We start from the raw sequence: 56249 nt of genomic DNA on the forward strand, positions 1-56249 counted from the left end.
GCCAATCCAAAGCCGTTCAGATGGACCAAGAGCGCCGACGATATCCTCGCCTCAATTCAACGCTTCTGCCTGCGGTCCCTCACAAAAATGCCCAAAATGAAGACAAATTCCGAATCAGGACACTAGACCTTCGCTTTTTGGCGGGGGATGGAAGGATGAAGAGAGTGGAGCTTTATCAGAAGGTCCGCCGCGCTGTGTTGATTGACGGGATGAGCCGTCGCGCTGCGGCCCGGTATTTTGGGATTGATCGCAAGACTGTCGACAAGATGCTGTCTTATCCGGCCCCAGCTCCGCATGGCCGGAGCGGGCGAACCTATAGTCGCAAGCTTGCCGGATTTACGGACATCATTGATCAGATCCTGGCCGATGACCGCAGTGTGCATGCCAAGCAGCGGCATACGGCGGCCCGGATCTTTGAACGTCTGCGTGATGAGCACGGGTTTGCAGGCGGCATCACGATCGTTCGCGATTATGTGGCCGGTGCCAGGCTGCGCAGCCGTGAGGTGTTTATCCCGTTGAGCCACAAGCCTGGGCACGCCCAGGTGGACTTTGGGGAGGCGGACGGGATCATCGACGGCAAGCTGACGCGTTTCCACTATTTTTGCATGGATTTGCCGCACAGCGATGCGCCGTTCTTCAGGGCCTATCCGGCGGAGGTGGCGGAGGCCTTCTGCGAGGGGCACGTGGCGGCCTTTGCCTTCTTTGGCGGCATCCCGCAGTCGATCCTGTACGACAACACGAGACTGGCGGTGGCGCGGATACTGGGTGCTGGGAAGCGTGAGCGCAGCCGGATGTTCTCGACACTGCAGAGCCACTACCTGTTTGAGGACAAGTTCGGGCGCCCCGGCAAGGGCAATGACAAGGGCAAAGTCGAGGGGCTTGTTGGCTATGTGCGGCGCCACTTCATGGTGCCGATGCCGGTGGCTGTCAGCCTTGATGCGATGAACGCACGCTTCCTCGAACAATGTTTGGAACGCAGGCAGGCCGTGTTGCGCGGGCACGACCAGAGCGTCGGGGAACGGATGCTGGCCGATCTGGCTGCGTTCATGCCGTTGCCAGCGGTGGCGTTCGATCCCTGCCATATGGTGACGGGCCGTGCTTCATCGATGTCTCTGGTGCGCTATCGTACCAATGATTATTCGGTGCCGACGGCTTATGCCCACCAGGAGGTGGTGATCAAAGCCTATGTCGAGCGCGTCGAGATCATCTGTGGCGGGGAACAGATTGCGGTGCATCCGCGCAGCTATGAGCGGGAAGACTTCATCGCCAACCCGCTGCATTATCTGGCACTGTTGGAACAAAAACCCCGCGCACTCGATCAGGCCGCGCCACTCGATGGCTGGGTGCTGGCCGAACCGATGCACTGTATCCGGCGGTTGATGGAAGCACGCAGCGGCAAGGAGGGGCGGCGCGAGTTCATTCAGGTGCTGCGCTTGTGCGAACGCTTCGACCAAGCCCTGGTGGAATGGGCGGTGGCCCGGGCGCTGGAGATGGGGGCGATCAGCTTCGATGCGGTCAAGATGATCGCTCTGGCCCGCCTTGAACAGCGCGTGCCGCGCCTTGATCTGCAATTCTATCCGCATCTGCCACGCGCGAACGTCGGGCGTACCGACCCACGCAGCTACATGGGCCTGCTCACACAGGCAGGAACTCCCGCAACGGGAGTACCGGCATGAGTGATCCCATGATGCCGCTGCCGGCTGTTGAGGCAGAACCCACCAGCGTGCCGCCCGCTGTCTTGCTGGCCAATCATCTCAAGGCACTCAAGCTGCCCAGCTTCGTGCGCGAGTATGAGAAGGTCGCCTTTGAAGCCGCACAGGATCGCGCCGATTATCCAAGATATCTGCTGCGCCTATGCGAACTGGAGCGGATCGACCGCGACCGCCGGATGGTGGAGCGCCGCATCCGTATGGCCAGGTTCCCGCATACCAAGAGCTTCGATACCTTCGACTTTGCCGCCCAGCCATCGCTGAACAAGGCGCTGGTGCTGGAACTGGCCCGCGGGGAATGGATCGAGCGACGGAATAATGTCATCGCGCTGGGGCCCAGCGGCACCGGCAAAACCCACACCGCCCTCGCGCTGGGACTGGCGGCCTGCCAGAAGGGCTACAGTGTGGCCTTCACCACAGCGGCGGCGATGGTGCACGACCTGATGGAGGCAAGGGGCGAGCGGCGATTGCGCGGCCTCCAGAAGCATCTGGCTCAGGTGAAGCTACTGATCCTCGACGAGTTGGGTTATGTTCCCTTCACAGCCGTGGGTGGAGAACTGTTGTTCGAGGTGCTCAGCCAGCGTTACGAACGGGCTAGCACGCTGATCACCAGCAATCTGCCCTTCGACGAATGGACATCGCTGTTCGGCTCCGAGCGCCTGACCGGTGCCTTGCTCGACCGGTTGACCCACCACGTGCACATTCTCGAGATGAACGGCGAGAGCTTCCGCCTTGCCAGCAGTCGCAAGCGCCAGAGGGACAAAGGGGAGGCAAAATGACCTGACAAGAAAACGGCCATCGGCAGCGGGAAATCGGCTTCCGCTCCGCTACAGCCGCTTCCCCGCTGCCGATACTGCCCAGCCTCAACCTGAGGCTTTTTATTCAAACCAGCTGGCCCCTTTTTAAACCGGTGCCTGGCCCAATTTTATCCCGGCGTTGACAATAATAACGAACGAGCCAATATGGCTTTGGGCGGGATAACATCCGCTCAGAAACTGAAACTCGCCGCGTGAATTCTACAACCAAGCCCCGTTAAAAACGGGGGGATTACCATTTCACCCCAAAAAATGCGGCATATGTCTCCGGCTTAAATCCCACTAACAGTTCAGTGCCGCGCGCCAGTACCGGTCGCTTGATCATTGAGGGTTGTTCCTCCATCAGTACCACCGCCTTGGCGGTGTCCAGCCCTAGCTTCCGTTCATCCGGTAACTTTTTGAAGGTTGTCCCCGCACGGTTGAGCAGCACTTCCCAACCTAATTGTTTCACCCAGCCCTCAAGCGTGGCTTGGCTAATGCCAGCGCTTTTGTAATCGTGAAATACATATTCGACCTTATGTGCGTTTAACCAATCCCGTGCCTTCTTCATCGTGTCGCAATTCTTGATGCCGTAAATCGTAATCATGCCCATCGGGTCGACTCCCTGTAACGAGTTTTGTGGTCCGTAGCACACCATAACAGTGAACGAACCTCACACGTGCCTTATCAACAAGAATGTCCAGGACTCAAGAGTTGTTCGGAGAATGCGTGTTTATGGACAAGGTTGAGGTTGATCCAAGTCAAAGAGATCGGCGATTTCCAACTCTGAATGGAACGGCGTGGGGTCTATAATGTAACTACCCTTATGTTTGTTGTGGATTTTCAGACAATGGTCTATCCCCACGCTCCTTTTTCGGGTGTTTTGGACATGAAAAGAAACCGTGGAAAACCACCAAGAATTTCAGGCGAGACTTTGCTCCCTATTACGCTTGGAGGAAGGGCCATGGGAGGCGGTTTTAGCTTCTCCGGGCTGTCTGAGCATGTATTGGCCCGCGAGCTTGGCGTGGCTTCGAATCGGATAACAAAGATTTTGAGCGGCGGAGACTGTCATTCTGCTTGGCCGCTTTCTGGTTGAATCTGACGCGGTTGCTGACATGAATAACTGGTCGGAAATAATCGAAACGGCGGACAAAGCAGGCGTCAATCACTCCGGCAATGAATGCTTCCAAAGGAAGCGGGGGCTTTCTGTTCTCCATGCCATTCAACATACAATTTGGCATGCGGATTTTAAAATCCGTAGGTGGAATATTACATTTTAAGATTTCGGTCGAGGTAATGCAAGGTGCTCGGGAGAGCCGATGACGAGAGGGTGCTGATGCCGGCATCAGCGCCCTGGCATGGCGATATGGGTGTGTAAGCTCAGCGCGGCTTGATCACTCGGGAGTTGTCATCAGCAGCAGGATGGCATCCGCGATATAGCGGCGCTGGCGTTCACGCGGCTGGGGCGCGCCGATGTCGATATTGTAAAGTGTGCTGAACGTGGCGCGATTGGAAACGCGGTAGAAAGCCAGGGCGCTGATCATCATGTGCAGTTCGCGCGCTTCGATCTGACGCTTGAACACACCGGCCTCATGGCCACGTTTGAGAATCCGCGCCAGGATTTCAATCGCCGGGCTGTTGGTCCGGCGCATGATCTCCGAGCCGCGCACATGCTCGGCGTTATGGATGTTCTCAATCATCACCAGCCGGATAAATTCCGGGTGCGCGTCGTGATAGTCGAAATTGAGCTCGACCAACCTGCGCAAGGCGGTTTGCGGGTCAAGCTCATCAAGCTTCATATTGGCTTCGATCTGCCGGATGCCGCCATAAGCGTGCTCCAGCACGGTGATATAAAGCCCCTCTTTACTTTCAAAGTAATAATAAATCATCCGCTTGGTGGTATGGGTGCGCGCGGCGATGGCATCCACCCGCGCGCCCGACAAGCCGTGTTTGGCGAACTCCTCGGTCGCGACCCGTAATATATCCTGCCTTGTGCGCTCCGGATCTCGGGTTTTTCCGAGAGACACCGGTGCATCCCCGTCCACCAAACCTATGTTTTTAGCCATTCCTGAACCTTGCCACAAAGACGGTCTGCCCGCCCATCATGACGGTCAAGCCACGGAATGGCAATCCATGCACCATCCGGTACAGATAATGTCTCAGGCGGCGACCGGCGGGAGATTGGCCTTAGCGGGGTTGAAAGCGCATCCTTGGCACCAGCCCGGCCGCCGCGCGCAGCGACGCCCCCGTGGCGATGGTCAGGGGCGGCAGGGTGAACCATTCCAGGGTCCAGGCCGCGCCGGAGCGTTCATTTTCATGCAGCAAGGCTTGGTTCAGCGTGCCGGAGAGCCCCGCCGCATGGCGTGCCAGCGCCACCAGCAACTCCGCTGTTACGGGGTTTGCCTTATGTGCCATGGCGGAGGAGGTTCCCCCGCCCGCGATTTTCAGCGATCCGTTTTCCGTTTGCGCCAGCAGTGCCGCATCCAGTCCGATCTTGCCCAAGGCCCCCGCGATCAGTGCCAGCACCGCGCCGAATTCCACGATGTTATCCCGCGCGGTGTGCCAGCAGGGCGCGTTGCCCAGAGCCAGCCGCGCCGCCAGCCCAGCCGCCACTTGCTCAGCCTTGTCACCCAGCTCCGCCCGGGTGCCCACCGGCCCGCCCAGTTGGATCACCAGCAGCCGCGGCGCCAGTGCCGCCAGCCTGTCCTGGTGTCGCCGCAGCGGGAGCAGCCAGGACGCAACCTTGTCCTTCACCGTCATCGGCAATGCCGCCTGCATGCGCGTCTGCGCCATCAGCGTCATGCCGCCTTGGTCGTCCGCCAGCGTTTCCAGCATGCCGGTCAGCGCCGCCAGCCGGGCCGTCAGCACCGCCATCACCGGCTTTAGCCGCAAGGTCAGCGCCGTGTCGGTGATATCCTGGCTGGTGGCGCCGAAATGCAGATAGGGCCGGGCTGTTTCCGGCAGGCTGGCGCGCAGCGCCTTCACGAAACCGGGCCCCAGCACCCCATCCTTGAACAGCCCGGCGGCCAGGGCCGCCGGGTCGGGGGTGAATTCAGAGCCGCCCCGTGCGATCGCCGCCGCAGCTTCGGCCGGAATCAATCCGGTCGCGGCCTGCGCCTGGGCCAGGGCGATCTCGAACTCCAGCATGGCGTGGAGTTCGGCCTCCTGACTGAACCAGGTTTCGATCTCGGCATCGGCGAGGAGCGCGGCGGCAAAGCTCTGTGTCATGACGTCTCAGATATCCAGGAAAATGGTTTCCTTGTCGCCCTGCAGGTGAATGTCGAATTTATAGCAGGGCATGCCATTTTCCTCTCCACGCGGCGCGATCAGGGTGGGCACGCGCACTTTCAACTCTACCCGGCCCAGCAACGGGTCGGCTTCGTTGGCGGCCTGTTCGTCGCCGAAATACATGCGGGTGTGCAGGCCGATATTGATGCCGCGCGCAACGATCCAGAAGGTGATATGCGGGGCCATCTTCCGGCCGTCCATGTAGGGGACGGTGCCGGGCTTGATCGTTTCGAACCGGTATATGCCGGTGGCGCCGTCCACGGGTTGGCGGAACCAGCCGGGAAAATTTGGATCCGCCGCCCCCCGGTGCTCACCGCGCCCGGGATAAAGCCCGTCCGCGTCAGCTTGCCAGATCTCGATCAGCGCGTCGCGCAGCGGGCTGCCGGAGCCGTCGAAAACCTGCCCGGTGATGACGATGCGCTCACCCTTGGCCTCGGCCGGGCAAGCGCCCAGGCCCAGATCCTGAGGATAGAGGCTGTCGATGCCAATGAAGTTCGGTGTGGTGCCGATATGCACATAGGGGCCCGCGGTCTGCGAAGGGCTTTCCTTCAGCCGGTTTAGAGATTGTGCCATGGGTTAGTTTCCTTCCATCCGGTTTTCGAACATCGTGGAGCGGCGGCCGCGCAGCACGATGTCGAACTTATAGGCCAGCGTATCCATCGGGATCGTGGCGCCGCGGTCCAGAGCCGCCACGAGTGTCTCCACCGCCTCGCGCGAGGGGATGCCCTGGACGATCGGGCATTGCCAGATCATCGGGTCGCCCTCGAAATACATCTGCGTGATCAGACGCTGTGCGAAGGCATGACCGAATACCGAGAAATGAATATGCGCCGGGCGCCAGTCATTCACCCCGTTCGGCCAGGGATAGGCGCCCGGCTTGATGGTGCGGAACCAGTAACGCCCTTCCTCGTCGGTGATGCTGCGCCCGCACCCGCCGAAATTCGGGTCGATGGCGGCGAGGTAGGTTTCTTTCTTGTGCCGGTAGCGCCCGCCGGCATTGGCCTGCCAATATTCCACCAATGCACCGGGCACCGGGCGGCCATCCTCGTCCAGCACCCGCCCATGCACGATGAGGCGAGGGCCGACCGGGTCGCCGCTGGTGGCGAAATTGCGGATCAGGTCGTTATCCAGCGGCCCCAGCATGGCATGACCGAACACCGGGCCGGTCATTTCCGAGAGCGTGTTGGTGAGCGAGAGCAGCGCCTGCTTTGGGCTGCGCAGCACGGAGGTCTTGTAGTCCGGCGTGAAGGCCGGCGGATGCCAGGACCTGTCACGTTGATAAAAAGCGCCATTATGATTGGGCGCCGGTTCGTTACGCATTGGCTTCCTCCTTTTCCACCGCCTCAAGCTCTGCATACGCCTTGGCGGCAATCTTGAACGCATGGTTGGCGGCTGGCACCCCGGCATAAATCGCCACGTGCAGCAGCGCCTCCTTGATGTCTTCCAGGCTGGCCCCGGTATTGCGGGTGGCGCGCACATGCATCGCCACCTCGTCGTAATGCCCAAGCGCAGCCAGCAGCGCGATGGTGAGCATGGAGCGCTCGCGCAGTGGAATGGTGTTGCGCGACCATACATTTCCCCAGGCGGTTTCGGTGATCAGCTCCTGAAAATCCTGGTTGAAGGGCGTGGTGTTGGCCACCGCCGCATCCACATATGTCTTACCCAGCACCTTGCGGCGGGTCTTCATCCCCTGGGTGAAACGGGGGGAGGGGTCAGGCATGGATATGCTCCTCAAAATGCCGTGTCAGCAGAGCCAGCAGCGCCCCTGGCTGTTCGGCGGGGGGAATATGGCCGCAATCATCGATCAACGCGAACCGCGCGCCAGGAATCAGCGCCGCTGTTTTTTGCACCAGCTCTGGCGGCGTGGATTGATCGCCGTCGCCGCAGACCACCAATGTTGGTGTCTTAATGCCGGGGATGGCCTGGGTCAGGTCCGCCTCGCGCAGCGCGGCACAGCAGGCGGCATAGCCGTCGTTCGGCGTGCCCAGCAGCATCTGGATCCATCCCGCCAGTTCCATCTGCTTTTCGGCATGGTATTTCGGTGTGAACCAGCGCTCCATCACCGGGCCGGTGATGCTGGCCAACCCGTTGCTCATCACGGCGTCGATGCGCGCGTTCCAGCCTTCGTCATTGCCGATTTTCGCGGCGCTGTCGCAGACGACCAGGGCCGAAAGCCGTTCCGGCGCTTGCACCGCCAGCTGCTGCGCGATCTGCCCGCCGATGGACAGTCCCACGAACGCGAAGGTCGCCAGCCCCAGATGATCCGCCAGCGCCAGCACGTCGTCGGCCAGCATCTTGATGCTGTAGGGGCCGGGCACGTTTTCCGAGAGGCCGTGGCCGCGCTTGTCGTACAGCACAACCCGGTATGTGGCGCAGAGCGCCTGCGCGATTTCGTCCCATAGCCGGCAATCCGTGCCCAGCGAGTTGGCGAAGATCACCGCCGGCGCATCGCTCCGCCCGGTTTCGCGCCAATGCATCCGCACGTCATTGAGCTTGGTGAAAGCCATGGTTCATGTTCCTCCTGGGCGCGTGGCCCCGTTGCAGTGAATAAAATACTTTTAGAGTTTCATGTAAAATGAGATATTGCGCATGAATGATAACCTGGAGGTTATATGCCAACCCCGCGTGGCGAAGGTTTGGACCCTCGCATCAAACTTCGCCATCTTAGTGTTTTTCTGGAGGTGGTGCGTCTTTCCAGCGTTGTCCATGCGGCGGAGAGCCTGGGGCTGACCCAGCCGGCCCTGTCAAAAACCATCGCGGAGCTGGAAGCGATCCTCAGGGTTAAATTATTCGACCGCTCAGGCCGCACGTTGAAGCTCACCGGTTTTGGCGAGATGTTCCACCGCTATGCCGGGGCCAGCCTCACGGCGCTGAAACAGGGTGTCCGTTCCATGGCGCAGGTGAGGCGGGATGAGGCGGCGGCCTTTGCCATCGGCGCGCTGCCTACCGTCTCCGCGCGTATATTGCCCCGGGCGGCGGCGGCGTTCACGGCGCGCAATCCAGCCTTCAAGCCCCGCATCGTCACGGGGCCGAATGCCTATCTGCTCTCCCAACTCCGGCTGGGAGAGGTGGAGTTCGTCCTTGGCCGCATGGCCGAGCCCGAGATGATGCGCGGTTTCGCCTTTGAGCATCTTTATGAGGAAGAGATCGCCTTGGTGGTCCGCCCGGACCATCCCTTGCTCGCCGCCAGCCGTTTCGATCTGGCCGACATCGCGCATTATCAGCTTCTGATGCCGCCGCCGGGCTCCATCATCCGTCCGACGGCGCAGCATTATCTCATCGCTCACGCGCTGGGGCCGTTCGCGGGGGAGATCGAGACCATTTCCGACAATTTTGCCCGTGCCTATGTGCGCGCTTCCAACGCGGTTTGGATCATCTCGGAAGGTGTGGTGGCGGAGGAGCTGGCCCATGGCTTCCTGGCCCGCCTGCCGGCGGATACCAGTGCCACGCGGGGACCGGTGGGGCTCACGACCCGCACCGATCTTCAGCCCTCCATGCCGGCGCAGATTTTCGCGCAATCCGTCCGTGCCGCCGTGGCGGCACTGGCGGTTCACTCCCCGTCCGACCAGTCCGGCGCGAAGGCTGGGCTGACCAAACGCTGACCCTTCGGCAGGGCGGCGATCTTGGCGCGGTCCTCGTCATCCAGCCGGATGTTCAAGGCGTTGAGGTTGGAGAGCTGGTTGGCCCGCCCCGCCGCCTTGGGCACGGCGGCCACGTCTTGCTGTTCCAGCAACCAGGCCAGCGCCACCTGCGTGGGCAGCACGCCATGTTTGTCCGCGATGGCGACGATGTCGGGAATTTCCGAAACCTTGTTGCGCGCCAGCGGGCTGTAGGCGGTCAGCGCCATGCCGTGCCGGCGGCAATAATCCAGCAATTTCGCCTGACCCAGCGTCACATGATATTCGACCTGAATGGCCGCCAGCGGCGCGCCCAGATCCTCCACCACCTCGCGCAGCAAAGGCAGTGGAAAATTCGCCACGCCGATGGCCCTTGCCTTGCCGCTTTCCTTCAATGCCACCAGCGCCTCAATGGTCCGGCGCAGATCCCAGTCTTTCGCGGGCCAGTGGATCAGGAACAGATCCACATAGTCGCTCCGCAGCGCCCGCAGGGAGCGTTCAAATGAGGCTTGCAGTTTTTGCGGCTCAAGCTGGTCCCACCAGACCTTGCTGGTGACGTGAATCTCCCCGCGTGGCACGTCGCTCGCGGCCAGAGCCGCGCCCACGGCGTCCTCATTGTTATAACCGGCGGCGGTGTCGATATGACGGTAACCGAGCGCCAGCGCCTGCATCACGGCCTTGGTGCAATCCTCGCCCAGCATCGGCCAGGTGCCGAGCCCGAGCTTGGGCATATTCAGCCCGTTGGGGTTGATGAGGCGTTCCATCACACGCGCTCCACCGCCAGAGCCAACCCCTGGCCGACACCGATGCACATGGTCGCCAGCGCCCGCTTGCCGCCGCGTGTTTCCAGCCCATGCACCGCCGTCATGGCCAGGCGCGCGCCCGAGCAGCCCAGCGGATGCCCCAGCGCGATCGCCCCGCCATGCGGGTTCAGATACTCCGAAGCCGGGTCCACCCCAAGTTCGCGCATCGAGGCGATCACCTGCGAGGCAAAGGCCTCGTTCAGCTCGATCAAATCGAAATCCCCGATGCTCAGCCCCAGCTTCGCCATCAGCTTGCGGCTGGCGGGCACAGGGCCGATGCCCATCACGTCCGGTTCCACCCCCGCCGTGGCCATGCCCAGAATCCGGGCGCGCGGGGTGAGGCCATGCTTCCTCGCCGCCGCCTCGGAGGCCACGAACATCGCCGCCGCGCCATCGTTCACGCCGGAGGCATTGCCCGCCGTCACCGTGCCATCGGCCCGCACGATCGGCTTCAGCTTGGCCAGCGCTTCCATGGTCGTGCCCGGGCGTGGATGCTCATCGGCGGAGATGACCGTCTCGCCTTTCTTGCCCGCGATGGTCACGGGCACGATTTCCGCGGCGAAATAGCCGGCGGCCACGGCGGCTGCGGTGCGTTGCTGGGAGCGCAGCGCATATTCATCCTGGTCCGCGCGGCTGATCTGATAACGGTCCGCGACATTCTCCGCCGTTTCCGGCATGGAGGCCGTGCCATATAGCTTCTTCATCTTGGCATTGACGAAGCGCCAGCCGATAACCGTGTCCTCGATCTTCATGTCCCGCGCGAAGGGCGTGGCACTCTTGCCCATCACATAAGGGGCCCGGCTCATGCTCTCCACCCCGCCGGCGATGGCGAGGTCGATCTGCCCGGTCATCACCGCCCGCGCGGCGGTGCCCACCGCATCCGCGCCGCTGGCGCAGAGCCGGTTGAGGGTGGTGCCCGGAACGGAAACCGGTAGCTCCGCCAGCAGCGCGGCCATGCGCGCCACGTTGCGGTTATCCTCGCCGGCCTGGTTGGCGCAGCCCAAGATCACCTCCTCGATCGCCTCGCGGTCCAGCCCCGGGTTGCGCGCCAGCAGCGCCGCGATGGGCACGGTGGCCAGATCGTCGGCCCGCATGGGCGAGAGCCCGCCCGCGAAACGGCCGATGGGCGTGCGCACGGCATCGCAGATGAACGCGTCTATCATGACATCACCTTCACCGGTGCCGCGGTTTTGGCGATCACGTCGTCCTTCGTCACCCCAGGGGCGAGTTCCAGCAGCGTCAGCCCGCCTTTTTCCTTGTCGCAGGCCAGCACGCAAAGATCGGTGACGATCAGGTCCACCACGCCCGCACCCGTCAGCGGCAGGTCGCAGGTTTCCTTGATCTTCGGGGAGCCGTCCTTGGCGTTGTGATCCATCACCACGACAACACGCTTCACCCCGGCGACGAGGTCCATCGCCCCGCCCATGCCCTTCACCATCTTGCCGGGAATGGTCCAGTTGGCGATGTCGCCCTTGTCGGAGACTTCCATGGCGCCGAGGATCGCCATGTCGATATGCCCGCCGCGAATCATCCCGAAACTATCGGCGGAGGAGAAGAAGCTGGAGGTCGGCAGCGCCGTCACCGTCTGCTTGCCCGCGTTGATCAGATCCGGGTCCTCATCCCCGCGATATGGGAAGGGGCCGATGCCCAGCATGCCGTTCTCGCTTTGCAGCGTCACATCCACACCCTGGGGAATGTAATTGGCCACCAGCGTGGGAATGCCGATGCCGAGATTCACGTAATACCCGTCCTGCAATTCCATCGCGGCGCGGGCGGCCATTTGATCGCGTGTCCAGGGCATCAGGCGGTCTCCCTCTCGCGCACGGTCAGCTTCTCGATGCGCTTCTCATTGATGGTGCTTTTGATGACGCGGTCGACGAAAATGCCAGGTGTGTGAACGCAATCCGGATCCAGCGTGCCGGCGGGCACGATCTCCTCGACCTCGGCGATCGTGACCTTTCCGGCGGTGGCCATGTTCGGGTTAAAATTGCGCGCGGTCTTGCGGTAGAGCAGATTGCCCGCCTCATCCGCCTTCCAGGCCTTCACGATGGAAAGATCGGATTTCAGCCAGGTCTCGCGCACATATTTCACACCGTCGAATTCCTCGACCGGCTTGCCCCGCGCCACCACGGTGCCCACGCCGGTGCGGGTATAAAAGGCCGGGATGCCAGCGCCGCCGGCGCGGATACGCTCAGCCAGGGTGCCTTGCGGGTTCAGCTCCAGCTCCAGCTCGCCAGAGAGGTAAAGCTGCTCGAACAGCTTGTTCTCCCCCACATAGGAGGAAATCATCTTCTTGATTTGGCGGTTGTTCAGTAGCATCCACAGCCCGAACCCATCGGCGCCGCAATTGTTGGAGATCACGGTGAGGTTCTTCACCCCGGCGTCGCGGATGGCCGGGATCAGGCTTTCCGGATTGCCGGAGAGGCCAAACCCGCCGGACATGATGGTCATGCCGTCAAACAGAACGCCTTCCAGCGCTGCTTCTGGACTCGAATAGATTTTTTGCATTTTTCCTCTTGTGTCCTGGCCCAATTTAACCGATTATCGGATAAAATATTCGTTTATCGGAGATAATTGCCGTGCAGGGACAGGAAGTCAAGGAAAAATCGGCGGAAGATCCGCGCTTCATGACCTCTCTGGCCCGTGGGTTGGAGGTTTTGGCCGCCTTCGAGGCGCAACCCGGCATGACGGTCACGCAGGCGGCCAAGGCCACGGGCTTGTCGCGCTCGGCGGCGGGGCGCTGCCTGTTTACGTTGGAGCGGCTTGGCTATGTCACCGCCGAGGGCGCCAGCTATATGCTTTGCCCGGCGGTCATGCCACTGGCCCGCGCCTTTCTGGCCGGGCACCCATTGGCGCGCGCCGGGCAGGCGGTGGTGGATGCGCTGCGTGACCGGTTGGGCGAATCCAGCTCGCTCGCCATGTTCGACACGCGCAGCGCCTATAACCGTGTCGTCTATGTCTGCCGGGCGGAAACCGCGCGCATCATTTCCGTGCCGCTGTTCGTGGGAACCACGCTGCCCAGCTATTGCGCCTCCAATGGCCGGGCCTTGCTGGCATGGCTGCCGCCCGGGGAATTGGCGCGGTTTCTGGCCCAGGCACCGTTTTCCGCCCGCACGCCGAAAACCCTCATCGATGAGACGGCCCTGCGGGCTGAGTTGGAGACGGTTCGCGCCCAGGGTTGGGCGATGACGGATGGTGAGTTGGAGGCGGGGTTGCGCTCCATCGCCGTGCCGGTGCGCGGTGCCGATGGCCAGGTTGCCGCCGCCATCAATCTGGCAACTCAATCCGCCCATCGCAGCCAGGACTGGCTGCTGCAAACCGCCTTGCCGGAGTTGCAGGCCGCGGCCGCGCATCTCGCCAGGGTGGCCTTTGGCTGAGCCGCGATCACCGGGGCGGTTGGCGGTTTCAGGCGGCCAGTTCCAGCGCCTTGCGAGCCATGGCGATTGCCCCGTCGCGCGATGCCGCGGCGCCGACAAACCGGCGCAGATGCACGAAGACAGCATCCTCGACCCCGCTTTGCGCCGCCAGATCCTTCCCCTGCAGCCCGGCCCAGCTTTCGGGTAAGGGCAGGCGCTGGGCGAAGGAACCGGGTTCGGGCGGCATGGTGTCGATCATCCAATTGCCGTTGGAGGCCGGGGAGACGCAAAATATCACAGGCAGATCATGGCTGAACACGGCATTTTTCCAAGGCATGCCGGTCTCCAGCACGAGCAGGCGCGGATCCGTGGCCGCCGCGTGCGCCGCCAGCACCCGCGTTTGCGCCAGCATGCGGGCACGCACCCCATCCACCCGCCGGGCCAGCACGCCGCCGGCCATCTCGGCGGCCTCCAGAAAGGCCGCATCGCCCGCTTGGGGACCGCTGGCGTGGGGGCTGTCCCAGGGCGGGTTGAAATCACCCACCAACGCCGCGAAATTCAAGGAGTCGCGCGTCACCGGCCCGGTGGCGGAGACGCCGTTGTCGATCTCGTCGATGCGCCGGATCAGATTGTCATCCAGTTCCGCCATTATGGCGGGTGCGAAGCCAGTCTCTCCCGCCGGGGCCAGCAAGGCGGCCACGGCGCGTTCGCCATAAGCCTGCCAGATCAGGCCGGCGGAGGAAAAAGGGGTTCCATCCGGGCGGAGCGGAGCGCCGCGCTGATGATGGTCGAAGCGGCCCGAAGCAGGATCGAACACGCTGCCGACATCGAAAACGATGTCTCCCGTTTCAATCAATTCGGGCTTGCGGGTCCGCAGCAGCACATGGTCGTCGCCCGGCTGGGACACCCCCAGCGCCAGCCTGAGCGTGGCGTAGGCGAAAACCTCGTCACAATGAAATTTGCCGCTATGGGTCACGAGCAGAGGGCGCGGCGGAACAGAGGACATATTGTTTTCCAATGCGGTGGAGGATGACGTGTGGCCTATCCGGGACGTGGATAAAGTTCAAGCGCATGGGGCATTTCCGGCCCGTGATGCCGGCTTTGGCATTCCCGGCCGCCGCGCGTTATGTAGGGTTTCGTGCCGGCCGGTTTCGTCCGCGTGGCCGGAAACCATGGAGAGGAGCCACCGAATGAATGGTGCGAAAACCCTGGTCGAGACATTGCTGCAATCCGGTGTGGATACATGTTTCGCCAACCCCGGAACGAGCGAGATGCATTTCGTGGCGGCGCTCGATCAAAGTCCGGGCATGCGCTGTGTCCTGGGGCTGCAGGAGAATGTCGTCACCGGCATGGCCGACGGCTATTACCGGATTGCCGGAAAACCCGCCTGCACCTTGCTGCATTGCGGACCGGGCTTTGCCAATGGAATGGCCAATCTGCACAATGCGCGGCGGGCCAGAAGTGGCATCGTCAACATTGTCGGGGATCAGGCAAGCGACCACCGCCCATACGACGCTCCCCTGACCGCCGACACCGACGCCATGACCAGAACGGTTTCGCAATGGGTCCGCGCCAGCACCGCCACGCCGGGATTGGGCGCGGACGCCGCCGAGGCCGTGCGGGCCGCCCGTACCCTGCCAGGGCAAGTCGCCAGCCTGATCGTACCTTCCGATATATCCTGGACGGAAGGTGGTCATGTGGCGCCAGCCTTGGTTGTTCCGCCGCCGCCGCCCATCGACGCCATTGCCGTCGATAATGCGGCGCGTGCGCTGCGCAATGGGCGGCACACGCTTATTCTTCTGTCCGGCGGCGGTGCCACGCGGCAGGGGCAGTTGCTGGCTTGGCGGATCGCCCAGGCCAGCGGCGCGCAACTCATGCTGGAGTATGGCGTGCCCCGGGTGGAGCGCGGTCAGGGCACCTTGCCCCTGACCAGGGTGCCGTATGCGATGGATCAGGCCATCGAAGCGCTGCGTCCGTTTGAACAGATCATCCTGGTCAACGCCAAGGCGCCTGTCGGGTTTTTCGGTTATCCGGGCATGCCTTCCATTCAGTACCGGCGGGATGCCGACGTGCATGTGCTCTCCCGGCCGGACCAGGACGGCGCGCGCCCTGGCGGCGTTGGCCGAGGCGCTCGGCGCGCCGGTTGCGCCGCCTCCGTCAGTGCCCCGCCCGTCCGCCGCGCAAGGCAGGCCGACATCGGACAAGCTGGCGCAGACGCTGGCGGCGGTGATGCCGGAGGATTCGATCATTGCCGATGAAAGCATCTCCTATGGCCGTGGATTTTACCGATGTTCCCAGGGGGCGCCTGCCCATGTCTGGTTGAACCAGGTTGGTGGCGCCATCGGCGGTGGATTGCCCATGGCCACGGGGGCCGCTATCGGCGCCAATGGCCCGCGCCGGGTAATCTCGCTGCAAGCGGATGGTTCCGCCATGTACACGTTGCAGGCCTTGTGGACACAGGCGCGCGAGGCCTTGCCCATCACCACGATCATTTTAAATAACCGCCGATATAATATCCTGCTCAACGAGTATAAGAATGTTGGCGCCACGCCCGGAGCGACGGCCATGAGTATGCTGGATCTGGACAAGCCCGACCTTGGCTGGGGAGCGCTTGCCGCGGGCATGGGGGTCGAGGCGGCCCGCGCGGACAGCATGGAGCAGTGCGCGGAGCTGATGACGGCGAGTTTCAAGCAGGCCAAGCCTTTCCTGATCGAACTGATGATCTAAGACGGGTTTGAAATGTGAACGCGCTGGGGTAAAGAGGCTCTGGCGCCGTTGTCGGCGGGTGTAAGCTGTGGGGCGTCCGCAGCTCCATCCCCGATTCTGACGCTGGAAACGCTATGCTTTAAGTCTCCGTAGCTCAGCAGGATAGAGCACAGGATTCCTAATCCTGGGGCCGTGGGTTCGAATCCCGCCGGGGACATAACCAAATCAGCGGTTTATCAGCCGCGACCAAAGCGGCTCGTCACTTTCGTTGAAAGTGAGATCTCCGGGAGACATGGCCCGGCTCATAACCGCCCGCCAGATTTATGCGGCAAAGCCTGTTCGATCCATCATGTCGCGCGCTGGGTCGCGAGCTTTTGCCGTGCCGTTAAGGCAAGCATTGTCGCGCGGTGGGCGGGCACGCCAAGTAGGCGTAGATGCTGCTCGGCTCCAAACAGGCCAACCCAGTCGGCTGATTCACCCGCCAGGCAGGCGCGGATACAAAGCGCGTTCACGGCGCCAAGCATGGAAAACAGCAAGGGGTGAGGTGTCACGCTGAATTGCCCCCGTGCCACTCCCGCTTCGATATCGACACGGAGCCGCTCGAACATCTCGGCGCGGATCGCATCGTCGCTGCTCATGGTTTCGGCGATCAACGCGCCAAGGTCGGGAGCGCGGGTTGCTTTTGCCACCAGCCATTGTAGCCCCAATGCAACCTTTTCCTCGGGGCTGTCCAAGCGGTCGATTTCCTGATGCAATTCATCGATCACCGAATTGGTCAGCACGAGCCGTATTTCAGCCAGCAACGTCTCCTTATTGGCGAAATGATAGTAGAACGCGCCATTTGAGACATCCGCGGCTTCGGTAATCGCTAAAATCGAGGTGTCTTCAATGCCGCGTTCGGCGAAGAGCTTGATGGCGGTTTCCAAAAGCGCCGCGCGGGTTTTGTCGCGTTTTGTTTCGCGCTTGCGTGGCGTGGGAGCAGGGGCAGGCAAGGGGTCGGGCATTGTCGCGAGCTTATCAGATGCTTGGCGGCGCGACAAAGCCACTTGACGGGCGAAAAAAACTGAGAGTACTCTCAAAACATGATGGCGCGAGAAACGACGTCACGAAAGAGGGGACCATGCAATTAATTGCTTATAGGGATGAAGCCGGTTGTCAGATCGGTGTGGCCGCTGGCGCCGATGGTTTGCGGCATCTGGCCGGGTTGGAGGCGTTTTTCGCCGACCCGCCGGCCGCTTTGGCCGCTGGCGCGCATGGTCCGGTGTTGGCGCTTGCCGGGCTCACGCGCATTCCAGCCGTTCCAGCTTCGGCGCGTATTCTTTGCATTGGGTTGAATTACCGGCGCCATGCCAAGGAAACCGGCCAGCCAATTCCGGATCATCCGGTCGTGTTCGGACGTTGGGTGGCGTCTCTGGCGGTCGATGGAGATGATGTGCCCGCCATTGAAGCGGCCTTTGACTGGGAGGGCGAATTGGCCGTCAGTCTGGCGCGTCCGCTGTTCCGTGCGGATCCCACCGAGGCCCGCGACGCCATTCTCGGCTATGCCGCGTTCAACGATCTTTCGGCACGGAGTTTTCAGCGCCTGTCCGCGCAATGGACGTTGGGCAAGAACAGCGACCGGTCAGGTCCGCTAGGTGCCATCACCACGGTTGACGAGGCGGGTGACCCCGCCTTGGGCTGGAGGCTGTGTACACGCGTGAACGGTGAAATCATGCAGGATTCAACGACCGCGGACATGATTTTCGATGTCCCGAATCTGCTGTCTCGGCTGAGCCAGGTCATAACTTTGCATCCTGGCGATATTGTCGCCACCGGGACGCCGTCTGGCGTCGGGCTAGGCTTCTCGCCGCCGAGATTTCTTAAGCCGGGCGATGAGGTCGATGTGCAAATCGGTGCCCTAGCGCCGGTTCGTAACCGCATCGCCGCATTGACCCCGTGACCGAAGCAACCATTGAGGCGGCTTGCGCCCATGTGTTGGTGGAACTGGTTCGAACGCTCGATGGGCCAGACCGTGCCGCCGCGCTGGCGTTTTTTACGGACGATGCCGCCTGGTGCCGTAATGGTGCTTGGTCGCATGGCCAGGATGAAATCCGTGCCGCCTTGTCGGTGCCGCGGGCGCATACAGCGCAGCGCCATCTATTAGCCAATGTGCTGATCCGGACGCAAAGCGTGGACCTGGCGAGCGGGGAAGCGGATTTTACGCTGTACCGGGGCACGGCGGGGAAGCCTGGCTTGATCACCGAGATGGCGGGGATTGGCGGTTTTACCGTCCATTTCCGGCGGGAGGCGGCCGGGTGGCGCGTGGCGGTTCTCGAAGGAAGGCCTGTCTTGGTCTTTCCACGGGAAAAAGTTTTTTAAGATGATTCTTAATTGACTCTCCAAAAAAATCGAGACTACTCTCAGTCAACTAAAACGCCGCCCTTGGTAAAATCGGACGGCGATAGGAGTGAGCGGAAAATGCCTTCGTCGATTTTGTTGCCGGTCGCCATCGTTGGTGGCGGTCCCTCGGGCGCGTTCATGGCCTTGTGGTTGGCGCGCTTTGGCGTGGCCTCGGTGGTGCTCGAACGTGAATGCGCGCCTGTCCAGGCGCCTCGTGCCCATGCGCTCAATCCGCGCAGCCTCGAAATCTGCCAGGCCTTGGGGCTCGATGTCGCGCGGATTTATGCAAAGGGGTTGAGCCGCGAGGAGGCCGGGCAAATCCATTATGTCGACACCTTGACCGGCACGTTGTTCGGCTCACTGCCTTATGAACGTCAAGACGATGACGCTTACGATCTGACCCCCACGCCGTTGGTCAATATCGCCCAGCCCGTGTTCGAGGAGATTTTGTTCGAGGCGGTGGCGGCTGAACCGTTGATCGATTTCCGCCGCGCTCATGCCTGGGTGGGGATGCAGGCCGAGAAGGCTGGGGCATGCAGCCGGATCGTAGGGCCGGAGGGTGCTTACGAATTGCACAGCCGCTTTGTCATCGCGGCCGATGGGGCCAATAGCGGTGCACGCGCGGCGGCTGGCATTGCCATGGTGGGAGATCCCGAGGTGCTGACCGCCTTGTCCATCGTGTTCAAGGCCGATCTGCGCGAACTCGTCACGGACCGGAAGGGGATTCTGTATTGGCTGTCAGGCGCCGGGGTGAAGGGTGGTTTTCTGGCTTACGACCCGGCCCGGCTCTGGAGCTATGTCACCACCCATTCGGCGGGCCGGATTGATCTGGCCGCTTACACACCCGCACGTTGCCAGGAGATGGTGCGGGCGGCCATTGGGCGACGGGGAGCGAAAACGCCGCTCGAAATCTTCGCGGTTACACCATGGACGATGCGCAGCGAGGTGGCGGAGCATTATCGTGCCGGGCCGCTTTTTCTGGTCGGGGACGCGGCGCATCGTTTTCCACCCACAGGCGGGTTGGGGTTGAATACGGGTTTGCAGGATGCTCATAATCTCGCATGGAAACTTGCCGCCGTGATTCGTGGTGAGGCGGGTGAGGATTTGCTCGATACATATGAGGGCGAGCGCCGTCCGGTGGCATGGTGCAATGCCGAGCAAAGCCTTGGCAATGCGCAACGTTTGAGCGCGCTGGCGGCGCTGGATTGCCCGCAAGATGTCAGCGTTTCAAGTGAGGCCATGCAGGCCTGGCTTGATGAGGCAGACAGGCGCGCACGGATTGACGCGGCGATCGAATTGCAACGTCAGCATTTCAATTCGATCGGCCTGCAACTTGGTTTTTCTTACGATCCGCTCGCGCCGGAGGTGGTGGTGGATCGGTTCGAACCGCGCGCCGATCCCGGGTGCCGCCTGCCGCATGGCTGGTTCACAGAGGGCGGAATTCGCCGTTCGACACTCAGTTTGCTTGACGCGCGGACCTTCACGCTGATCGCCGTTGGAGATGACGCCGCTTGGCGCGCGGCGCTGGAAGGGGGCAGGCCTTCCCCACGCCTTGTGATGTGCGATGCGGCCTGGCGCTTTGAGACAGATTGGCTGAAGCTTGTGGGATTGTCCGAGGGAGGTGGCGTGCTTGTCCGCCCCGATGGTCATATACTCGCCCATATTGCCACCCCGTCGGCCGAGGCGTTGGCCCAGGCTTTTTCCAGCTTGCCGGGATTTGAAACTCTTACTGAGCTGGCTTGAGACAGAGGAGATTCACCATGCGGATTCTGCCAGAGCTTTACGATCCTCCTTTCCGCGTCACCCGTGCCAGTCACGTGGAGTTGCGTGTACGCGATCTTGCCGCCGCGCGCGCTTTTTATGTCGATTGTCTCGGCTTCGTTGTCAGCGACGAGACATCCGAGGTGCTTTATCTGCGCGGGCTTGAGGAAATCGCGCATCATTCGCTGGTTTTGCGCCGGGGAGATGCTTCCGTGGCTCAGAGGGTCGGGTTTCGTTGCCTGACAGAGGAAGATCTTGACCGCGCCAAATTTTATTTCGATCAGGAGGGGTTGCCAACCGCCTGGGTGGAGGTGGCGCATCAGGGGCGCGGTTTTCAGGCGCTAGATCCATCGGGCGTGCCGCTTGAATTTTGCGCGCGCATGCAGACACGCCCCCGGCTGATAGGCGATTTCGCGGCTTATCGCGGAGGCTGTCCGCTGCGGCTCGATCATTTTCAGCTTTTCACGCCCGATGTCGCCAGGGCTTATGCGTTTTATACCGGCATGGGGTTTCGGCTCTCGGATTATATTGTTGAAGACGGGACGCTGATTGCCACCTTCATGCAGCGCAAGGGCAATCCGCATGATGTCGTGTTTCTGCGCGCTCCCGGACCGCAGCTCCACCACATCGCCTATACGGTGCCGGGCAATGAGGTTTTGCTTGGCATTGGCGACCGCCTGGCCCAAGGCGGGTTGTTTCATGCCGTTGAATGGGGGCCGAACCGTCATTGGGGGCCTGGCTGGGCGCGTAGCCTGTATCTGCGCGATCCCGAGGGGCACAGGATAGAATTCTTCCTCAACCATTATCAATGTATCGATATTGACGAGACGCCGGTCGGCTGGACGCTGGCGGAGCTGAAGGCCCGTCCAGGCTGGGGGGCGCCGCCACCGAGAAGCTGGCTGCTTGAGGCCAAGTCCTTCGTGGATATGGACCTGAAGGAACCGGATGAAATGTTGCTGGGTGGGCGCATGCCTTTTGAGCTGGTGGCGGAATAGAATATGGATCTCGGACTCACGGACCGCCGGGCCTTGATTTGCGCCTCTTCGCAAGGGTTGGGGTTTGCCTGCGCGCTAGCCCTGGCGCGCGAGGGGGCCGAGGTCGTTCTCAATGGCCGCGATGCGGCCAAGCTCGAACGGGCCAAAGGTGAACTCATGCGCCTGACGGGCCGCCCCGCCCGGATGGTCGTGGCGGATTTGAATGACGCAGTAGCCCGGCGGACTCTGCTTCTGGCCTGTGAGGATGTCGATATTCTTGTCACCAATAATGGCGGACCGCCGCCTGCGGTTTTCTCCAGCCTGACGCAGCCGGCTTGGCAAGCGGCTCTGGAGGCGAATTTCCTGGCCGCGTTGGAGATGATCACGGCATTTCTGCCAGGCATGCGCGCGCGCCGCTTCGGGAGGATCGTCAATATCACCTCCGCCATGGTCAAGGCGCCGCATCCGATGATGACATTGTCCACCGCCCCGCGCGCGGCGCTGACCGCCGTGACCAAGGCGCTGTCGCGCGAGGTGGCGGTGGATAATGTCACACTGAACAATATCTTGCCCGAAAGATTGGAAACAGAGCGGCAGCGTTTCATGTTGGGCAAGATGGCTGAGGAGCGCGGCACCACGCCCGATATGGTGCGCGCCGAAGTCACATCCCATATTCCGGCCGGACGCTTCGGCCGCCCCGAGGAGTTCGCGGCCCTATGCGCCTTTTTATGTGGTGAGCGGGCTGGGTTCATCACGGGGCAAAATATTCAAGTCGATGGCGGCGCTTATCCTGGGCTGATTTAGCCGCGCCGGCTTGCGCTTCAGATCAAGACGAGACGTCCGGCGGCCGGTCCCGCCAGGCGGCGGGGATGTTTGTCCGTAAAAATGGCCGAAAGCGCCAATACAAAATCATCGAGGGAGTTTGTCCACATGATCGACAATGAAGCGGCAAAAGCCGCCGTGCGGCCTGGCCCCGTGCAAGGGGTGTTGCTGGTGTCCCTGGGAATTCTGGCTGTCATGGCCATTATCCTGCTGGCACCGTCCATGCCGCGCATGCAGGCGCATTTCGCCGCCAATCCAGACGCCGCGCAACTCGTGACGTTCGCGCTCACCTGTCCGGCCTTGTGCGTGGCCCTGCTTTCACCTTTCGCGGGCATGGTGGTGGATCGCTTCGGCCGCCGTAGGCCGTTGATCGCCAGCTTGCTGCTCTATGTGCTGATGGGAACGGCACCGCTTTACTTGAACAGTCTGAAATTAATTATCATCAGCCGGCTGGGGGTAGGCGTTGCGGAGACCGTCCTGCTTGCCGCCTCCATGACATTGCTGGGAGATTACTTCGAAGGAAAAACGCGAGAACGCTATTTGGCGCTCAGCACGGGCATTACCTCCATCGCCGCGACCTTGTTTTTCGCACTGGGCGGTGTCTTGGGCGACATAAGCTGGCGGGCGCCTTTCTGTGCGTATCTGCTGGCGCCGCTCATGCTGCTGGCGGTACTGAAATGGACTTGGGAGCCAGAGACACATAAGCAAGCCCAGTTGAACAGCCAGGAGCATGTTGTTCCCATCCCTTGGATTCCCCTGGGGGCGTTGTGTGGGGTGACAATGGCGGGCGGCATGGTGTTCATTTTGCCGCAGATCCTCATCGGCGTGATCATGGGGGCACATGGCTTCACGGCGCCTTCCACCGCTGGTTTGGTGGGGGCGGTTGGCTCGGTGGCCATGCCGCTCGGTGCGCTGTGTTTTACGCTTGCGCGCCAGCGTGGCGTGCCTGTGCCGGTCCTGGTCACACTCGCCTTTCTGCTAGGCGGCGCGGGTCTTTACGAGCTAGCCTGGCAATCCAGCGTGCCATGGTTGGGAGCCGCCATGTTCCTGCATGAATTTGGCGGAGGCTTTATGCTGTCGGGGCTCATGGCCTGGATGCTGGGCTTATTGCATCAGGAGATCAGGGGAAAAGGCACCGGGGCTTATTTTGCCTCGTTCTTCATCGCTCAGCCTGTTTGCGGCATGTTGTTCGGCTGGCTGGCCAAGTCGGTTACCGGTCAGCCTCTGGCCACCGTGGAGCTGTTCGGTGGTTTTGCGATGGCGATGGCGCTGGTGCTGTTGCTGCGCTTGGCGCTGGGCTTGCTGCTCCAGCCTCGCCTGATGTCCCGGTGATGGAATGGAGATAGTCTGCGTTGGGAGGCGGGGCGGCGTCTCTGAACGTCTGCCAGGGCAGGGCTGAACCGCAAGAGGACACTGCCCTGGCCCACCCCAAAGGGGTGTGACTTCAGCCCCAGTTCGCGCCGGTTAGAACATCGAGCGGCAGTTTGATGTAGCGCTGGCCATTTGATTCCGGCCTGGGCAGGCGCCCGCCATTCATGTTGATCTGCAAGGCGTGCAGAATCAGTTTTGGCATCGGCAACGTCGCGTCGCGTGCATCGCGCATGGCGACGAATTCAGCCTGGGTCTTGTAGCGGGCCATGTGAATATTTCTGGCTTTTTGCTCGGCCACCGTGGATTCCCATTGTGGAGCCCGTCCGCCAGGCTGGTAGTCGTGACCGGTGAAGAGCCGGGTTTCGTCAGGCAGAGCGAGAATTGCCTGGATCGAGTTCCAGAGTGCCTTCGCATCGCCGCCGGGAAAATCCGCGCGCGCCGTGCCGCCGTCTGGCTGGAACAGCGTATCGTGCACGAAAGCCGCATCGTCGATCACATAAGTGATCGAGGCCAGGGTGTGTCCAGGTGAGAACATGACCTTCGCCGGGATCGTTCCCAGCATGAAGGTTTCACCATCGGCGAACAGCTTGTCCCATTGGCGGCCATCGGCGGGAAAATCGGGCCAGTTGTAAAAGCCTTTCCAAAGCTCTTGTACCTCGGTGACCTTTTCGCCGATTGCAGTGGGGGCACTGGTTTTTTCCTTGAGATAACGCGCAGCTGAAAAATGGTCGGCATGCGGGTGGGTGTCGAGAATCCACTGTACGCGATAATTTTTTTCAGCCACGAAACGCAGGATCTCATCGGCATGGCCGGTGCCGGTCTGGCCGGATTTCTCGTCGTAATCATGGACCGCATCGATGATCGCGCAATCCTTGGTCGTTGGGTCGGCGACGACATATTGCACAGACCATGTGCGTGGGTCGAAAAATCCGGTTATCTCGGGTTTGGCGGACATGAGTTGTCTCCTTTTTCCGGCAATGCATTGGCTGCCATGTGGCCATTGGCCGACAGCCAGGACAGCGCGACGGAAGGGTCGCAGCCGCGTTCGGCGGCCAGGGCCGCCAGCGCTTCGGGTTTGATCTGCCCGGCGAGCACTTCTGAAATGGCCCAAAGCGCAAAAGAGCGCGCGCCAGAGCGGCAATGTGCCAGCACCGGGCCTGGCGCGGCTTCCAGCGCGGCGCGGAATGCCTTGGCGGCTTCCGCATTCAGTGTGGCGCCTGTCGTCGGCAGATAAAGATAGTCAAGCCCCTCCTGGGCGGCGATCTGACATATGTCCGCCTGCCCGGGTTGGTCGGGTGCTTCTCCATCGGGGCGGTTATTGACGATCACGGCAAAGCCGGCGGCGGCGATCTTGGGAATGTCCGCAGCCGAGACTTGGCTGGTGATGTAGAAAGTCTCGGTGATACGAATCGGAGTCATGTTTTTGCCTTTGGAATGAGCAAGGGGCGGGGTAGGTGGGGCGCCATGGCGCCCCGCCTGTATGTGGTCACAGTTTGCGGGTCGAAAAGTACCAATCGACCGTATCGTAACCTTCACCGCTGCGGGCTTCGGCCTCTTCGGGGGTTTTCGGCGGTGGCACGATCACCGGCTGGCCGGGCACCCAGGCCTCAGGCATGGCGCAGGCATTGGCGTCGGCGGTTTGCAGCGCGACCACCAGCCGGTGGATTTCAGCCACCGAACGGCCAGCGTTCATCGGGTAATACAGCATCGCCCGCAATATCCCGTCTGGATCGATTACAAAGGTTGCCCGCACGGCCGCGGTGTCCGATGCGCCTGGCATGATCATGCCATAATCATGCGCGACCTTCATGCTCAAATCGGCAATGATCGGAAAACCAATGGTGGTGCCGAAATTCTGTTTGATGTTGCGGGTCCAGGCTATATGCGAATGAGTGCTGTCGATCGACAGACCCAGAAGCTGCGTACCGATCCGGGCGAATTCGTCCTGGAGCTTGGCGAACCCTATGAACTCCGTGGTGCAGACCGGGGTGAAATCCGCTGGATGGGAGAACAGCACCAGCCATTTCCCGCGAAAATCAGCCAGCTTCTTGCGGCCATGCGTGGTTGGTGTGTCGAAATCGGGAGCTGGTTCGTTTAGGCGCGGCAAAGCCGGCGCGGATGTGTTGGTCATTTTGAAACCTCATTGGCTCGTGTTGGTGATGCATAAGAGGTAAGGGGGATTTGATCGTTGATGAAATTGATTATATAACTAATCGTCATTCAAAAACCCAATAAAGCATCATGCCCAGTCTGCGTCAGCTTCGTTTTCTCACCGCGCTCGCCGAGACGCTCAACTTCTCTCGTGCCGCCGAGATATGCCATGTCACCCAGCCGACCCTGTCGACAGGGTTGAAGGAGCTTGAAGGACGGCTGGGCGTGGCGCTGGCCGAGCGTACCCGTCATTCGGTGATGTTGACGCCCGCCGGTCAGGACATCGCCGAGCGGGCATGCAAGATATTGGCCGAGATCAAGGATATCGAGGTCGTCGCACATCAGCGTAGCGGGGCATTTCAGGGCGAGATCAAGCTGGGCATGATTCCGACCGTGGGGCCATTCCTGTTGCCGCGTACCTTGCCGAGGATACGCAAGCTCTGGCCGGATCTCCGCATTTTTCTGCGTGAGGAGTTGACGGACAGCCTGGTCGCGGGTTTGGCGGAGGGGCGTCTCGATCTGCTTCTCGCCGCCTTGCCCTATGATGTCGGAGATGCCGTGGTCGAGCCGCTGTTTCAGGATGGCTATCAGCTCGCCGTCAGCAAACATCATGGTCTCGCGCGGCGGCATGCCGCCCAACCAGAGGATCTGTCGCACACGCCGCTTTTATTGCTGGAGCGCGGCCATTGCCTGCAGCGTCATGCCTTGTCGGCTTTTCCGGGGGCCGCGCTGCACGCCGACGACAGTTTCGCCGCGACCAGCCTCGCCACGCTGGTATCGATGGTCGAGGAAGGGCTTGGCATCACGCTTTTGCCAAATCTGGCGGTGAAGGCCGGTGTGACGCGAGGGCATGAGGTCGCGCTCCTGCCGCTTCAGGGGGCTTGCCCTCGCCAAGTCGTGCTGGCCTGGCGTCCCGGTTCTCCACATGCCGCGACTTTTACCCAACTCGCCGTCCTGTTTCGTGAAACCCACGCACGGGAATAAAGGGGCCGCCCATTTTGCCGGCATGATCTCAAGGTCGGTGAGTGGCGAATTCAGGGATCTTCCCTGAGAAACCGGCCGATTCCCATAACCGCCTCCGATAATGAAGATTTGATGATCCGTGCCTGCTCGGGAAAGGCGGTGAGCAGGCGGGAGGGGAACTGTCGGTCCAGGAGGACGAAGACGCCTCTATCGTCGGCGCGGCGGATGAGGCGGCCAAAGGCTTGGCGCAGGCGCAGGCGCACGATGGCGTCGTCGTAAGTGCGGGGTGCACCGTGGGAGAGGTGGGTGCGGCGCGTGCGATGGAGAATGTCCGGGCGGGGCCAGGGGGTACGTTCGAATACCACGAGGCGGAGCGAATTGCCGGGAATATCCACGCCGTCGCGCATCGCGTCCGTGCCCAGGAGGCAGGAATGTTCCTCGGCGCGGAAAATGTCGACTAACGTGGCGTTATCCATCGCGTCCACATGCTGAGCGTAGAGGGGGATGTTTTTCTCTTCGAGCGGGGCGGCGATTTTGGCGTGCACGGCGCGCAGGCGGGAGATGGCGGTGAACAAGCCGAGCCCGCCGCCGCCCGCGGCCTCGAACAAGGCTTTGTAGGCGCCGGCGAGTTGGCCGATATCCTGTGCGTTCACATCCGAGATCAGCACCACGCGGGTACGCTCGCCATAATCGAAGGGGCTGTCGAACGCGGCGCGGATGGCGGGCTTGGCGAGATGCGCGGCGCCGGTGCGGGCTTCGGCGTTTTCCCAGGCTTCTTCAAGGTCCGTGCCGTCGCGCAGCGTGGCTGAGGTGATCAGCAGCCCATGCGCGGGGGCGGCGATGGATTGGGTGAAGGCTTCCGTGGGGTCGAGAAGATGCGAGAGCAGGGCAATGTCTTTATCCGTTCCGGCCTCGCGGTCCAGGCGCAGGAACTCAACACGGGCGGGGCGCTCTCCAGGGGCTGGGGCCGATTCCAGCCCGTCGAGAATGCGCTTCCAGCCGGAGAGCGGGTCGATGGCGCGGCGCTTCAGGCTGCGCGCGGTGCTTTCCAGCCGCTGGCGCATGGCTTCTTCCAAATCGGGTTCGGTTTCCAGCCGTTCCAGCATGCGCTCGCGCAAGGCGTTGAGAGGAGCGCGGAGTTGCGCCATGGCCTGGCCAAGCTTGCGCGCGGCGGGGAGAACGTCGTCGTTCAGCGGGTGCAGGTCGGTTTCAAAAGCGGTTTGGGCGGCAAGGTCGGGCTCCGTGGCGCGGGCGCGGGCCTGGGCGCGAAGCGCACGCAGGAGTTCCTCGGCCGGGTTGTTGTCCGAGGCCAGCTCAGGGTCCAGCCGCACGGAGAACATCGGCGCGGGCAGGCATTTGGCGAATTTTACGGCGTGTTCGATGGATTGATGGGTTGCTTCGTCCATGGCGGCCATGTCCTCCAGCCGCTTGGCGAGGCCACGGGCGCGCGAGCGCGTGCCCTCCGCGCCCAGCAGCCAGCGGCGCAGCTCCGCCATGGCGGAGCCGGAGAGTTCGATGGAGAAGGCGGAATCGGCGGCGTCGAAGATATGGTGGCCTTCATCGAACACATAGCGGGTGGGGACGTTGTCATCGTCCAGCCCACCCCAGACGGCTTGCGCCATGACAAGCGCGTGGTTGGCGATGACAAGATCCGCCTGGCGGGCGTCGCGGATGACGCGCTCAATGACGCAGCTTGAGAAATGCGGGCAGGCGGCGTGGATGCACTCGCCGCGCCGGTCGGCGATCTGGGCGAGGAGGGGTTGGCCATAAAGTTCGGCGAACCAGCCGGGCAGGTCGCCGCCGAACAGGTCGCCATCGGCGCTGGCGGTGGCCCAGCGGGCGATGAGGCCGAGCGGGACAGCGCGGGTTTCGGCGGCCATCGAATCCTCGAAATTCAGCAGGCAGAGATAATTTTCGCGGCCCTTGCGCAGGACGACGCTGGTGCCGGCGGGCAGGCGGCTTGCTTCCTGCTCAATCTGGCGCTGGAGGTGACGGGTATAGGTGGAGATCCAGACCGCGCCTTTGTTGCGCTCCGCCCAGAGAGAGGCGGGCGCAAGATAACCCATGGTCTTGCCGGTTCCGGTTCCGGCTTCCGCCAGGACGACTTGGGGGTTGCCCTCCGACTCGCGCGGGGCGAAGGCAGCGGTGGCGGCAGAGCAGAAATCCGCCTGGGCGGGGCGTTGCTCGGCACCGGGGCCGAGCAGGCTGGCGAGGCGGGAGCGGGCTTCGGCGGGCGTGACGGCAAAGGCGGCTGGCGGCGGGCGTGGGGAGGTTTCCTCCCATTTCGGAAGGCGCTTCCAGAGGCGCATGGCCATGCCGTCCGGCCTCGCGCCCGGCTGACCCAGTGCTTGCAAAATATAGGGGGCCCAGAGCCAGCCCGCCGCGCCCATGCGTGCGGCAAGGCCGGGAGCGTCGCGGTTGGCTATGGTGTTTTTGCCGGCGGTCAGACGGGTGAGGAGCAGTTCCGCCATTTCCGGCAGGGATTGGGCGGCGGATTCGAGCGAGGTGGGAATGGGCAGTTCCAGCGCGCGGGCCAGCCCGGCCGGGGTGGGGGCGAGGCTCTGCGCCGGATGTACGAAGGCGAACAGCTCCAGCAGGTCCAGCAACTGGATGGACGGATTGCCGAGGCGTTTGAGCGTGGCGGGCGCGTGGATGCAAAGCGGGATGCTGGCCCCTATTTGCCGGGCGACGGTGCCGGGCCTGAGGGGGGAGATCACCCCGTCCGTATCCAGCAGGACGGCGCGGCCATGGCCGGCGGCCAGAGCGGGCAGGGCGGGAAGACTTGGCATTGAGGCGTGTTATAAAATAATGTTCATGGTTTGTCTTGAGGGGTGAGGATGTTTGCTCAGGCCGGAGAGAGAGGCGAAAGCATGGTGGGGTTGCTGCGACCGCGGCGGGTAATTGCTTGCGTTTGGGTGGTGGATCGCTTAAAGCAGCGCCATGGCTTCCGCCTCAACCCTTGCTGGGCTGCTCCTTCGACTTATCCGCCCCTGAGCGATAAGTCCTTTCGCGCGTGCTTTGATCGCCGCGCCCGCCGCTCAGGGGAATGATCCCGCCCTTACCTGAACAGGCCAGAATTCCGGAGCAGTAACATGACGATCAATCACCCCAATTTCGGCGCGATGGATGAGAAGCGCGTCATTATTTTCGACACCACGCTGCGCGATGGTGAGCAGTCCCCTGGCTTCTCGATGAATATCGACGAGAAGCTGCGCATGGCCGAGGCATTGGCCGCCTTGGGCGTGGATGTGATCGAGGCGGGGTTTCCCATCGCCTCACCGGGCGATTTCGAGAGTGTCAACCGCATCGCGCAGAGCATCAGGGGGCCGGTGATCGCCGGGTTGGCACGCTCGGCGCCGAACGACATCGCCCGTGCCGGTGAGGCGATCCGCCCGGCGGAGCGCAAACGCATTCATACATTCATTTCGACCAGCCCGTTGCATATGAAATATAAGCTGCGCATGGAGCCGGAAGCGGTGCTGGAGGCGGTGGGCAAGTCCGTGACGCTGGCGCGCGATTTCACCGACGACGTGGAATGGTCCGCCGAGGACGGCACCCGCACGGACATGGATTTTCTGTGCCGGTGCGTCGAGGCCGCCATCAAGGCCGGCGCCACCACCATCAATATCCCCGATACGGTGGGCTACGCCGTGCCGGAGGACATGGAGCGGATTTTTTCAACCGTGCGCGAGCGCGTGCCGGGCGCGGACAGGGTGATTTTCTCCACCCATTGCCATAACGATTTGGGCTTGGCGGTGGCCAATGCCCTGGCCTCCCTGAAGGGCGGCGCGCGGCAGATCGAATGCACGGTCAATGGCATTGGCGAGCGGGCGGGCAATGCCTCGCTGGAAGAGGTGGTGATGGCCATTCGCACCCGGCAGGACAGCAACCCTTATGTCAGCCAGATCGAGACCACGCGGTTGCTGCGTACCTCCAAATTGCTGTCCACGGTCACCGGCTTCGATGTGCAGCCGAACAAGGCGATCGTGGGGCGCAACGCCTTCGCGCATGAATCCGGTATTCATCAGGACGGCATGCTGAAGAACGCCGCCACCTATGAGATCATGACGCCGGAAAGTGTCGGTTGGCAGAAAACCTCGCTGGTGATGGGCAAGCATTCCGGCCGTGCGGCCTTCCGCGACAAGTTGAATGCGCTGGGCTATGGCGATATTGGCGACAACGCGCTGAACGACGCCTTCGCGCGGTTCAAGCTTTTGGCCGACCGCAAGAAGGTTGTCTACGACGAGGATATCGTGGCCTTGGTGGATGACGAGGTGGTGCGCTCCAATGAGAGCATCAAGTTCGTCTCGCTGGAGGTTTGGGCAGGGTCCAAGGACAAGCCGCGCGCCCGGCTGGAGCTGGAGGTGGATGGGGTGGTGAAAACCGCCGATGAGCGGGGCGACGGTCCGGTGGATGCCGCGTTCAATGCCATCCGCGCGGTGTTTCCGCATATGGCGGAACTGCAATTATTCTCCGTGGGCGCGGTGACCGAGGGGACGGATGCCCAGGCGCGCTGCACCGTGCGCCTGGCCGAGGAGGGCAAGAGCGTGGATGGTCAAGGCGCGGATACCGATACCATCGTGGCGGCCGTGCGGGCTTACATCCATGCATTGAACAAGCTGGTGACCAAGCGCGCCCGCACCGCGCCGGAGGCGTTGAGCGCCTAACGTCCCGAACTGGAATCCTCCGGCATGGCTGGTTCGGTGCTGAACCAGCCTGCCGGGAAAGCGGGCGGAACTGGCCATTGTAAGCCGGTTTTCGCCCGGTTTTGGAATGAAAGATGATGTTTTTTTCGCGCCCGGGCATGAGCAATCCGCTCTTGTGCCCGGGCGCGGCAATGAATAGATACTGAGTCATCTCAAAGGGGTCGCCCCGGTGCTTCGGGCCGGCGCGGCCCGCTGCAAAGGAGCGATTATATGAGCAAAGTCATAGGTATTGACCTCGGCACCACCAATAGCTGCGTGGCGGTGCTGGAGGGCAAGGACGTTCGCGTGATCGAGAATGCCGAAGGGGCGCGTACCACCCCTTCAATGGTGGCTTTTTCTGACTCCGGTGAACGTCTCGTCGGCCAGAGCGCCAAGCGTCAGGCCGTGACCAACCCGACCAACACGCTGTTCGCCGTCAAACGCCTGATCGGTCGCCGTTTCGACGATCCCACCGTGACCAAGGACAAGGGGCTGGTGCCCTATTCCATCGTCAAGGGCGATAACGGCGATGCCTGGGTCGAGGCCAAGGGGGAGAAATATTCCCCGAGTCAGATTTCCTCCTACATCCTCACCAAGATGAAGGAGACCGCCGAGGCGTATCTGGGCGAAAGCGTGGCCCAGGCGGTGATCACCGTGCCGGCCTACTTCAACGACGCCCAGCGTCAGGCGACCAAGGACGCCGGTAAGATCGCCGGGCTTGAGGTGCTGCGTATCATCAACGAGCCGACCGCGGCCGCGCTGGCCTACGGCATGGACAAGAAGAACGCCGGCACCATCGCGGTGTATGACCTTGGTGGCGGCACGTTCGACGTGTCCGTGCTGGAGCTTGGCGACGGTGTGTTCGAGGTGAAATCCACCAACGGCGACACCTTCCTGGGCGGTGAGGATTTCGATGCGCGCGTCATCGATTATCTGGCCTCCGAATTCCAGAAGGACCAGGGTATCGACCTGCGGAAGGACAAGCTGGCGCTGCAACGGCTGAAGGAAGCCGCGGAGAAGGCAAAAATTGAACTCTCCTCCTCCAAGGAGACTGAAATCAACCTGCCCTTTATCACCGCCGATGCCACCGGGCCGAAGCATCTCGTGCTGAAGCTGACCCGCGCGAAGCTGGAAAGCCTGGTTGAGGATCTGATCGAGCGCACCCTGGCCCCGTGCCGCGCGGCGCTGAAGGATGCCGGTGTCACCGCCGGGGAGATCTCCGAGGTGATCCTGGTCGGCGGCATGACCCGCATGCCGAAGGTGATCGAGACGGTGAAGAGCTTCTTTGGCAAGGAGCCCGCCCGCAACGTCAACCCCGATGAGGTTGTGGCCATCGGCGCCGCCATCCAGGGCGGTGTGCTGAAGGGCGACGTGAAGGACGTGCTGCTGCTGGATGTAACGCCGCTCTCCCTGGGTATTGAAACCCTGGGCGGTGTCTTCACCCGCCTGATCGACCGTAACACGACCATCCCGACCAAGAAGAGCCAGACCTTCTCCACCGCCGAGGACGGCCAGACGGCCGTGACCATCAAGGTCTTCCAGGGTGAACGCGAGATGGCGGCGGATAACAAGCTGCTGGGCAATTTCGACTTGCAGGGCATTCCCTCCGCGCCGCGTGGCGTGCCGCAGATCGAGGTGACCTTCGACATCGACGCGAACGGCATTGTGTCCGTTTCCGCGAAAGACAAGGCGACCGGCAAGGAGCAGCAGATCCGCATCCAGGCCTCCGGTGGTCTGTCTGACGCCGATATCGAACGCATGGTGAAGGATGCCGAAGCCAACGCGGCGGCCGATAAGGCCCGGCGCGAGGCGGTGGAAACCCGCAACCAGACGGAAAGCCTGATCAATCAGGTCGAGAAGACTTTGAAGGACGCGGGCGACAAGGTGGCTCCGGCGGATAAGAGTGAAGCCGAGGCCGCGATCGCGGAAGCCAAGGCGGCGCTGGAAGGCGGCGATGCCGAGGCTGTGAAGACGGCCTCTGAAAAGCTGACCCAGGTGGCGATGAAGGTCGGTGAGGCGATGTACAAGGCCGAGGCCGAGGCGGGAGCCGCGCAGCCAGGTGCCGAAAGCGCCGGGCCGAACGGTGAGAAGGTCGTGGACGCCGATTTTGAGGATGTCGACGACAAAAAGGATGGCAAATCCGCGTGAAGCTGGGTTTGACCTGACATCACAGGGTCCCGGGGCGACTGCCCCGGGATTTTCCATTTTTAAACGCCGAGGATTTGAGCCCTGTCATGGCCAAACTTGACTATTATGCCGTGCTGATGGTCGAGCGCAACGCGAGCGCTGACGATCTGAAAAAGGCCTACCGTAAGCTGGCGATGCAATATCATCCGGACCGCAACCCGGGCGATACCAAGGCCGAGCAGAAATTCAAGGAAATCAATGAAGCCTACGACGTTCTGAAAGACGATCAGAAACGCGGGGCCTATGACCGTTATGGCCATGCGGCCTTTGAGAATGGCGGCATGGGCGGCGGCGGTTTTGAAGGCGGTTTCGGGTTCGAGGGCGGGCTCGGGGATATTTTCGAGCAGATGTTCGGTGGCGGGCGCCGCGGCGCGGACCGTTCGCAGACCGGCTCGGACATCAAGGCGGCGGTGGAGATCGATCTGACCCAGGCCTTCACGGGTGCCAAGGTGAATGTACGGGTGGCCACGCGCATGTCTTGCGATGCCTGTGGCGGCACCGGATCGGCGGACAAGAATGCAAGCGCTGATGTATGCGGCACATGCGGTGGCGCGGGCCGGGTGCGCGCCCAGCAAGGTTTTTTCGTGGTGGAACGCACCTGCCCGACTTGCGGCGGGGCCGGGCGCGTGGTGCGCAACCCGTGCCGTGTCTGCTCGGGGGCTGGAACCGTGCCGCGTGAGCGTACGCTGGCGGTACAGATTCCAGCCGGCGTGGAGGATGGTACGCGTATTCGTCTGTCAGGTGAAGGCGAGGCTGGGCCGCGCGGTGCCGCGCCCGGAGATCTTTATGTGCATGTCTCCATCCGTCCGCATCCGATTTTTCAGCGCGACGGCGCGAATATCTTCTGCCGCGTGCCACTGCGCATGAGCCAGGCGGCTCTGGGCGGAGAGGTCGAGGTGCCGGCTATCGACGGCAGTTCCGCCAAGGTGAAGATTCCGGCGGGCACGCAATCGGGCGATCAATTCCGGCTGCGGGGCAAGGGCTTTTCGGTGCTGCGCTCCACCCAGCGGGGGGATATGTATATCCAGGTCGCGGTGGAGACACCGCAGAACCTGACCAAGCGCCAGCGCGAATTGCTGGAAGCGTTCGAGCAGGAATCCGCCGGGCAGGGATCCGTCAGCCCCGAACATGAGGGGTTCTTCGCAAAAGTGAAGGATTTTCTGAAAGGTATGGCGGAGGGGGGATAAGCCAGGATTTTGCCGTAATGACCGAGTAGAGAGGTAAGCGCTACGAATTGTAATCCCGTCGGGCAGCGCGTTGCTCTGTGCGTGCCTAAAGCCTAGAGCCGGGAGCTTGTTTGGGTTTGCCTGGATCGGAGGGGCAAGATGCTGAAAAAAATCGCGGGTATCACGCTGTTGCCGTTATTGGCCTTGGGTGCATGCACGGCAGCCATGCCGACGCAGCCGACGGTGGTGGCCATGCCGGGTCAGGGCAAGAGCTGGGATCAATTCCAGGCCGATAACGCTTATTGCAAGAGCTACGCGGCCTCGCAGATGCCCAATGGCGGGCAGGTGGCGCAGGCCTCGCAGAATAATTCCACGATGACCACGGCGGCGGGAGCGTTACTGGGGGCGGGCTTGGGTGCTGCGCTGGCGTCTGGCCCACATGGCAACCCTGGCGTGGGCGCGGCCATCGGCGCGGGGGTAGGGGCGCTTGGCGGCGCGGCCGTTGCGGGTAATAATACCCAGGCGACGGCGGATTCCCTCCAGGGCCGTTATGATGTGGCCTATGCGCAGTGCATGGTGGGACATGGCGAATCGATTCAACAGCCTATGGCGCCTGTTTACGCCGCGCCACCTGTCTATTATGCGCCGCCCCCCGGTTATTACTACCCCCCTTATTAAGGCGGACGCCATTCCAGAGAGGGGTGGCATGGCGGCGCCCCGGGAACATCTGGCGCCACCGCTGGACAAACCGGCCCGCTATCGCTGGGCCTGGGGCGCGGCGCTGTTTCTGCATATACTGGTCATCTCGGCTTTGCTGCTGATACGGGTGAAGCCGCCACGGGAGGAGTTGCAAAGCCCGCCTGGCGTGTCCGTGGTGTTCGATAATGGCGGCACCACGGCGCAGGACATGGCGCCCCCCAAGAGCTTGCCTGGCCCACCCCAGCCAGAATCTCCACCGCCGCCCCAACACGCGCCGCCGCCTGAGCCCGCGCCCAGTGCCTCCGCGCAGGAAGAGGTGCAGGTGCCGGATATGCAGCTTTCAGAGCTGCCGAATCCGCCGCCCGTCCCTCCAAGGAAATCCCAGCCGGTGCATCCGCGGCCGGCCAAGCGGCCCGCCCAGCAGAAATACGTGTTCCTGAACGGGATGAGCTACGGGAATATTTCGCCCGTGGCGCCAGCGGCGCCACCCGCGCCCAAGGGCATGAATTTCTCCTTGCCGACTTCCGATGCGCAGGCGGCGACCTCGTCCGATTTTTCGGTGAAGGGCAATGCCGGGACGGATTGGGACGCGGCATTGACGAAATGGGTCCAGGAGCATGCCTATTATCCGCAAGCCGCCGCCGAGCAGGGGCAGCAAGGCACGGCGACGGTCGAGTTCACCGTCGATCGCAATGGTCACGTGACGGGGTTGCGGCTGTTGGACTCCGCTGGCTCGCCATTTCTGGACCAAGCCTGGGAGCAGCTTTTCAGCGATAACACGCTGCCGCCCTTTCCAAAGGATGCGAAGGACGATCATGTGACGGTACGTTATACCGTGCATTACATCCTGGTTCATTGACGGCCTTGCCTCGACTCGCGGATTCGGGCTGAACCGAAGGCATGGATTCGCATGTTTTCGGCATTACTCAGAGTCTGTCCGGCAAAAGCTGGATCTGGCGGCCGGGACAGCAGGAGCGCCAGGGCGACGGGTTGGCGCAGCAGCTTGGCCTGCCGGAGCTGATGGGAAGGCTGTTGGCCGCTCGTGGGGTGACGTCTGACCATGCGGCGGCGTTTCTGGACCCGACCTTGCGGGCGATGCTGCCTGACCCGTCCAGTTTGGTGGACATGGATGTTGCCGCCGCGCGCCTGGCCGACGCCGTGATGCAAGGCGAGATGGTGGGGGTGTTTGGCGACTACGATGTGGATGGCGCTTGCTCGACCGCGCTGATGGTGACCTTGCTGCGACAGCTTGGCTGTGAGGCGACCTATCATGTACCGGACCGGTTGAATGAAGGGTACGGTCCGAACACAGCGGCGCTGCGTGGCATGGCGGGGCGTGGGGCGCGGCTGATTGTCTGCGTGGATTGTGGCACGGCCGCGCATGACGCATTCGCGCCCTTGCACAATGCCGTGGATATTCTCGTGCTGGACCACCATAAATCCGAGGGGCCACCCCCGCCGATCCGCGCCACGGTAAATCCGAACCGGTTGGACTGTTCCTCGGGTTTGCGGCAGATCTGCGCGGCGGCGGTGACGTTTCTCACCGCCGTGGCGCTGTTGCGCACGCTGCGCCGAAGGGGGTTTTTCGCCGGGCGGGGAGAGCCGGATCTACGTGAGTTTCTGGACTTGGTGGCGTTGGCGACAATTTGCGACGTGATGCAGCTAACCGGGCTGAACCGGGCCTTCGTGATCCAGGGGTTGAAGGTGATGGCCCGGCGGGCGCGGCCTGGTATCGCGGCGCTTCTGGAGGTGGCGAAGCTGAGTGAGGCGCCTACGGCCATGCATTGTGGTTTCGCGCTTGGGCCGCGCATTAACGCCGCGGGCCGCATCGCCGAGGCGGATATGGGGCTGAGGCTGCTGTTGGCCGAGGATGAAGAGCTGGCCAATGAGCTGGCGCAGGCGCTGGATGCGGTGAACAAGCAGCGCCAGAGCGTGGAAGCGGGCATTTCCAGCGATGCGATGGCCCGTGCCGAGGCGCAGGTGGCCGGTGGGCACGGCATCATTCTACTGGCTCAGGAAGGATGGCACCCCGGGGTCGTGGGTATTGTCGCGGGGCGGGTAAAGGAGCGTTTCAATCGCCCTGCCCTGGTGGCGGGCATCACGGATGGCATGGCCAAGGGGTCCGGCCGCTCGGTGCCGGGAATTGATTTGGGGGCGGTGGTGATCGCGGCGCGGCAGAGCGGTATTTTGGCGACTGGCGGAGGACATGCCATGGCCGCGGGATTTTCGGCGCCGGAAACAGCGCTTTCCACCTTCCATGAATTCCTGAATGATCGGCTGGCCAGTGCCGCCTTGCTGCCGCCCAGCGCGGAGCTGGTGCTGGATGGTGTGCTGGGCGTGGCGGGGGCCGATGCCGCTTTGGCGCAGATGGTGGCGCGGCTCGGCCCTTTTGGCACAGGTAACGACGAACCGCTTTTCGTCCTGCCGCGCGCGCGCGTGGTAAAGACAGACCGGATTGGCAAGGATGGCAACACGATCCGCGTGATGGTCGAAGGCGAGGGAGGCGGTCGGCTGAAGGCGTTGCTGTTCCGGGCAAAAGAGGGACCGTTGGCGGACGCGTTGAGCCGCGTGGGAGGCGCGCCTTTGCATCTGGCGGGATATTTGCGGGCCGAATTTTGGCAGGGTAGGGTTTCGGCGGGTTTTTTCATCGCTGATGCGGCACCCGCTTGACGTAACGCCTCAGGCATCGTACCAGCCGCTCCACCTTTAGTCCCCATCGTCTAGAGGCCTAGGACACCGCCCTCTCACGGCGGTAACAGGGGTTCGAATCCCCTTGGGGACGCCATTATCACCATAACATGTTGATATTGTTTGATATTTTAGGGTGTCTTCCCGCGTTTGTGGCACATGTTTGTGACACACGGGACGACATTCATGGCGATGTGTTCGTACGTCGAGAGACGGCGTCAGAGATATTATTTTCGAGCCCGGTTGCCGGTTGAGGCAGCAGCTGTTTTGGGTCGCACTCATGTCGTCGGGTCGTTGATGACCAGCGATTCGCGGCTGGCGAAAATTCGGGCTGCAAAAATCTACTTAGATTATGCAGCCTGCCTCCACATAATCGCTCTCAAGATGAGAGATGCACTGAACAGCTTGAACTGCAGGAGCGCGAGGGAAGAAGCCCTCGTGTCGGCCGCGTTCGAGTTGGAACGTGAATTTGAACAAGAAAAGCAGGTTTTGGAGGCCAAGTTACAGAGCTTGAAAAAGGAGTTTGATGAGAAACTCAAGAGCCTGTTCGTTGATAAGCAAAGCAGCTGGATTCATACGCATGAAGTACATGTGAGCGAGTTTGCGGCGGAACGCCCTGTTTCGAAGTCTCAGGACGACGCGTTCTAGAAGGCATTATGGGGTTGCACAACAAGGCGGCAAGCCCGTCGGCAAAGTTATGGCGGTGGCGGCAAGTCAGCCAGTTCGTGTGCCGCCCAGCGATACGAGGAAGCCTTGGTTCAGAGAAGAAAACATTCAAAGCCCAGACAGTTTTGAGGCCAACATCCGGGAAGATGATTTTCCTTCGAATCCACTTTTATAAATATACTTACTAATTTTATAGTATTTGACCGGCGAGGGGCAATTGATGCCCGACCGCTTTAGAGGAAGAAAATCAAACTAACCCTCCATGGCGGCCGGCGGTCGTAACGGCAGATGACTACCCAGGTCAGGCGTAGAGTCCACGAGAGGTGATCCCAGGAGCAGACATTCGGTGTCGCCCAGCGTTGACGGCAACGCGCCCATCTCGGCTATTCGTGACTGGTGAGCAGTGCCCCTGAAGCAGACGTTAGGCTACCGATCCGCTCCAGCCGACATGGGGGATTGCTGCCTTTCCGCTTATGAGCGTGCCGTCTTTGAGGCGGACATTCAACGCAGTGTCGACGGCCCGGGTCGTAGGCTGCAGGGGGAGGCGTTACGCCTCGGGGACGGTACTGAGCCCAAGAGCCCGCAGCAGGCGCGTGTACCGTGTCGGTGCAGTGCTGCCCGACGCCTCTGCCGCCTCCTGGAAATGACGCTTCCGCCGCCGAACACTCCAGCGGGATTCTCCTGGGAAAGCGCCTGTTTGCCGCATCTGCACCAAATCCTTGAAACGCGGAACACGGTAGCCGTTGGCTCTACAATGCTCGAAAAGCCATTCTCGGTGCTTGAAGCTAAAGGCTAGCAGTGGGCCAGACGCGTAGGTCTCATCCAGCGTCGCACTCCAAAGGAGAACGTGCGCCGCCAGTCGCCGCTCCAGTTCTTCCAGATAGGCGGGAGAAGTCGGCGATATACTTGCGCAAACATTCTCGGCGATGCGGTAGCCGTAGGTTAGCAAGTAGGGCAGTCGTGTGTAGAGAAACGACCACTGGGATTCCTTACTATCCCAGTTCGAGAAGATGAAGTTGATGTTCATCGGCTCAGTTTGGATCGCCTTATGGTTCGTGAACAGGTGCATCGCTTTGTTGCAGATCCCATCGAAACCATCCTCGGCGGATTTGTCGTAGCGCAATTGCGCCAGATAATCTGCGCTGAAACGACCTTCGTTGCCAATGGTCTGCAGGACCTTAGCGATATTACGCCTGTGGGCCTCATGCCCGCCGATGCCTTGGCTCCAAAGCTTAGTTGGGCTTTCGGTAAGCTTCGTGGCAAAGTCGTCGCGATCCGCAATCACAGCTTCGAGAACATAGAGGCTTTCCTGAATGGGTTTGCGCAGCAGCATATAGGAAATGCTAAGCTTGGCTTTCCGTGAGGTCTCCAGTGCTTCGTAGATGCAGTGGAGCATATCACTAATGATAGCCGGGAACATTGTCGCCACAAGTACTGCTGCTCGATCCTCTGGTGGCCGGTTCTGATCCAGCCACTGAAACACATCTTCAGCCTGGTTGAAGGTTCTGATCTCGTCTTCGCTGAGCTCGAATGCCACACGAAAGGCCCCAGCTCGCAGCCCATCGGTAAGCATACGCGCCATAATGTCATGGAGAAAAAAAAACAGTTCATGTCCGGGCCAGTGGCGCTCCGGCAAGAATGTACCCTTCCGATTCTCGATGCTTGGAAAGCGTATCCTTACCCTCGGTCTCATTCAGCCATGTTTCCCGTCAGACAAGTAAGCGGTAAGCACAATGCCGTAAGCATTCTTGGACGATGTCCGGTTTCGGGAAGAAAGTCAGTACGTCTTGGTGACTGTCATGTCGATTCACGCCATAGCTGGCTCCAAGCCCCGATCCTGATAGCGCGCCATCCTGCCGGTCACGCTAAAGACCAGATCGAGGACATAGCCGCCGTTCGCAACCCAGTCCCCAAGGTCGGCTTTTGGCCACGCGTTCACCATGACGATGTCAAACTGGTAGCCCAAGAGACCAAGTCAAGATTTGCCTCGCGGCTGACTTTCCAATGTCGCGGCGGCGACATTTTGCCAGGTTGTCGAAGAAACGATCGACTCCAGCGCGGCCAGTGCCTCAGCGCGTCGGTGGACGCTCACCTCAGTCAGCTTGAAGGTTTTGGTGATGATGGCGACGGCCGGATCGCGAAGGCCGAGACCGATTTTCCAGCGCCAGTTATTGTCTGCCACGACGTCGGTGAACGTCCTTACAAACACCTGCAACATGTCCCTCAGGGTCAGTTGCTCGGGCGAGAGAAGCGACGGATCGACATAAGTTGTCGTTCGCGCATAGAGGCGATTGCCATTTGTATCGCCATAAAAATCATGGAGTTGATATGGCTTTTGCCCGAACTGGTCGACGATGGTCACCGTTGGGCCTGCAGGTGGCATGGCGTGGAGTTTTTCGAGGCTTCCGAACATCAGGCCGTTGGCGAACGGCGTCATCATGACTGTAATTGGCGAGCCCCGCCCCGAGAGGCGCTGCTCGGTCCGCATCCACATCAGGGTCGGCCAAATGTCAGCCGACCGCAGAACGATTTCAGCCAGAGTCTTCATCTGTCGATCGCGCTCAAACACACGCTCGAAAAGATGGGGTCTCGAACCACCAGGCAAAAGCCCGGATATGAATATGACACGCTTCTCCTCGAGAACCACGGTGTGGTTCTCAATGGTCACGAGCCTTTCGGCTTCCTCCGTCACCGCGCGGGTCTCGTGGACCATCAAGCCCACTCGCTCCGGCTTTTGGGACACAGAACGGGGCGCGCGCGTGACTGCCAAGTCTGGCAGACTTTGGCGGACTATGGCCTCGAGCTTCGCGATTGCAGCCTTGAGATCGCGGCGGGCAATGAATCTATCGACATATAAATCGACGGCAGCCTTCAAGATCTGGTCGGCCGGCCGAGAGTTGACGGGCCTCGCCTGACAGACGTCTTTGAAGCGCTGCTTGACCACGCGCTTCGCTTTCTTGGCAGCTGACTTGCGACTTTTCCGAATCGCATTGCGATCTATCCCATCGCTTTCAGCGAGGGGGCTTTCAAGAATTCCGGCGGCTTGATCTGATTGCGGAGTCTCGCTCGCAGCGCTGAGCTCTTCGATCATGTTTGCCCTCTTATTCATGATCCTGCTTTCACAGAATTGGTGGCTTGCTCGCGGTCCCCACCCGTCCATTGATGCCGACGCAGGCGAACGTCGTGAAGTTGTCATTCACCCGCCGGTGCGTTCCCGGCTGTCAAAGGCAGCTTATCTTATTTTCCGCTCCAAACCAGACTGTCAGCAATCGGCCCAGCCTCGCCAGAAAGAGAATGTCCGGTATCCGCATCCCCTGGCCGTAAGCAGACCGGCAGAAGTCCCCCAATGCAGCCGTGCGATATCCGGTGTCAAACGGCATTCAAACGGGCCCCCCGATCGGCGCCCAAAAAACCCCCCTCAGCGGCATGGTGTTGCTTGTCCAGGTAGCGAACAGGAGGGCCCCGCGCGCCCGCGTAGCGCGTTTCACGAGCGCTGGCGGAGCGGGCGCGGGGAGGTACCTGTTTGCCCACCTGGGCGAAGCTGGCCAAGGTTCCGCCTGCACAGCAGGTGGAATGCCAGCGGAGGGAAGCTGGGCGCTGGAATGTTTTCAGTGGTTTGATCAGGCGCGGTTTTTGAAGCGCCAGCTTTCATTGCCGGTTTTAATGATGTCGCAATGATGCGTCAGCCGGTCGAGTAAGGCGGTGGTCATTTTTGCATCGCCGAACACGCTCGGCCATTCGCCGACGGCGAGGTTGGTGGTGACGATGACCGAGGTTTTTTCATAGAGCCGGCTGATGAGGTGGAACAAGAGCTGTCCGCCGGCCTGGGCAAACGGCAGATAGCCGAGCTCGTCAAGCACCAGAAAATCCAGCCGCATGGCAAAGTCGGCAAGCCGCCCCTGCCGGCTGGAGCGGGCTTCGGCTTCTTCTGAACAAAATAAGCCCGGCGTATCTTCGCGATACTCTCCACAATCAGCATCCCAAACAGGCCCCCAAACGAGGAGGCCACTCTGAACCCCAATCTCAGGGGGGCACTATTGGACGCCGATCACCCCTAAAACAGGGGCCTTATTCCATGCCGATTCACAATCACCGTCACCGATGTGGCAGCAGATCAGCAGGCCGCGTGTCCATGAGCCATTTTTGGCCTCGTTGAATTCTTCGGCATCGAGAGTGGTCAATTCGAGGTAGCACCAATCATACAGGCGCGGCCCTTTCGTGCCCTCGCCGTCTGAAAGACGTTGCCAATCCGCTGGCGGTATGTTCTTGGCAATGTCCGCCGCCGTGCCGCCCGAACAAGGCTGAAATTCCCCTGGCCTGCACCAGGGGAAGTCCATTTTAAAGCAAGCGTGCTAAAACGCCCCTCGCCTTCCAGAAGGTTTTTGAATTGAGAGCGGCATCCGGCTGTAATGCCAGATGCCGATTGTTTGGAATGTAGCCTTATCCTTTATACGGTTTGAAGCCATACTCTTCAAAAATCTTCAATGCAGCGGGCGAATTGATAAAATTCAGCCAGTCTTTCGCGGCCTGCGGATGATCCGTCCCCTTTACGATGGCACCGGCATATATCGCCGTTGTGTTGTATTTTGCGGGAATGGGCACATCTGAGATAGGATGGCCAGCTTGTTCCTGAAAAATGGCTTCAGACTTCCAGGTTACGCCCGCATCCGCAATACCCTGCATCAGAAACAAGGGCGTTTGACGGTGATGGATATGAGCGAGGATCGTGCTGCCATCCTTCACACCGGTATTGTAAATTTTTTCCTCTAATGTGGCTCCCCCGGCTTTTTTAAGCGACATCTGGACTTGTCTGGCAATACCTTCATAGGCTGGATTCGGCATAACCAACGTCACACCCGGCTTTCCCAAATCTTGCAGGCTGGAAATATGGGCGGGGTTGCCGGCGGGCACCATGATCGTCAGATCATTAGTAACATAAGGAACGGCGGGAGCTTCGAGCATCCCGTCAGAAATCTGCTCTTTTACCTTGTTCAGCCCAGCGAGATAAACGTCTGGCTTGACGGTAAAGGTCATGTTGCCAGAGGTAAACACGCCATTATCCTTCATGGCGGTGATGAGCATACCCGGTGGAATGGTGACATAAAAAATACGTCCCTCATATTGCGGATAAGCTTTTTCAAAAGCCTGGACCAGCGGCGCCATCGCAAAATAATAATTTCCACCGACATAAAGCACCAGCTTCGGATTATTGAGGTCGCCATGGAAGTCAGCCATCGAGTCGACTTCAGGGACCGTAAACTCGAACCCCTTATTTACCGCGTCATTATTCTGACCATGCTGCCAGGGAGGAAAAATCTGCTCGGCGTAATGCGGCGCTTCCGCTTTGCCGTTCCACCCTGTATTGGTTTGTGCCTTCACGGCAAATGGCGCGGCCGTCATCAACACGGCCATAACCGTATGACGGCAGGATTTAAAAGAAAGTTTCATGTGGAATCCTTGGAGATAAAGTCGTTTTACGCCGCGGCGATATAATGAAAGCCAGCCACTTGAAGCTGCGGGATGGTACCGACCACACCAGGGCTAAGTATCGCGTCGGGAATCAGGTGGTTGGTTAATTCGGCCGCCAATGCCTCATGCGAAAGATTATCTGGGTTGATGGATTTTTTAATGAGTTTTGCAGAAAACTCCCAGATCGCATTGTGACAAGCCATAAACACAACGCCACGCTGCTGGAGAATCGCTATGCTGTCTCCCGACGGTGAGAACGGTCCCGTTGGATTTTCAAAATCAGCTTGACTATCCTTCATGTTGTCCGGGGTTCCGAGCAGCGCATTGTAGCTAAATTTCCCATCGGTTAGGGATGCAAACTTATATTTGTCCCAGATGGACTGATCATACAAAGCCAGATGCGCTGAACCATGCGTTGCGGAAACCACCAGAAAATCAGGATGCTTCCACGACCAAATCTGAGCATCCATTGCATTTCGCATGAGGTTCAACCAAGGCCCAGCGAGGTCTGTGTTATCCCACACCTGTTTTGGTCCGTTGCGATAAGCCAGCAGCTCATTTAGGGCTTCACTGTCCCATTGGCTTGGGCTTGTGAGGACCATTGGCACGGCTTTGAACGCCCTCTGGCGTGGCAGAGAAGCAAGCTTTTTCGTTAGAGCTTCCAAGGCCGTGCCGGATGCCGTCTCCAGGCCACCTGGTCCAACCGTGCTGGCATGAGCTGGCAATGCCGCCGCCAGCCCAACAGCGCCAACAGAAAACCCAATTCCACGCAACAGGTTTCTGCGGTTTGCGTTTTGAGATCTGTTCTTCTGTTCATAATCTGCCATTGTGAGACACCTGATTTTTTGTTTTGAAATCCGAACGTACATACAAGGCGAACCTGGATGAGGCGGCCTTGCCATCCGAACCGCTGATAATTAGAGAATTTTGAAATATTTTAAAAATTGATAGTTTTTGTTATATAAACAAGAATTTTTTATTTGTCGTTTGGATCCGATATCTGCCTAAGGTTATTTTGATTGCCGGCACCAAACAATTCTACGCATCGGCACAGAATAGATTTAAAAAATTTGTTGTTTAAATAAAAATTATCAATTTTACATATGATTAGCGGAGGTTTATCCCCCCAAACCATCCGGCGCGGGCATCTCTTGAACCAGCGTTTCCGGATGTGAGATTGGGAGATATATCATGTATAGGTTCACAGCATCGATCATGGCCGCTGCTTGCATTTTTGGAATTGTGACGCCAGCCTTTGCGGCAAGCAGCGGTGCTGGCAATAACGTTTCCCCCCAAACAGGCCAAGCGTTTAATCAGGTTGTGTCTGATCTGCCTTATACCGTCGCCAAAATGCAGAATGAAGTTCAGAGTCTTCAACATGAAGTCGATGCCATCCAGGCTGGTCAAGCTCAGACTGTGAGTGGCCCACGCTATATCTTTTCGGCCACACCGGTTCAGGGCATGTTCCCGGTTTCAACAGGAGGTTAAGCTCTTCACCTCCACTCCTCAAAGCGAACCAGCAACAATTTTTTATGTAGACTGTGTGGCCTTGGAGAGTGGGGATATCGGACAAACCCGAGGCTGAGAGATGAAGTGTGTTAAGTGGACTTACTTAGGAAAAGGTTGTTTAATTTACAGTGCCACGTTCTCGCAAGCGGCTGGGTTGGTGAAATACAGTGAAGAATGCCAGCAACCTATCATTACAGTTGTGATTTTTATGTTGCGAGAGGGCGGAATGTCTGAATCTATGGGTAACCATGATTCAGAAGTCTCGCATGAGGTTTTCGTCGGTTGAGACGGCGCTTGAATTGTGGGCGACATCGCTGCGCGCGGTAAAAGCCCGCATGAGGCCGTTGTTTGCTCAGGAACGCACGGCGATGAACGCGGGATTGTTCCTGGATGGTTTGCTTGGCAGCGAGCCGCGCAAGACGGGCTGGATGAGAGCGGAGGCAGCTGGTGATCCCGGCCCGTGGCGACAACAGGCCCTGCTGGGTCGAGACCGGTGGGATGCGGATGCACTCCGCAACCTCATACGTGACTATGTTGTTGAGCATCTGGCCGATGATAACGCCGTGCTGGTTGTCGATGAAACCGGCTTCCTCAAGCAGGGTGAGGCATCTTGCGGTGTGAGCCGCCAGTATACAGGTAGTGCCAGTGTCCCCCGTCATCGCCCATGAGACAGATTTGGCATCTTGAGTAAGGGAGGGTTTCTGGCTCATCGTAGCGACGAAGGTGTGTAGATGAGCCAGAAATCAACACCACGGGGACCTTTCGGCATATCGACAAAACTCCTGCTTGCCGGTAAGCATAGCGTTGGCTTATGATCGGGACAAGGACAATGGTGGCAGTAACGGCTAGTGAGGTTGAGCCTGGGCTTGTTGTGCACTTAAGCCCCGAACTTCTAAAATCTGCTGGTGGTTGCAAAATCCAAGTAGAGCCTGGAAAAGAAACCCAGGACGATCACTATTTTCTGATAGTAGCTGTGTACGAAGATGAGACCGCTCTTGCTACACCGCTCTTCTCTACCAAACATGGCATTCGAGATCGGGTGCTTCTTGTTGAAGCCCAAAAGTCCGGCAAAGAGGCGCTTTGGATTGGAACATCGTCTTATTTCTTTAAATGGCAGTTTTGGCGGATTCCGGTTCATGCATTGGAGTTGGCATCTGCCAAAGACGACAGCCAGCCTGAGAACAGGCGGCGCTACGCTGCCTCAGACAAGACAGTCCTTGCTTCAGTTACCAAGGACATTAGCCGGTTGAGGCAGCCGTGGCGGGACTGGAATTCAAATTGAGACACTACCGAACAGGAACGTCGGGGCAAAGATTGGCTGATTTTCAGATTTCCGGCCCCATTTTGGCGCTCTAGAAGCGGTTCAGAGAGCTAGTGTTCGGCAGACGCGCAATCTCCAGCCAAATCATCGTCAGGGCGTTTTCGAGGTACGGCGGAGAAACATTGGGCCTAGTAGAAGCTCGGTTCTGACCCGCGAGGAGAGGGTGGAAATTGACTCCAGTGCTAGGCCGTGTGACACACGCGTGTGCCACCTCGCTGGTGAACGCCCTTTTGGCGGGAAAAAATGTCTTCCCGCTCAATATGTTGGGTGATTTTTGGGTTCCCGTCCCCTTGGGGACGCCATTGTCATCATAACATATTGATATTGTTAGGTATTTTAGGGTGTCTTCCCGCGTTTGTGACACATGCTTGTGACACACGGGACGACATTCATGGCGATGTGTTCGTACGTCGAGAGACGGCGTCAGAGATATTATTTTCGAGCCCGGTTACCAGCTGAGGCAGCAGAGCTTTAAAGAGAGCCGCGATTCTCAAAGAAGAACGTATTTAAAGTCAAAAGGTAAAAGCACATTCTCTGGTCTGCTCGTCCCGGAGGTTAACTAAAATGCAACATGTTGTGGACGCTTGGCATAGGCAGCCTAATTGGATGAGAGCGACCGTTATACTTGGCTTATTGCTGCTTATCATTATCAGTGGGAGACCTCGTTACCTTTGTATGGCGGCGATTCCTTCATGCCTAGAATCCACTTCAACAATGCGTCCAACAAAGGTTTGGTTTACTTTCATTGCAACCGTACTGATTTCTATTATCCTTCGGAACGACAAGTTTTGGTAAAGTCCCGTCGTCTCTTAGAGATGTATCGCTGTTCTAAGTCTTGGCATCCAGCTTGTCTTTGTCAGATAGTAGATGTTCAACCCGTTCCCGCTGATCGGTTCCAGCCCATGTGTCCCATTAATCAGCCTTCATGATGCTGACTGGCTATGAATCAGGCCCCCCGTCTCAAATACCGGCAACCGCCTGCATCCGACTCAAAAGCCCGTGCAGGCACTCCGCCCACTGGTCGAGAGTTTTTGCAAACCGGGCGCCCTGGTTCTCGACCCGTTTGCGGGTTCAGGCTCGACACTTGCCGCCGCCCGTGACGCCGGCCGAAATTGGCTTGGCATCGAATTGGACAAAACGCATTTTGCGACGGCATCACGGCGTTTGCAAGGTGAAGGAGCGGCGGCCGCATAGGCGCTGGTCATGAAACTTCATCCGTCGCCTCTCACACAGGCTAAAAATCGCGCCTCGTTCCTACCGGAACGGGGCGCCTTCCTCCTTCTGATTACGTCCCCATTAATCGGCCGCCTCCCTATCGGCGATGGCTCCGATTTTTGTAAAAATATCCAACGATGCCACTGCCATCTTTGCCATATGGATTTCTACCGCAGCGCCATCGTCAATAAGTTTATCGAAGCATACACCGGCCCAATGCAAATTGGACATGCTCTCCGGCAGTACGGCAATGCCAATCCCGCTCGCCACAAGGATTGGAATCGATCCTATTTGTGTAACCTCAATCACTCTTGAAGGAATGATGCTTCCCAACCGATACAAGCGCATCACCTTGTTGTAGAGGCCAGCCTTAACTTCAGGCGCGTAAATAATCAATGGAAGCCCGCGCAGAGAATCAATCGACCGAGTGGCTGGCTCTCCATCCAACGAGGCTCTACATACAGCAAGCCTTTCCACAAAAAGGAGCTGCGTTTGAATGCTCGACGGTGTATCGATTTCAAAGGGCATGTTGAACCCAAGATCGATGGTTTCAGATTGAAGCGCTTCGTATTGGGCGATTGTGGGTAACTCTAAAAACTTGATGTGAGGCGATAGCTCACGTAGACGCGGGATGATCCTTTGCATGTCAGCACAGAACAGGACGCTGCCGCTATGCCCTACTCTGTAACATGGAGGTGCTTTAGCCGCCGCGCGGCGCGCGTTGTCCCGCGCGCGCTCAGACAGGGAGATCAATCGTCTTGCGTCGCTGAGAAATACCTGACCCGCTTCAGTTAGACTGACATGCCGATGATCGCGCTTGAGCAATTCGACGCCCAATTCCTGTTCCAGAAGCTGGATATGCCGCGTGAGCGGGGGCTGTGAAAGAAACAGGCGTTCCGCCGCACGGCCGAAATGCAGCTCCTCTGCCAATACCACGAAGCATTGTAACCGGCGGATGTTCATTGCGGACGTACTTTATCATAGAAAGAACGCATCCGCTATTTTTCGTTTTGACATGTTCCATAAAAGTACTTGCCTCTTAACCATTCTCCTCGAAAGCAGCGGCGGTGGCTCGAAAGGGCAGTTCCGGCAGAAACAGCATCAATGTTACGGCGGCAATGAATAGGATAGCTGAACAGCCTGCGAAGAACATTATGAAACCATGCTCCGGCGCGGAAGAAGTGAGGACAATGATCCCAAAAACCGCTACGCCCAGCATGCCGCCAACGGAACGAAAACAAATCTGTAAGGACGTGGCTACGCCCATCAGGTGCCGGGGCACAGAATTCTGTACCGCGACCAGCATGGGAGGTAGACATGCTCCGGTGCCGATGCCCGCCAAAAATGTTAGGGCTAGAATGGCGAGTTGAGATATTCCGGCGCCGATGGCGAGCAATAGGTAAGCGACCGCTCCTAAAGCGGCGCCGGTAACGGGCGGGAGCTTATATTGACCAGAACGGCGCATATATTGGCCACCGGCATATGATCCGGCGACAATGCCAAGAAGAGGCAAGGCTAAGGCAACGCCTGCTCTCGACATTGAAAAACCGAATCTGGCTTCGTAAAATATCGGTAGATAGGCCGCGAGGCTCGCATTGACAGCCATCACGAAAAATGCGCCGCCCGATGTAACCGACGCCACCCGGTTGGCAAGGATAGAGACCGGTAGCAGAGGGTCGTCTTGGCGAAGCTCATAGCGAATGAATGCGCTGCCTAGAATGAGGCTGACGAGAAGAAAAGCGGCGAATATCGGTTCTGCACCGCGTGTCACCGACTGTACGGCCAACAAAAGTAGGATCAACGTCCCCGACAGCAGCATGGTGCCGATGCCGTCGAACCGACGCCTTTCCTTTGGAGGTGGTAACCCGCGTAAAGTTCTCTCGGTTGAGACAACCGCCAGGATGGCAAGGGGAACAAAGGCCCAAAACACGCCACGCCAGGACCAATACGTGGCTAGAAAACCGCCTACAATGGGGCCGCTTAGTCCAGCGAATGCGTAGGTGCCGGAAATATAAACCTGATAGCGGCCTCTTTCACGGGGTGAAATGATGTCGGCGACGATGGTGTTTGGCAACGAAAGTAATCCGCCGCCCCCCAGACCTTGGACCATACGCCCAACAATTAACATCGCCATATTTGGCGCGACAGCGCACAGGGCACTACCCAAGGTAAAAATGATAAGTGAGGCAAGCAAGGTAATCCGCCGCCCCCATATATCGCTCATCGTTCCCGCGACGAGTGTGCCGGGGGTAGAGCTCAACAGATACCCTGTCACAACCCAGGACACGTTCGCCATTGTATGAAACGTAGCTCCCATGGCAGAGAGAGCTGGGGCCACGATTGCCTGCTCCACTGACCCCATGAACATGGTCAGCACCAAGCTGGCCATTATGACATGAATCTGGTTGCCGCCAATGCCAGACATGTCGCTTTGGCGTGAGGCGGGATCAGCGCGTTCAAGCATGCAGTCTTACCCGAATCAAATGCCTATCCTGATCCGTGAACGGCGTTCTAGCGTGCAAAGCCTCGTGGTTGTTGACGAAGACAATGCCGTCGTCCGGCAATGCTTCGGTGGCTGTTGCAAGGCGCTCGGCAACGGCATGAAACTCGGCAACCGCGTCGCGTATGGTTTGCCAGGGAAGTTCAGGAAACCGTGCCTCGCCGTCAAATAATGTATCCTCGCGGTATCGGACCAACGGCAAAGCCGATATGATGGGCGCCCATGTATAGTCGGGCTCCTGACCCATGGCGAATGTTGATGGAATACGGAATGGCAGATCCACGGAACTTAAGATGGAAAACGCTTGAAGACCAGCTTTGGTCCGAACCAGCTTATTGATGATCTCGGAGCCGCTGGCGAAGAAATTCTGACCGCCGCCGCACTTGGCGGTGCGATATGAATAGAGGAAGAAAAACCGCTCAGGATTGGGATAGTATTGAGTGTCGGTATGGAATCGCGCCTCACGGTCATGCTCGGAAAATGTCGCAAAATGCCCTGGCGGGAGCGGTCTGGCTTTCACGTCCCACAGGACCCGACGTTCCCTTGGGTCCGTCGCCGTTGGTTCACCAAGAAGGCAGCCTAGAACAAACAGACAGCATTGCCGCAACTCCAAGGGTAAGTCTTGTAATCCGAGTTTTTCAACGTGAACCGCCATCGCACCTTGAAGCAGATGGATTTTTACGGTTTGTGCAAAGGAGAAAATCTGTGGAGCTTGTTCAACAACCATGGCACGCAGCATTCTCAGATCATGTTGATTCAACGGATTAAATAACGATGCATCTTCGACATTCGCTTTGAAGCCGTGCGTTGTATCTGACAAGACAGCCACTTCTTCAGCGATCCCCTTGGGCGAGGGGATATAGGTCACGGTATAGGGAGCAAAGCCGCCAAGTGTGAACATCATATCCTCCAAAAGTCAGGCATAGACAGACAGCAACCAGGGACGTTTGCTCTGATATCATTGTTCCTTTGCTCGCATTGCCAAGGAGAACAGTCCAATATCAATGTTGGATTATACGATACCGGCCATGACTGCCCCGCGGCTATCAAGCTTTTGATGCGGCATCACGGCGTTTAAATAGTAAGAGATGGCGGCCACATAGGAGGCTTACCGTGTGTTTTTTCCTCGGATTAATGCACAGGCCAAGGCTTTTGGCTCTTCCATAAGCCTTGCTCACAATCCAATCTGGTTTTTGACCTTCTGGAATTTGACGAGGTCGAGCGCGAAGGTAGGAGCGTCTACCGGTAGCCGCGTGAAGCCATGGTGAAGGTAGAATGCCTCGGCGGCCGGGGAGGTGGCATGGACGATAACGAGGCGCGCGGAAACCTCGGCGGAGGCGCGGAATGAGCGGCTGAACATATCGGCAAGCATGGCCCGGCCCAGCCCCTTGCCCTGCCAGTCAAGGTCAATCGTCAGCCGCCCGAGAACAACCGCCGGGATGGCGTTTGGCATATTCCGGCGCATGGAGCCTCCACCTAAAAGTTACATCAACGATGGAGTGTTTCTAAGGGGGCAGATCAGGGCCACAAGACCTATCCATATCTGCTGAGAGGGCTCGATGGATGGGAAAGGCGGGTTCCTCGACAAAATCTTTATCGAGAGGCTGTGGCGCACCCTGAAATACGAGTGCGTCTACCTGCATGCCTGGGAGACCGGTTCGGAGACAAAGGCGGCCATCCGGAAATGGATGACCTTCTACAACCACCAGCGCCCTCACTCAGCCCTCGGCGGCAAGCCACCGGTGCTGGTCTATTGGCAGAGAAATGATATCAACCAACCCGATCAGCAGGTGCAACGAATAGCTTAATTTACGACAGATCTTGTCCTAGAGACGGGGAGTAGCTCATTCCTTGAAGCCGGCAAGCGCCGCCTGGCGGGGGACACGGCACGTGAAGCCACCTCGGGCGAGGTGAAGGCGCTGCGTCACGAGGCCCGGGCCCTGAAGGAAGTGGTGGCCGAGCAAGCATTGCAACTGCGTCTGCTTAAAAAAGCATGATCGGGGCTGGGGGCGAGCATGAATGAGGTACGCCGCCACGGAGAAGCTTACGATCATCCGCCTGGTCGAGCAATCTCACCTGCCCGTGCGCCGGACGCTGGAGCAGCTCGGCATTTCCCGTCCGACAGTCTATCGCTGGTACGAGCACTATCGCGCCGGCGGCCCAGAGGCTTTGTACGACCGCCCTTCAAAACCAGACCGCGTGTGGAACCGCATCGGCGATGACGTGCGCGGCAAGATCATCGGTCTGGCCTTGGACAAGCCGGAGCTCGGTCCGCGCGAATTGGCCGTGACGTTCACCGACAGCCATGGGTATTTCGTCTCCGAGGCATCGGTCTACCGGCTGCTCAAGATGCATGATCTGATCACCTCGCCGGCCTTCATCGTCATCAAGGCTGCTGATGAATTCAAAACCAAGACCACGGCGCCGAACCAGCTTTGGCAGACAGATTTCACATACTTGAAAGTCATCGGCTGGGGGTGGATGTATCTTTCAACCATCCTCGATGATTATTCCCGTTACGTCATCGCCTGGAAGCTGTGCACCACCATGCAGCTCAGCGATGTCACCGACACGCTGAGCCTGGCCCTCGAAGCTTCAGGCTGCGCTTCAGCTAAAGTCGCGCACAAGCCGCGCCTGCTGTCCGATAACGGGTCGTGTTACATCGCGGGCGATCTGGCCAAATGACTGGGACGGCGAAATATCGAACACATCCGCGGCGTACCATGTCATCCACAAACTCAAGGCAAGATCGAGCGCTGGCACCAGACGTTGAAAAACCGCATGTTGCTCGAAAACCATTACCTGCCCGCTGATCTCGAGCGCCAGATGGCCGCCTTCCTCGAGCATTACAACCACCGCCGCTACCATGAGAGCCTCGGCAACGACGCCTATCATGGCAGGGCACAGGAAATTCTGCACGAGCGGGAACAAATCAAGCGTAAAACCGTCCAGCAAAGACGCTTGCGCCATAACCAATTAGCCGCTTAAACTTTCAACCCAACAGGTGAGCCAAAACCTCCGTTAATTCAGGAAGCCAGTTGCCTCAAATCATCTGACAACGGACAGCGCGGCGCGCTGGGTTAAGTAGCCGGCTTATAGACCAGCACGCGCAACGAGCCTGGCGCGAACTTATAGCGCGGCGCGAAGCCGGCATGCTTCACAATGCCTTTGCCCTCGGGCGTGCCGGTGACCAGAAACACATCGCCATTTGCCTCATCCACCGCCAAGGTGCGCGCACCAATTTGCGTCTTCACCGCAGGTAGAACCTTGAAGTGATCGGCGTCGATCTCCCGAATAACAGAGAGCGTGCCGATGCTGTTGGCACTGAAAATGAGCTTCCGTTTCGCATCAAACGCAGCACTGTCCGAGCCTTTGCCGATCGGCAGCAGCGCCACCTCTTTGCCATTCATAGCATTCACCACCGCCAGCTTGCCGTTCTGACAGCTGGTGAAGATGCGGTTGGTTGCCGCGTCCATCGCCATACCGGTTGGGGCCTCGCAACCGGGCAGCGCCCAGGTCGCGCTCAGCGTCGCGGTTTTGGTGTCGATGGAGGCGATCTGGTTCTTGTCATTCAAAGCCACATAAAGCTGGCCCTGGCCGTCAGGAACGAGATATTCCGGCTTACCGGGCAGATCGATCTTGGTTTCCTTGTCACTCGCCGGATCGAGGACTAGCACCGCCTGCGAATTACCGGCGGCAACGAAAATATCGTGGCTGGCAGCATCAAACACCATGCCGTCCGTGTCATCGAGCGATGGCAGCGTTTTGCTGACCTGCAACGTGGCCGGGTTGAAGACGGACAAGGTCTTGGTCCCGGAGCTATCCGTGTAGCCCTGGCCAGTGGCGGGGTCGAAGGCGATGCCGTGAGTGCCGTGCAGCCCGGTAACATTGCCCTTCACCTCGCCGGTGCCGGTGTCGACCACCGTCACCTCTTTGCCGTGGGCGATGAAGAGTTGCCCGGTGGCGGCATGGAAATGCAGATAATCCCATTTCACACTGCCCATCAGCGGGATGCTTTGCGCCAAGCTGTAAGCCGGTGCCGCCGCGTGCGCAACAGGTGCGCAGGTCGTGGATAAGCACATGGCCGCAAGGCCGGCTTGCCAAAAATGTCGCATATCAAACCTCTTTCTTGTGGTTGGAAAAATTCAGCGTGCTGCCTTGGTAAACTTCAGCAACAGCACCGGTAGCGCCAGCAGCACCAAGGGAAACTGCACCAGCAAACCGGCGATAATGGCAATCGCCAAAGGCTGTTGCATGCCCGCCCCCTGGCCGAGATCCAGCGCCAGCGGCATCAAGGTGAGGATGGCAGCCAGTGTGGTCATCGCAATCGGCCGCAGCCGGTTGGCGGCGGCTTTGGCGAAAGCCTCCTGCGGCGGAAGCGTTTCCAGCAAATGCTGCGCCTCGGAGACAAAGAAGATCGCCATCTCAGTGGCAATGCCGACGATCATCACCATGCCCATCATCGCTGTGATGTTGAGCGGTACATTCGTAAGATAAAGTCCCGTGAACACGGCGGTGGTGGAGAGCAACGACGTGCAGATAATCGCCGCCACCCAGAGAAACCGCTCATATAGCAGCAGGAGCAGAATGAACTCCGCCAGCAGGGCCGCGATAAACACGCGGATCAATCCGGCAAAGGCGATCTGCTGCTGCTTGTACAGACCACCCAGCGTGTAGGTGACGCCGTTGCCGAGCACGCCGGGCTGCGCCAAGGCTTTTTTCACCTGGGCGATGCCCGCCCCCAGCCCCACCCCGTTGAGCCGGGCGGTAACATCCACCACCTGCTGCAAATTCTCCCGGGTGATTTCCGGTTGGCCGGAGGCGATGGAGAAACTGGCCAGGCTTGAGAGCGGCACCAGCGCCCCGCTTGGCGTCGCGATGGGCAATTGCTCAAGCTGCGTGGTGTTCAACCCCGCTGCCCCCGCCGCGCGCACACGAATGCCGGTGAGCTGATTGGTGCCCTCAAAGGTCGCGGCCACCGTGCCCTGCACCGCCGTCTGCAGCATGGCCGCCACTTTCGACGGGTCCAGCCCCAGCACCGCCGCGCGGACTTGGTCGACATGGATTTCGATGGCATCGCCCGCCGGCACCACGCCGTCATCGATGGAATCCACCCCTTGGATCTTGCCCAGCGCATCCGCCACACGTTTCGCCGCCCCATCCAAGGACGCCGGATCGGCCGCGGCGAGCTTCACGTCGATCGGCTGCGGAGTGCCGGTCATGTCGCCCAGCTCGTCGCTCATCAGCTGGTGCGGGTCGATCTCGACCCCCGGCACCTTGGCGGTGACCTCATTGGCGATGCGGTTCATCACCACATCCACATTGGCGCGCTGGCTGAGCGGGGTGAGGCGGATGACGAAATCGCCTGTGTTGGATTCCGCGATATCGCCACCAAACCCGGCCCCGGCGCGCATCGAATAGCTGGCAACAGCGGGGTCCTGATGCAGGAT

General features: G+C 60.0%; 51 protein-coding genes, 2 tRNA genes and 5 pseudogenes (1 of these 58 running past the window's edge). 28 read left to right on the forward strand and 30 right to left on the reverse strand.

Annotated features, from left to right (window positions below):
- Positions 1-155: 155 nt before the first annotated feature.
- Together istA and istB are read left to right on the forward strand one after the other, a co-directional pair.
- Entirely contained in the window at positions 156-1676 is a 1521-nt protein-coding gene (istA, locus tag AB7D48_RS12925; RefSeq protein WP_427979783.1) for an IS21 family transposase, read from the forward strand.
- On the forward strand, positions 1673-2488 hold the full coding sequence (gene istB, locus AB7D48_RS12930) for an IS21-like element helper ATPase IstB (protein ID WP_427979786.1): 816 nt from the start codon (positions 1673-1675) through the stop codon (positions 2486-2488). The genes istA and istB overlap by 4 nt, the downstream gene beginning before the upstream one ends.
- A gap of 268 nt (positions 2489-2756) precedes the next feature.
- On the opposite strand, the gene AB7D48_RS12935 is transcribed toward istB, so the two are convergent.
- From AB7D48_RS12935 to pcaD, 7 genes are all read right to left on the reverse strand, one after another.
- Entirely contained in the window at positions 2757-3116 is a 360-nt protein-coding gene (locus AB7D48_RS12935; protein WP_427979789.1) for an ArsC family reductase, read from the reverse strand.
- Between the two features lie 781 nt (positions 3117-3897).
- Positions 3898-4530: a TetR family transcriptional regulator gene (locus tag AB7D48_RS12940; protein WP_427979791.1), complete on the reverse strand. Its 633-nt coding sequence runs from the start codon at positions 4528-4530 to the stop codon at positions 3898-3900.
- Between the two features lie 160 nt (positions 4531-4690).
- Entirely contained in the window at positions 4691-5731 is a 1041-nt protein-coding gene (locus AB7D48_RS12945) for a 3-carboxy-cis,cis-muconate cycloisomerase (protein WP_427979794.1), read from the reverse strand.
- A gap of 6 nt (positions 5732-5737) precedes the next feature.
- Positions 5738-6364, reverse strand: a complete 627-nt coding sequence (gene pcaG / locus AB7D48_RS12950; RefSeq protein ID WP_427979795.1) for a protocatechuate 3,4-dioxygenase subunit alpha — start codon at positions 6362-6364, stop codon at positions 5738-5740.
- A gap of 3 nt (positions 6365-6367) precedes the next feature.
- Positions 6368-7111, reverse strand: a complete 744-nt coding sequence (gene pcaH, locus AB7D48_RS12955; RefSeq protein WP_427979797.1) for a protocatechuate 3,4-dioxygenase subunit beta — start codon at positions 7109-7111, stop codon at positions 6368-6370.
- The gene (gene pcaC / locus AB7D48_RS12960; RefSeq protein WP_427979799.1) at positions 7104-7511 is read right to left on the reverse strand and encodes a 4-carboxymuconolactone decarboxylase; all 408 of its coding nucleotides are present in this window, start codon (positions 7509-7511) and stop codon (positions 7104-7106) included. The genes pcaH and pcaC overlap by 8 nt, the downstream gene beginning before the upstream one ends.
- A complete protein-coding gene (pcaD, locus tag AB7D48_RS12965; RefSeq protein ID WP_427979802.1) occupies positions 7504-8298 on the reverse strand; it encodes a 3-oxoadipate enol-lactonase in 795 nt (264 codons plus the stop codon). Before pcaD ends, pcaC begins: the two co-directional genes overlap by 8 nt.
- Before the next feature lie 105 nt (positions 8299-8403).
- Here pcaD and pcaQ point away from each other — a divergent pair, with 105 nt between their 5' ends.
- Positions 8404-9393 carry a pca operon transcription factor PcaQ gene (pcaQ, locus tag AB7D48_RS12970; protein ID WP_427979804.1) on the forward strand — a complete coding sequence of 330 codons (990 nt, stop codon included), beginning with the start codon at positions 8404-8406 and terminating at the stop codon, positions 9391-9393.
- Here pcaQ and AB7D48_RS12975 read toward each other — a convergent pair.
- From AB7D48_RS12975 to AB7D48_RS12990, 4 genes are read right to left on the reverse strand one after another with little or no spacing between them, the layout of a single operon-like run.
- Entirely contained in the window at positions 9342-10172 is an 831-nt protein-coding gene (locus tag AB7D48_RS12975) for an aldo/keto reductase (RefSeq protein ID WP_427979806.1), read from the reverse strand. The genes pcaQ and AB7D48_RS12975 overlap by 52 nt on opposite strands.
- Entirely contained in the window at positions 10172-11374 is a 1203-nt protein-coding gene (gene pcaF, locus AB7D48_RS12980; protein ID WP_427979809.1) for a 3-oxoadipyl-CoA thiolase, read from the reverse strand. Before pcaF ends, AB7D48_RS12975 begins: the two co-directional genes overlap by 1 nt.
- The gene (locus AB7D48_RS12985; RefSeq protein WP_427979811.1) at positions 11371-12012 is read right to left on the reverse strand and encodes a 3-oxoacid CoA-transferase subunit B; all 642 of its coding nucleotides are present in this window, start codon (positions 12010-12012) and stop codon (positions 11371-11373) included. Before AB7D48_RS12985 ends, pcaF begins: the two co-directional genes overlap by 4 nt.
- Complete coding sequence (locus AB7D48_RS12990) at positions 12012-12719, reverse strand: CoA transferase subunit A (protein WP_427979814.1); 708 nt, start codon at positions 12717-12719, stop codon at positions 12012-12014. The genes AB7D48_RS12985 and AB7D48_RS12990 overlap by 1 nt, the downstream gene beginning before the upstream one ends.
- A 71-nt stretch (positions 12720-12790) precedes the next feature.
- Between AB7D48_RS12990 and AB7D48_RS12995 the strand changes: the two genes are divergently transcribed.
- A complete protein-coding gene (locus AB7D48_RS12995; protein WP_427979816.1) occupies positions 12791-13588 on the forward strand; it encodes an IclR family transcriptional regulator domain-containing protein in 798 nt (265 codons plus the stop codon).
- Between the two features lie 28 nt (positions 13589-13616).
- Here AB7D48_RS12995 and AB7D48_RS13000 read toward each other — a convergent pair whose 3' ends face one another.
- Entirely contained in the window at positions 13617-14573 is a 957-nt protein-coding gene (locus AB7D48_RS13000; RefSeq protein ID WP_427979819.1) for an MYG1 family protein, read from the reverse strand.
- 184 nt (positions 14574-14757) lie between these two features.
- Here AB7D48_RS13000 and AB7D48_RS13005 point away from each other — a divergent pair, with 184 nt between their 5' ends.
- The 3 genes from AB7D48_RS13005 (at position 14758) to AB7D48_RS13015 (ending at position 16490) form a co-directional block, all read left to right on the forward strand.
- Positions 14758-15825, forward strand: coding sequence for an acetolactate synthase large subunit (locus AB7D48_RS13005; protein ID WP_427979821.1), 1068 nt, complete (start codon positions 14758-14760; stop codon positions 15823-15825).
- Complete coding sequence (locus tag AB7D48_RS13010; RefSeq protein ID WP_427979824.1) at positions 15797-16294, forward strand: thiamine pyrophosphate-dependent enzyme; 498 nt, start codon at positions 15797-15799, stop codon at positions 16292-16294. Before AB7D48_RS13005 ends, AB7D48_RS13010 begins: the two co-directional genes overlap by 29 nt.
- 122 nt (positions 16295-16416) lie before the next feature.
- A tRNA-Arg gene (locus tag AB7D48_RS13015) sits at positions 16417-16490 on the forward strand.
- Positions 16491-16620: 130 nt separating this feature from the next.
- Here AB7D48_RS13015 and AB7D48_RS13020 read toward each other — a convergent pair.
- Complete coding sequence (locus AB7D48_RS13020) at positions 16621-17277, reverse strand: TetR/AcrR family transcriptional regulator (protein ID WP_427979826.1); 657 nt, start codon at positions 17275-17277, stop codon at positions 16621-16623.
- Positions 17278-17393: 116 nt separating this feature from the next.
- On the opposite strand from AB7D48_RS13020, the gene AB7D48_RS13025 reads away from it, so the two are divergent.
- The 6 genes from AB7D48_RS13025 (at position 17394) to AB7D48_RS13050 (ending at position 23541) form a co-directional block, all read left to right on the forward strand.
- Positions 17394-18212: a fumarylacetoacetate hydrolase family protein gene (locus AB7D48_RS13025; protein WP_427979829.1), complete on the forward strand. Its 819-nt coding sequence runs from the start codon at positions 17394-17396 to the stop codon at positions 18210-18212.
- Positions 18209-18631, forward strand: a complete 423-nt coding sequence (locus tag AB7D48_RS13030) for a nuclear transport factor 2 family protein (RefSeq protein ID WP_427979831.1) — start codon at positions 18209-18211, stop codon at positions 18629-18631. Before AB7D48_RS13025 ends, AB7D48_RS13030 begins: the two co-directional genes overlap by 4 nt.
- 99 nt (positions 18632-18730) lie before the next feature.
- Positions 18731-20395: an FAD-dependent monooxygenase gene (locus AB7D48_RS13035; RefSeq protein WP_427979834.1), complete on the forward strand. Its 1665-nt coding sequence runs from the start codon at positions 18731-18733 to the stop codon at positions 20393-20395.
- A 17-nt stretch (positions 20396-20412) separates the two neighbouring features.
- Positions 20413-21408, forward strand: coding sequence for a VOC family protein (locus tag AB7D48_RS13040; RefSeq protein ID WP_427979836.1), 996 nt, complete (start codon positions 20413-20415; stop codon positions 21406-21408).
- 3 nt (positions 21409-21411) lie between these two features.
- Positions 21412-22191 (forward strand): SDR family oxidoreductase, encoded by a 780-nt coding sequence (locus AB7D48_RS13045; RefSeq protein WP_427979838.1) that lies wholly within the window; start codon positions 21412-21414, stop codon positions 22189-22191.
- Positions 22192-22317: 126 nt separating this feature from the next.
- Complete coding sequence (locus AB7D48_RS13050) at positions 22318-23541, forward strand: MFS transporter (protein WP_427979840.1); 1224 nt, start codon at positions 22318-22320, stop codon at positions 23539-23541.
- Positions 23542-23653: 112 nt separating this feature from the next.
- On the opposite strand, the gene AB7D48_RS13055 is transcribed toward AB7D48_RS13050, so the two are convergent.
- From AB7D48_RS13055 to AB7D48_RS13065, 3 genes are all read right to left on the reverse strand, one after another.
- Positions 23654-24535, reverse strand: coding sequence for an MBL fold metallo-hydrolase (locus AB7D48_RS13055; protein ID WP_427979843.1), 882 nt, complete (start codon positions 24533-24535; stop codon positions 23654-23656).
- Complete coding sequence (locus AB7D48_RS13060; RefSeq protein ID WP_427979846.1) at positions 24514-24999, reverse strand: TIGR01244 family sulfur transferase; 486 nt, start codon at positions 24997-24999, stop codon at positions 24514-24516. Before AB7D48_RS13060 ends, AB7D48_RS13055 begins: the two co-directional genes overlap by 22 nt.
- Before the next feature lie 67 nt (positions 25000-25066).
- Complete coding sequence (locus tag AB7D48_RS13065) at positions 25067-25711, reverse strand: peroxiredoxin (protein ID WP_427979848.1); 645 nt, start codon at positions 25709-25711, stop codon at positions 25067-25069.
- A gap of 110 nt (positions 25712-25821) precedes the next feature.
- On the opposite strand from AB7D48_RS13065, the gene AB7D48_RS13070 reads away from it, so the two are divergent.
- Complete coding sequence (locus AB7D48_RS13070; protein ID WP_427979850.1) at positions 25822-26715, forward strand: LysR substrate-binding domain-containing protein; 894 nt, start codon at positions 25822-25824, stop codon at positions 26713-26715.
- A 50-nt stretch (positions 26716-26765) separates the two neighbouring features.
- Here AB7D48_RS13070 and AB7D48_RS13075 read toward each other — a convergent pair whose 3' ends face one another.
- A complete protein-coding gene (locus tag AB7D48_RS13075; protein ID WP_427979852.1) occupies positions 26766-29483 on the reverse strand; it encodes an ATP-dependent DNA helicase in 2718 nt (905 codons plus the stop codon).
- Positions 29484-29786: 303 nt separating this feature from the next.
- Here AB7D48_RS13075 and AB7D48_RS13080 point away from each other — a divergent pair, with 303 nt between their 5' ends.
- The 8 genes from AB7D48_RS13080 (at position 29787) to AB7D48_RS13115 (ending at position 38767) form a co-directional block, all read left to right on the forward strand.
- A complete protein-coding gene (locus AB7D48_RS13080) occupies positions 29787-31361 on the forward strand; it encodes a 2-isopropylmalate synthase (protein WP_427979854.1) in 1575 nt (524 codons plus the stop codon).
- A gap of 249 nt (positions 31362-31610) precedes the next feature.
- The gene (gene dnaK, locus AB7D48_RS13085; RefSeq protein ID WP_427979856.1) at positions 31611-33527 is read left to right on the forward strand and encodes a molecular chaperone DnaK; all 1917 of its coding nucleotides are present in this window, start codon (positions 31611-31613) and stop codon (positions 33525-33527) included.
- Between the two features lie 86 nt (positions 33528-33613).
- Positions 33614-34753, forward strand: a complete 1140-nt coding sequence (gene dnaJ, locus AB7D48_RS13090) for a molecular chaperone DnaJ (RefSeq protein ID WP_427979858.1) — start codon at positions 33614-33616, stop codon at positions 34751-34753.
- Positions 34754-34957: 204 nt separating this feature from the next.
- Entirely contained in the window at positions 34958-35410 is a 453-nt protein-coding gene (locus AB7D48_RS13095; RefSeq protein WP_427979861.1) for a hypothetical protein, read from the forward strand.
- Positions 35411-35438: 28 nt separating this feature from the next.
- Positions 35439-36290 (forward strand): energy transducer TonB, encoded by an 852-nt coding sequence (locus tag AB7D48_RS13100; RefSeq protein ID WP_427979864.1) that lies wholly within the window; start codon positions 35439-35441, stop codon positions 36288-36290.
- Between the two features lie 41 nt (positions 36291-36331).
- A complete protein-coding gene (gene recJ / locus AB7D48_RS13105; RefSeq protein WP_427979867.1) occupies positions 36332-38101 on the forward strand; it encodes a single-stranded-DNA-specific exonuclease RecJ in 1770 nt (589 codons plus the stop codon).
- A 39-nt stretch (positions 38102-38140) separates the two neighbouring features.
- Positions 38141-38216 (forward strand) — tRNA-Glu (locus AB7D48_RS13110).
- A 95-nt stretch (positions 38217-38311) separates the two neighbouring features.
- On the forward strand, positions 38312-38767 hold the full coding sequence (locus tag AB7D48_RS13115) for a DUF6538 domain-containing protein (RefSeq protein WP_427979915.1): 456 nt from the start codon (positions 38312-38314) through the stop codon (positions 38765-38767).
- Between the two features lie 565 nt (positions 38768-39332).
- Here the strand turns inward: AB7D48_RS13115 and AB7D48_RS13120 are convergent.
- From AB7D48_RS13120 to AB7D48_RS13150, 7 genes and pseudogenes are all read right to left on the reverse strand, one after another.
- On the reverse strand, positions 39333-40421 hold the full coding sequence (locus tag AB7D48_RS13120; RefSeq protein ID WP_427979870.1) for a hypothetical protein: 1089 nt from the start codon (positions 40419-40421) through the stop codon (positions 39333-39335).
- 171 nt (positions 40422-40592) lie between these two features.
- Positions 40593-40751, reverse strand: a complete 159-nt coding sequence (locus tag AB7D48_RS13125; protein WP_427979873.1) for a hypothetical protein — start codon at positions 40749-40751, stop codon at positions 40593-40595.
- A gap of 9 nt (positions 40752-40760) precedes the next feature.
- Positions 40761-41876 (reverse strand): hypothetical protein, encoded by a 1116-nt coding sequence (locus tag AB7D48_RS13130; protein WP_427979875.1) that lies wholly within the window; start codon positions 41874-41876, stop codon positions 40761-40763.
- A 529-nt stretch (positions 41877-42405) separates the two neighbouring features.
- Positions 42406-42711: pseudogene (locus AB7D48_RS13135) on the reverse strand (ATP-binding protein); the annotation flags it as partial.
- 162 nt (positions 42712-42873) lie between these two features.
- A pseudogene (locus tag AB7D48_RS13140) lies at positions 42874-43089 on the reverse strand (IS701 family transposase); the annotation flags it as partial.
- Between the two features lie 136 nt (positions 43090-43225).
- The gene (locus AB7D48_RS13145; RefSeq protein ID WP_427979877.1) at positions 43226-44233 is read right to left on the reverse strand and encodes an extracellular solute-binding protein; all 1008 of its coding nucleotides are present in this window, start codon (positions 44231-44233) and stop codon (positions 43226-43228) included.
- Positions 44234-44259: 26 nt separating this feature from the next.
- Complete coding sequence (locus AB7D48_RS13150) at positions 44260-45081, reverse strand: transcriptional initiation protein Tat (protein WP_427979880.1); 822 nt, start codon at positions 45079-45081, stop codon at positions 44260-44262.
- A gap of 364 nt (positions 45082-45445) precedes the next feature.
- Between AB7D48_RS13150 and AB7D48_RS13155 the strand changes: the two genes are divergently transcribed.
- From AB7D48_RS13155 to AB7D48_RS13170, 4 genes and pseudogenes are all read left to right on the forward strand, one after another.
- On the forward strand, positions 45446-45742 hold the full coding sequence (locus AB7D48_RS13155; RefSeq protein ID WP_427979883.1) for a hypothetical protein: 297 nt from the start codon (positions 45446-45448) through the stop codon (positions 45740-45742).
- A 287-nt stretch (positions 45743-46029) separates the two neighbouring features.
- A pseudogene (locus AB7D48_RS13160) lies at positions 46030-46407 on the forward strand (transposase); the annotation flags it as partial.
- Between the two features lie 185 nt (positions 46408-46592).
- Positions 46593-47045, forward strand: coding sequence for a hypothetical protein (locus AB7D48_RS13165; protein WP_427979886.1), 453 nt, complete (start codon positions 46593-46595; stop codon positions 47043-47045).
- A 984-nt stretch (positions 47046-48029) separates the two neighbouring features.
- Complete coding sequence (locus AB7D48_RS13170) at positions 48030-48278, forward strand: DNA-methyltransferase (RefSeq protein WP_427979918.1); 249 nt, start codon at positions 48030-48032, stop codon at positions 48276-48278.
- Positions 48279-48380: 102 nt separating this feature from the next.
- On the opposite strand, the gene AB7D48_RS13175 is transcribed toward AB7D48_RS13170, so the two are convergent.
- The 4 genes from AB7D48_RS13175 to AB7D48_RS13190 all read right to left on the reverse strand — a co-directional run bounded on the left by AB7D48_RS13175 (position 48381) and on the right by AB7D48_RS13190 (position 52264).
- Positions 48381-49262, reverse strand: a complete 882-nt coding sequence (locus AB7D48_RS13175; RefSeq protein ID WP_427979889.1) for a LysR family transcriptional regulator — start codon at positions 49260-49262, stop codon at positions 48381-48383.
- 76 nt (positions 49263-49338) lie between these two features.
- Complete coding sequence (locus AB7D48_RS13180) at positions 49339-50724, reverse strand: MFS transporter (RefSeq protein WP_427979892.1); 1386 nt, start codon at positions 50722-50724, stop codon at positions 49339-49341.
- Between the two features lie 31 nt (positions 50725-50755).
- Positions 50756-51703, reverse strand: a complete 948-nt coding sequence (locus tag AB7D48_RS13185) for a TauD/TfdA family dioxygenase (protein WP_427979894.1) — start codon at positions 51701-51703, stop codon at positions 50756-50758.
- Between the two features lie 270 nt (positions 51704-51973).
- Positions 51974-52264 carry a GNAT family N-acetyltransferase gene (locus AB7D48_RS13190; RefSeq protein WP_427979896.1) on the reverse strand — a complete coding sequence of 97 codons (291 nt, stop codon included), beginning with the start codon at positions 52262-52264 and terminating at the stop codon, positions 51974-51976.
- Between the two features lie 91 nt (positions 52265-52355).
- Here AB7D48_RS13190 and AB7D48_RS13195 point away from each other — a divergent pair.
- Both AB7D48_RS13195 and AB7D48_RS13200 read left to right on the forward strand, forming a co-directional pair.
- A pseudogene (locus AB7D48_RS13195) lies at positions 52356-52607 on the forward strand (integrase core domain-containing protein); the annotation flags it as partial.
- A 30-nt stretch (positions 52608-52637) separates the two neighbouring features.
- Positions 52638-53787: pseudogene (locus AB7D48_RS13200) on the forward strand (IS3 family transposase); the annotation flags it as partial.
- Between the two features lie 92 nt (positions 53788-53879).
- Here the strand turns inward: AB7D48_RS13200 and AB7D48_RS13205 are convergent.
- On the reverse strand, positions 53880-54881 hold the full coding sequence (locus tag AB7D48_RS13205) for a hypothetical protein (protein WP_427979899.1): 1002 nt from the start codon (positions 54879-54881) through the stop codon (positions 53880-53882).
- A 63-nt stretch (positions 54882-54944) separates the two neighbouring features.
- Positions 54945-56249, reverse strand: partial view of an efflux RND transporter permease subunit gene (locus AB7D48_RS13210; RefSeq protein ID WP_427979902.1) — the 3' portion only. 1737 nt of this gene lie beyond the right edge of the window; only the last 1305 of its 3042 coding nucleotides appear in the window; its start codon lies beyond the right edge, outside the window; its stop codon occupies positions 54945-54947.

Origin of the sequence: Acidocella sp., assembly GCF_050253495.1 — a bacterium.
GTDB lineage: Bacteria > Pseudomonadota > Alphaproteobacteria > Acetobacterales > Acetobacteraceae > Acidocella.

What these genes read in the sequence shown, in the direction of transcription:
- istA (WP_427979783.1), top strand. Translation starts at nt 156, where the DNA reads ATGAAGAGAGTGGAGCTTTATCAGAAGGTCCGCCGCGCTGTGTTGATT.
- istB (WP_427979786.1), top strand. Translation starts at nt 1,673, where the DNA reads ATGAGTGATCCCATGATGCCGCTGCCGGCTGTTGAGGCAGAACCCACC.
- AB7D48_RS12935 (WP_427979789.1), bottom strand. Translation starts at nt 3,116, where the DNA reads ATGGGCATGATTACGATTTACGGCATCAAGAATTGCGACACGATGAAG.
- AB7D48_RS12945 (WP_427979794.1), bottom strand. Translation starts at nt 5,731, where the DNA reads ATGACACAGAGCTTTGCCGCCGCGCTCCTCGCCGATGCCGAGATCGAA.
- pcaG (WP_427979795.1), bottom strand. Translation starts at nt 6,364, where the DNA reads ATGGCACAATCTCTAAACCGGCTGAAGGAAAGCCCTTCGCAGACCGCG.
- pcaH (WP_427979797.1), bottom strand. Translation starts at nt 7,111, where the DNA reads ATGCGTAACGAACCGGCGCCCAATCATAATGGCGCTTTTTATCAACGT.
- pcaC (WP_427979799.1), bottom strand. Translation starts at nt 7,511, where the DNA reads ATGCCTGACCCCTCCCCCCGTTTCACCCAGGGGATGAAGACCCGCCGC.
- pcaD (WP_427979802.1), bottom strand. Translation starts at nt 8,298, where the DNA reads ATGGCTTTCACCAAGCTCAATGACGTGCGGATGCATTGGCGCGAAACC.
- pcaQ (WP_427979804.1), top strand. Translation starts at nt 8,404, where the DNA reads ATGCCAACCCCGCGTGGCGAAGGTTTGGACCCTCGCATCAAACTTCGC.
- AB7D48_RS12975 (WP_427979806.1), bottom strand. Translation starts at nt 10,172, where the DNA reads ATGGAACGCCTCATCAACCCCAACGGGCTGAATATGCCCAAGCTCGGG.
- pcaF (WP_427979809.1), bottom strand. Translation starts at nt 11,374, where the DNA reads ATGATAGACGCGTTCATCTGCGATGCCGTGCGCACGCCCATCGGCCGT.
- AB7D48_RS12985 (WP_427979811.1), bottom strand. Translation starts at nt 12,012, where the DNA reads ATGCCCTGGACACGCGATCAAATGGCCGCCCGCGCCGCGATGGAATTG.
- AB7D48_RS12990 (WP_427979814.1), bottom strand. Translation starts at nt 12,719, where the DNA reads ATGCAAAAAATCTATTCGAGTCCAGAAGCAGCGCTGGAAGGCGTTCTG.
- AB7D48_RS13000 (WP_427979819.1), bottom strand. Translation starts at nt 14,573, where the DNA reads ATGTCCTCTGTTCCGCCGCGCCCTCTGCTCGTGACCCATAGCGGCAAA.
- AB7D48_RS13005 (WP_427979821.1), top strand. Translation starts at nt 14,758, where the DNA reads ATGAATGGTGCGAAAACCCTGGTCGAGACATTGCTGCAATCCGGTGTG.
- AB7D48_RS13010 (WP_427979824.1), top strand. Translation starts at nt 15,797, where the DNA reads ATGCCGGAGGATTCGATCATTGCCGATGAAAGCATCTCCTATGGCCGT.
- AB7D48_RS13020 (WP_427979826.1), bottom strand. Translation starts at nt 17,277, where the DNA reads ATGCCCGACCCCTTGCCTGCCCCTGCTCCCACGCCACGCAAGCGCGAA.
- AB7D48_RS13025 (WP_427979829.1), top strand. Translation starts at nt 17,394, where the DNA reads ATGCAATTAATTGCTTATAGGGATGAAGCCGGTTGTCAGATCGGTGTG.
- AB7D48_RS13035 (WP_427979834.1), top strand. Translation starts at nt 18,731, where the DNA reads ATGCCTTCGTCGATTTTGTTGCCGGTCGCCATCGTTGGTGGCGGTCCC.
- AB7D48_RS13040 (WP_427979836.1), top strand. Translation starts at nt 20,413, where the DNA reads ATGCGGATTCTGCCAGAGCTTTACGATCCTCCTTTCCGCGTCACCCGT.
- AB7D48_RS13045 (WP_427979838.1), top strand. Translation starts at nt 21,412, where the DNA reads ATGGATCTCGGACTCACGGACCGCCGGGCCTTGATTTGCGCCTCTTCG.
- AB7D48_RS13050 (WP_427979840.1), top strand. Translation starts at nt 22,318, where the DNA reads ATGATCGACAATGAAGCGGCAAAAGCCGCCGTGCGGCCTGGCCCCGTG.
- AB7D48_RS13055 (WP_427979843.1), bottom strand. Translation starts at nt 24,535, where the DNA reads ATGTCCGCCAAACCCGAGATAACCGGATTTTTCGACCCACGCACATGG.
- AB7D48_RS13060 (WP_427979846.1), bottom strand. Translation starts at nt 24,999, where the DNA reads ATGACTCCGATTCGTATCACCGAGACTTTCTACATCACCAGCCAAGTC.
- AB7D48_RS13065 (WP_427979848.1), bottom strand. Translation starts at nt 25,711, where the DNA reads ATGACCAACACATCCGCGCCGGCTTTGCCGCGCCTAAACGAACCAGCT.
- AB7D48_RS13070 (WP_427979850.1), top strand. Translation starts at nt 25,822, where the DNA reads ATGCCCAGTCTGCGTCAGCTTCGTTTTCTCACCGCGCTCGCCGAGACG.
- AB7D48_RS13075 (WP_427979852.1), bottom strand. Translation starts at nt 29,483, where the DNA reads ATGCCAAGTCTTCCCGCCCTGCCCGCTCTGGCCGCCGGCCATGGCCGC.
- AB7D48_RS13080 (WP_427979854.1), top strand. Translation starts at nt 29,787, where the DNA reads ATGACGATCAATCACCCCAATTTCGGCGCGATGGATGAGAAGCGCGTC.
- dnaK (WP_427979856.1), top strand. Translation starts at nt 31,611, where the DNA reads ATGAGCAAAGTCATAGGTATTGACCTCGGCACCACCAATAGCTGCGTG.
- dnaJ (WP_427979858.1), top strand. Translation starts at nt 33,614, where the DNA reads ATGGCCAAACTTGACTATTATGCCGTGCTGATGGTCGAGCGCAACGCG.
- AB7D48_RS13095 (WP_427979861.1), top strand. Translation starts at nt 34,958, where the DNA reads ATGCCGACGCAGCCGACGGTGGTGGCCATGCCGGGTCAGGGCAAGAGC.
- AB7D48_RS13100 (WP_427979864.1), top strand. Translation starts at nt 35,439, where the DNA reads ATGGCGGCGCCCCGGGAACATCTGGCGCCACCGCTGGACAAACCGGCC.
- recJ (WP_427979867.1), top strand. Translation starts at nt 36,332, where the DNA reads ATGGATTCGCATGTTTTCGGCATTACTCAGAGTCTGTCCGGCAAAAGC.
- AB7D48_RS13115 (WP_427979915.1), top strand. Translation starts at nt 38,312, where the DNA reads ATGTGTTCGTACGTCGAGAGACGGCGTCAGAGATATTATTTTCGAGCC.
- AB7D48_RS13130 (WP_427979875.1), bottom strand. Translation starts at nt 41,876, where the DNA reads ATGATCGAAGAGCTCAGCGCTGCGAGCGAGACTCCGCAATCAGATCAA.
- AB7D48_RS13145 (WP_427979877.1), bottom strand. Translation starts at nt 44,233, where the DNA reads ATGAAACTTTCTTTTAAATCCTGCCGTCATACGGTTATGGCCGTGTTG.
- AB7D48_RS13150 (WP_427979880.1), bottom strand. Translation starts at nt 45,081, where the DNA reads ATGGCAGATTATGAACAGAAGAACAGATCTCAAAACGCAAACCGCAGA.
- AB7D48_RS13155 (WP_427979883.1), top strand. Translation starts at nt 45,446, where the DNA reads ATGTATAGGTTCACAGCATCGATCATGGCCGCTGCTTGCATTTTTGGA.
- AB7D48_RS13165 (WP_427979886.1), top strand. Translation starts at nt 46,593, where the DNA reads ATGGTGGCAGTAACGGCTAGTGAGGTTGAGCCTGGGCTTGTTGTGCAC.
- AB7D48_RS13175 (WP_427979889.1), bottom strand. Translation starts at nt 49,262, where the DNA reads ATGAACATCCGCCGGTTACAATGCTTCGTGGTATTGGCAGAGGAGCTG.
- AB7D48_RS13180 (WP_427979892.1), bottom strand. Translation starts at nt 50,724, where the DNA reads ATGTCTGGCATTGGCGGCAACCAGATTCATGTCATAATGGCCAGCTTG.
- AB7D48_RS13185 (WP_427979894.1), bottom strand. Translation starts at nt 51,703, where the DNA reads ATGATGTTCACACTTGGCGGCTTTGCTCCCTATACCGTGACCTATATC.
- AB7D48_RS13190 (WP_427979896.1), bottom strand. Translation starts at nt 52,264, where the DNA reads ATGCGCCGGAATATGCCAAACGCCATCCCGGCGGTTGTTCTCGGGCGG.
- AB7D48_RS13205 (WP_427979899.1), bottom strand. Translation starts at nt 54,881, where the DNA reads ATGTGCTTATCCACGACCTGCGCACCTGTTGCGCACGCGGCGGCACCG.